The 57671-nt window shown below is 65.9% G+C and carries 50 protein-coding genes and 2 tRNA genes (1 of these 52 running past the window's edge); 20 read left to right on the plus strand and 32 right to left on the minus strand.

Annotation, left to right across the window (positions count from 1 at the left end; all coding sequences use genetic code 11):
• The first annotated feature begins 57 nt into the window (after positions 1-57).
• Positions 58-2637 (plus strand): ATP-dependent chaperone ClpB, encoded by a 2580-nt coding sequence (gene clpB, locus C8J39_RS12285; protein ID WP_120300734.1) that lies wholly within the window; start codon positions 58-60, stop codon positions 2635-2637.
• A gap of 74 nt (positions 2638-2711) precedes the next feature.
• Here clpB and C8J39_RS12290 read toward each other — a convergent pair whose 3' ends face one another.
• Positions 2712-5822 carry a TonB-dependent receptor domain-containing protein gene (locus C8J39_RS12290; protein WP_120300735.1) on the minus strand — a complete coding sequence of 1037 codons (3111 nt, stop codon included), beginning with the start codon at positions 5820-5822 and terminating at the stop codon, positions 2712-2714.
• 274 nt (positions 5823-6096) lie between these two features.
• Between C8J39_RS12290 and C8J39_RS12295 the strand changes: the two genes are divergently transcribed.
• Positions 6097-6618, plus strand: coding sequence for a hypothetical protein (locus C8J39_RS12295; RefSeq protein WP_120300736.1), 522 nt, complete (start codon positions 6097-6099; stop codon positions 6616-6618).
• Positions 6619-6629: 11 nt separating this feature from the next.
• Here the strand turns inward: C8J39_RS12295 and C8J39_RS12300 are convergent, their stop codons facing one another.
• The 3 genes from C8J39_RS12300 to xseA are packed head-to-tail and all read right to left on the minus strand — an operon-like array spanning position 6630 to position 9106.
• The gene (locus tag C8J39_RS12300) at positions 6630-7472 is read right to left on the minus strand and encodes a M23 family metallopeptidase (protein ID WP_120300737.1); all 843 of its coding nucleotides are present in this window, start codon (positions 7470-7472) and stop codon (positions 6630-6632) included.
• Positions 7469-7669 (minus strand): DUF2093 domain-containing protein, encoded by a 201-nt coding sequence (locus tag C8J39_RS12305; protein WP_055881745.1) that lies wholly within the window; start codon positions 7667-7669, stop codon positions 7469-7471. The genes C8J39_RS12300 and C8J39_RS12305 overlap by 4 nt, the downstream gene beginning before the upstream one ends.
• Before the next feature lie 12 nt (positions 7670-7681).
• Positions 7682-9106, minus strand: coding sequence for an exodeoxyribonuclease VII large subunit (gene xseA / locus C8J39_RS12310; protein ID WP_120300738.1), 1425 nt, complete (start codon positions 9104-9106; stop codon positions 7682-7684).
• Here xseA and purD point away from each other — a divergent pair.
• From purD to C8J39_RS12325, 3 genes are all read left to right on the plus strand, one after another.
• Complete coding sequence (gene purD, locus C8J39_RS12315) at positions 9105-10367, plus strand: phosphoribosylamine--glycine ligase (protein ID WP_120300739.1); 1263 nt, start codon at positions 9105-9107, stop codon at positions 10365-10367. The two genes, xseA and purD, sit on opposite strands and share 2 nt — an antisense overlap.
• Before the next feature lie 191 nt (positions 10368-10558).
• Positions 10559-11338 carry a hypothetical protein gene (locus tag C8J39_RS12320; RefSeq protein ID WP_120300740.1) on the plus strand — a complete coding sequence of 260 codons (780 nt, stop codon included), beginning with the start codon at positions 10559-10561 and terminating at the stop codon, positions 11336-11338.
• A 164-nt stretch (positions 11339-11502) separates the two neighbouring features.
• A complete protein-coding gene (locus C8J39_RS12325) occupies positions 11503-12606 on the plus strand; it encodes a VacJ family lipoprotein (RefSeq protein ID WP_243650017.1) in 1104 nt (367 codons plus the stop codon).
• Positions 12607-13003: 397 nt separating this feature from the next.
• On the opposite strand, the gene C8J39_RS12330 is transcribed toward C8J39_RS12325, so the two are convergent.
• Positions 13004-14305 carry a hemolysin family protein gene (locus C8J39_RS12330; protein ID WP_056063992.1) on the minus strand — a complete coding sequence of 434 codons (1302 nt, stop codon included), beginning with the start codon at positions 14303-14305 and terminating at the stop codon, positions 13004-13006.
• Positions 14306-14500: 195 nt separating this feature from the next.
• Here C8J39_RS12330 and C8J39_RS12335 point away from each other — a divergent pair, with 195 nt between their 5' ends.
• Positions 14501-15175, plus strand: coding sequence for an OmpA family protein (locus C8J39_RS12335; protein ID WP_120300741.1), 675 nt, complete (start codon positions 14501-14503; stop codon positions 15173-15175).
• Positions 15176-15314: 139 nt separating this feature from the next.
• On the opposite strand, the gene C8J39_RS12340 is transcribed toward C8J39_RS12335, so the two are convergent.
• The 6 genes from C8J39_RS12340 to C8J39_RS12365 all read right to left on the minus strand — a co-directional run bounded on the left by C8J39_RS12340 (position 15315) and on the right by C8J39_RS12365 (position 24493).
• Positions 15315-15662 carry a tRNA-binding protein gene (locus C8J39_RS12340; RefSeq protein ID WP_120300742.1) on the minus strand — a complete coding sequence of 116 codons (348 nt, stop codon included), beginning with the start codon at positions 15660-15662 and terminating at the stop codon, positions 15315-15317.
• Positions 15649-16323: a glutathione S-transferase family protein gene (locus tag C8J39_RS12345; protein ID WP_056054264.1), complete on the minus strand. Its 675-nt coding sequence runs from the start codon at positions 16321-16323 to the stop codon at positions 15649-15651. Before C8J39_RS12345 ends, C8J39_RS12340 begins: the two co-directional genes overlap by 14 nt.
• Before the next feature lie 231 nt (positions 16324-16554).
• Positions 16555-21081 (minus strand): glutamate synthase large subunit, encoded by a 4527-nt coding sequence (gene gltB / locus C8J39_RS12350; protein WP_120300946.1) that lies wholly within the window; start codon positions 21079-21081, stop codon positions 16555-16557.
• A complete protein-coding gene (locus C8J39_RS12355; RefSeq protein WP_120300743.1) occupies positions 21078-22520 on the minus strand; it encodes an NAD(P)-dependent oxidoreductase in 1443 nt (480 codons plus the stop codon). The genes gltB and C8J39_RS12355 overlap by 4 nt, the downstream gene beginning before the upstream one ends.
• A gap of 151 nt (positions 22521-22671) precedes the next feature.
• The gene (locus C8J39_RS12360) at positions 22672-23481 is read right to left on the minus strand and encodes an undecaprenyl-diphosphate phosphatase (protein WP_120300744.1); all 810 of its coding nucleotides are present in this window, start codon (positions 23479-23481) and stop codon (positions 22672-22674) included.
• A 58-nt stretch (positions 23482-23539) separates the two neighbouring features.
• Positions 23540-24493 carry a complex I NDUFA9 subunit family protein gene (locus C8J39_RS12365; protein WP_120300745.1) on the minus strand — a complete coding sequence of 318 codons (954 nt, stop codon included), beginning with the start codon at positions 24491-24493 and terminating at the stop codon, positions 23540-23542.
• 112 nt (positions 24494-24605) lie between these two features.
• Here C8J39_RS12365 and C8J39_RS12370 point away from each other — a divergent pair.
• Both C8J39_RS12370 and C8J39_RS12375 read left to right on the plus strand, forming a co-directional pair.
• A tRNA-Leu gene (locus tag C8J39_RS12370) sits at positions 24606-24692 on the plus strand.
• Positions 24693-25493: 801 nt separating this feature from the next.
• Positions 25494-25805: a hypothetical protein gene (locus tag C8J39_RS12375; protein WP_056487967.1), complete on the plus strand. Its 312-nt coding sequence runs from the start codon at positions 25494-25496 to the stop codon at positions 25803-25805.
• A gap of 369 nt (positions 25806-26174) precedes the next feature.
• Here the strand turns inward: C8J39_RS12375 and C8J39_RS12380 are convergent.
• A tRNA-Gln gene (locus tag C8J39_RS12380) sits at positions 26175-26248 on the minus strand.
• Positions 26249-26433: 185 nt separating this feature from the next.
• On the opposite strand from C8J39_RS12380, the gene C8J39_RS12385 reads away from it, so the two are divergent.
• Positions 26434-27477, plus strand: coding sequence for a Ppx/GppA phosphatase family protein (locus C8J39_RS12385; RefSeq protein ID WP_120300746.1), 1044 nt, complete (start codon positions 26434-26436; stop codon positions 27475-27477).
• Positions 27474-28145: an RlmE family RNA methyltransferase gene (locus tag C8J39_RS12390; protein ID WP_056487962.1), complete on the plus strand. Its 672-nt coding sequence runs from the start codon at positions 27474-27476 to the stop codon at positions 28143-28145. Before C8J39_RS12385 ends, C8J39_RS12390 begins: the two co-directional genes overlap by 4 nt.
• Positions 28146-28560: 415 nt before the next feature.
• Here C8J39_RS12390 and rpoZ read toward each other — a convergent pair whose 3' ends face one another.
• Entirely contained in the window at positions 28561-28905 is a 345-nt protein-coding gene (gene rpoZ / locus C8J39_RS12395) for a DNA-directed RNA polymerase subunit omega (RefSeq protein WP_055882033.1), read from the minus strand.
• 118 nt (positions 28906-29023) lie between these two features.
• Between rpoZ and C8J39_RS12400 the strand changes: the two genes are divergently transcribed.
• Positions 29024-30184, plus strand: coding sequence for a phosphatidylserine/phosphatidylglycerophosphate/cardiolipin synthase family protein (locus C8J39_RS12400; RefSeq protein ID WP_120300747.1), 1161 nt, complete (start codon positions 29024-29026; stop codon positions 30182-30184).
• A gap of 281 nt (positions 30185-30465) precedes the next feature.
• Here the strand turns inward: C8J39_RS12400 and C8J39_RS12405 are convergent, their stop codons facing one another.
• Complete coding sequence (locus C8J39_RS12405; RefSeq protein WP_107954277.1) at positions 30466-31080, minus strand: class I SAM-dependent methyltransferase; 615 nt, start codon at positions 31078-31080, stop codon at positions 30466-30468.
• A 181-nt stretch (positions 31081-31261) separates the two neighbouring features.
• Here C8J39_RS12405 and C8J39_RS12410 point away from each other — a divergent pair, with 181 nt between their 5' ends.
• Positions 31262-31585 carry an antibiotic biosynthesis monooxygenase gene (locus C8J39_RS12410; RefSeq protein ID WP_120300748.1) on the plus strand — a complete coding sequence of 108 codons (324 nt, stop codon included), beginning with the start codon at positions 31262-31264 and terminating at the stop codon, positions 31583-31585.
• Entirely contained in the window at positions 31582-32892 is a 1311-nt protein-coding gene (locus C8J39_RS12415) for an MFS transporter (protein ID WP_120300749.1), read from the plus strand. Before C8J39_RS12410 ends, C8J39_RS12415 begins: the two co-directional genes overlap by 4 nt.
• Positions 32893-32907: 15 nt before the next feature.
• On the opposite strand, the gene C8J39_RS12420 is transcribed toward C8J39_RS12415, so the two are convergent.
• From C8J39_RS12420 to C8J39_RS12430, 3 genes are all read right to left on the minus strand, one after another.
• Positions 32908-33462 (minus strand): TetR/AcrR family transcriptional regulator, encoded by a 555-nt coding sequence (locus C8J39_RS12420; protein WP_243649988.1) that lies wholly within the window; start codon positions 33460-33462, stop codon positions 32908-32910.
• A gap of 35 nt (positions 33463-33497) precedes the next feature.
• Positions 33498-33962 (minus strand): nuclear transport factor 2 family protein, encoded by a 465-nt coding sequence (locus C8J39_RS12425; protein ID WP_120300750.1) that lies wholly within the window; start codon positions 33960-33962, stop codon positions 33498-33500.
• Between the two features lie 122 nt (positions 33963-34084).
• Positions 34085-36358: a CDC48 family AAA ATPase gene (locus C8J39_RS12430; RefSeq protein ID WP_120300751.1), complete on the minus strand. Its 2274-nt coding sequence runs from the start codon at positions 36356-36358 to the stop codon at positions 34085-34087.
• A 265-nt stretch (positions 36359-36623) separates the two neighbouring features.
• Here C8J39_RS12430 and C8J39_RS12435 point away from each other — a divergent pair, with 265 nt between their 5' ends.
• Entirely contained in the window at positions 36624-37508 is an 885-nt protein-coding gene (locus C8J39_RS12435; RefSeq protein ID WP_056487937.1) for a LysR substrate-binding domain-containing protein, read from the plus strand.
• A 120-nt stretch (positions 37509-37628) separates the two neighbouring features.
• Here the strand turns inward: C8J39_RS12435 and C8J39_RS12440 are convergent, their stop codons facing one another.
• On the minus strand, positions 37629-38087 hold the full coding sequence (locus C8J39_RS12440) for a peptidylprolyl isomerase (RefSeq protein ID WP_120300752.1): 459 nt from the start codon (positions 38085-38087) through the stop codon (positions 37629-37631).
• 108 nt (positions 38088-38195) lie between these two features.
• Here C8J39_RS12440 and mgtE point away from each other — a divergent pair, with 108 nt between their 5' ends.
• Together mgtE and C8J39_RS12450 are read left to right on the plus strand one after the other, a co-directional pair.
• A complete protein-coding gene (gene mgtE / locus C8J39_RS12445) occupies positions 38196-39605 on the plus strand; it encodes a magnesium transporter (RefSeq protein WP_120300753.1) in 1410 nt (469 codons plus the stop codon).
• A 31-nt stretch (positions 39606-39636) separates the two neighbouring features.
• Positions 39637-40041 carry a DUF1489 family protein gene (locus tag C8J39_RS12450; RefSeq protein ID WP_056053914.1) on the plus strand — a complete coding sequence of 135 codons (405 nt, stop codon included), beginning with the start codon at positions 39637-39639 and terminating at the stop codon, positions 40039-40041.
• A gap of 262 nt (positions 40042-40303) precedes the next feature.
• Here the strand turns inward: C8J39_RS12450 and C8J39_RS12455 are convergent, their stop codons facing one another.
• From C8J39_RS12455 to C8J39_RS12480, 6 genes are all read right to left on the minus strand, one after another.
• The gene (locus C8J39_RS12455; RefSeq protein WP_120300754.1) at positions 40304-41026 is read right to left on the minus strand and encodes a GIN domain-containing protein; all 723 of its coding nucleotides are present in this window, start codon (positions 41024-41026) and stop codon (positions 40304-40306) included.
• Positions 41027-41075: 49 nt separating this feature from the next.
• The gene (locus C8J39_RS12460; protein WP_120300755.1) at positions 41076-41807 is read right to left on the minus strand and encodes a head GIN domain-containing protein; all 732 of its coding nucleotides are present in this window, start codon (positions 41805-41807) and stop codon (positions 41076-41078) included.
• A gap of 171 nt (positions 41808-41978) precedes the next feature.
• On the minus strand, positions 41979-42512 hold the full coding sequence (locus C8J39_RS12465) for a CarD family transcriptional regulator (RefSeq protein WP_056053923.1): 534 nt from the start codon (positions 42510-42512) through the stop codon (positions 41979-41981).
• Between the two features lie 202 nt (positions 42513-42714).
• On the minus strand, positions 42715-43056 hold the full coding sequence (gene fdxA, locus C8J39_RS12470; protein WP_031393648.1) for a ferredoxin FdxA: 342 nt from the start codon (positions 43054-43056) through the stop codon (positions 42715-42717).
• Positions 43057-43297: 241 nt separating this feature from the next.
• Complete coding sequence (locus C8J39_RS12475) at positions 43298-43591, minus strand: RNA-binding S4 domain-containing protein (RefSeq protein ID WP_183037991.1); 294 nt, start codon at positions 43589-43591, stop codon at positions 43298-43300.
• Between the two features lie 7 nt (positions 43592-43598).
• Positions 43599-46091, minus strand: coding sequence for a helicase-related protein (locus C8J39_RS12480; protein WP_120300757.1), 2493 nt, complete (start codon positions 46089-46091; stop codon positions 43599-43601).
• A 439-nt stretch (positions 46092-46530) separates the two neighbouring features.
• On the opposite strand from C8J39_RS12480, the gene C8J39_RS12485 reads away from it, so the two are divergent.
• Together C8J39_RS12485 and C8J39_RS12490 are read left to right on the plus strand one after the other, a co-directional pair.
• Entirely contained in the window at positions 46531-48030 is a 1500-nt protein-coding gene (locus C8J39_RS12485) for a M23 family metallopeptidase (protein WP_120300758.1), read from the plus strand.
• Between the two features lie 155 nt (positions 48031-48185).
• On the plus strand, positions 48186-48500 hold the full coding sequence (locus C8J39_RS12490; RefSeq protein ID WP_120300759.1) for a YdeI/OmpD-associated family protein: 315 nt from the start codon (positions 48186-48188) through the stop codon (positions 48498-48500).
• A gap of 86 nt (positions 48501-48586) precedes the next feature.
• Here C8J39_RS12490 and C8J39_RS12495 read toward each other — a convergent pair whose 3' ends face one another.
• The 6 genes from C8J39_RS12495 to C8J39_RS12520 form a co-directional block, all read right to left on the minus strand.
• A complete protein-coding gene (locus C8J39_RS12495) occupies positions 48587-50257 on the minus strand; it encodes an ATP-binding protein (RefSeq protein ID WP_120300948.1) in 1671 nt (556 codons plus the stop codon).
• Positions 50258-50371: 114 nt separating this feature from the next.
• The gene (locus C8J39_RS12500) at positions 50372-51091 is read right to left on the minus strand and encodes a TIGR02186 family protein (protein ID WP_056064071.1); all 720 of its coding nucleotides are present in this window, start codon (positions 51089-51091) and stop codon (positions 50372-50374) included.
• 35 nt (positions 51092-51126) lie between these two features.
• The gene (locus tag C8J39_RS12505) at positions 51127-52041 is read right to left on the minus strand and encodes a sulfite exporter TauE/SafE family protein (protein WP_120300760.1); all 915 of its coding nucleotides are present in this window, start codon (positions 52039-52041) and stop codon (positions 51127-51129) included.
• A 48-nt stretch (positions 52042-52089) separates the two neighbouring features.
• Complete coding sequence (locus C8J39_RS12510; RefSeq protein WP_243649986.1) at positions 52090-52890, minus strand: hypothetical protein; 801 nt, start codon at positions 52888-52890, stop codon at positions 52090-52092.
• Between the two features lie 191 nt (positions 52891-53081).
• A complete protein-coding gene (locus tag C8J39_RS12515) occupies positions 53082-54530 on the minus strand; it encodes a glycosyl transferase family protein (protein WP_243649981.1) in 1449 nt (482 codons plus the stop codon).
• Positions 54531-54778: 248 nt separating this feature from the next.
• Positions 54779-55285, minus strand: a complete 507-nt coding sequence (locus tag C8J39_RS12520) for an outer membrane protein assembly factor BamE (RefSeq protein WP_107954262.1) — start codon at positions 55283-55285, stop codon at positions 54779-54781.
• 134 nt (positions 55286-55419) lie between these two features.
• Between C8J39_RS12520 and C8J39_RS12525 the strand changes: the two genes are divergently transcribed.
• Complete coding sequence (locus tag C8J39_RS12525) at positions 55420-55926, plus strand: ubiquinol-cytochrome C chaperone family protein (RefSeq protein ID WP_243644342.1); 507 nt, start codon at positions 55420-55422, stop codon at positions 55924-55926.
• Complete coding sequence (locus tag C8J39_RS12530; RefSeq protein WP_120300762.1) at positions 55923-56447, plus strand: DUF177 domain-containing protein; 525 nt, start codon at positions 55923-55925, stop codon at positions 56445-56447. Before C8J39_RS12525 ends, C8J39_RS12530 begins: the two co-directional genes overlap by 4 nt.
• Before the next feature lie 249 nt (positions 56448-56696).
• Here the strand turns inward: C8J39_RS12530 and C8J39_RS12535 are convergent, their stop codons facing one another.
• Together C8J39_RS12535 and C8J39_RS12540 are read right to left on the minus strand one after the other, a co-directional pair.
• Positions 56697-57233 carry a histidine phosphatase family protein gene (locus C8J39_RS12535; protein WP_120300763.1) on the minus strand — a complete coding sequence of 179 codons (537 nt, stop codon included), beginning with the start codon at positions 57231-57233 and terminating at the stop codon, positions 56697-56699.
• 8 nt (positions 57234-57241) lie between these two features.
• Positions 57242-57671: the end of an ATP-dependent DNA helicase gene (locus tag C8J39_RS12540; protein ID WP_120300764.1), read on the minus strand. 2270 nt of this gene lie beyond the right edge of the window; 430 of the gene's 2700 nt are visible here — the last part of the coding sequence; its start codon lies beyond the right edge, outside the window; it ends in the stop codon at positions 57242-57244.

Raw genomic sequence — 57671 nt, forward strand, 5'->3', positions numbered from 1 at the left:
GCCCAAATACAACACCATCTTTCGGCCAACACCGAAACACTCCCACAGGAATTCGTCATGAACATCGACAAATTCACCGACCGCGCGAAGGGCTTCCTGCAATCCGCGCAGACCGTCGCGATCCGCATGAACCACCAGCGGATCGCCCCCGAACATCTGTTGAAGGCGCTGCTGGAGGACGAGCAGGGTATGGCGGCCGGACTAATTGCAGCCGCTGGTGGCGACGCCAAGCGTGCGACGTCCGAGACCGATCTCGCGCTGGCGAAAATCCCGGTCGTGTCGGGCTCGGGCGCGCAGACCACGCCGGGGATCGACAACGATGCGGTGCGCGTGCTCGACCAGGCCGAGCAGATCGCGAGCAAGGCGGGCGACAGCTTCGTCACCGTCGAGCGGCTGCTGGTCGCGCTCGCGCTGTCGCTCAACACCGCGGCGGGCAAGGCTTTGAAGGCCGGCGGCGTGACACCCGAGGGGCTGAACACCGCGATCAACGGTCTGCGTCAGGGCCGCAGCGCCGACACCGCGGGCGCCGAGGATCGTTACGATGCGCTCAAGAAGTTCGCGCGCGATCTCACCCAGGCTGCGCGCGACGGCAAGCTCGATCCCGTCATCGGCCGCGACGAGGAGATCCGTCGCACCATCCAGATCCTCGCGCGCCGGACCAAGAACAACCCCGCGCTGATTGGCGAACCCGGTGTCGGCAAGACCGCGATCGCCGAAGGGCTAGCCCTTCGCATCGCCAATGGCGACGTGCCCGATACGCTGAAGGACCGGCGGCTGATGTCGCTCGATCTCGGCTCGCTGATCGCGGGTGCCAAATATCGCGGCGAGTTCGAGGAGCGACTGAAGGGCGTGCTCGACGAGGTGAAAGCCGCGGAGGGCGACATCATCCTGTTCATCGACGAGATGCACCAACTGATCGGCGCGGGCAAATCCGAGGGCGCGATGGATGCGGGCAATCTGCTCAAGCCGGCGCTGGCGCGAGGCGAATTGCACTGCGTCGGCGCGACCACGCTCGATGAGTACCGCAAATATGTCGAGAAGGACCCGGCATTGCAGCGGCGGTTCCAGCCGGTGATGGTCGGTGAACCGACCGTCGAGGACACCATCTCGATCCTGCGCGGGCTGAAGGAGAAGTACGAGCTGCATCACGGCGTGCGGATCACCGACGGCGCGATCGTCGCCGCCTCGACGCTGTCGAACCGCTACATCACCGATCGCTTCCTGCCCGACAAGGCGATCGACTTGATGGACGAGGCCGCCTCGCGGATTCGCATGGAGGTGGAATCGAAGCCCGAGGCGATCGAGAATCTCGACCGGCGGATCATCCAGCTCAAGATCGAACGCGAGGCGTTGAAGCGCGAGACCGACGACGCGTCGGTCGACCGGCTCGACACGCTGGAGGGCGACCTCGTCAACCTCGAGGAGCAATCCGCCGAGCTGACGACGCGCTGGAAGGGCGAGAAGGACAAGATCAACGCCGAGGCGCGGGTCAAGGAACAGCTCGATGCTGCGCGGCTCGAACTGGAGCAGGCGCAGCGCTCGGGCGATCTCGCCAAGGCGGGCGAGCTTTCCTACGGGACGATTCCGGGGTTGCAGCGCCAGCTCGACGAGGCCGCGGGGGCGACCAAGGGCGCGATGCTGCGCGAGGAAGTGACCGCCGACGACATCGCCGGCGTCGTCAGCCGCTGGACCGGCATCCCGGTCGAGCGGATGCTGCAGGGCGAGCGCGACAAGTTGCTGGCCATGGAAGCGACGATCGGCAAGCGCGTGATCGGTCAGGCGCACGCGGTGAAGGCGGTTTCGACCGCGGTGCGCCGTGCCCGCGCGGGGCTGCAGGATCCGAACCGGCCGCTGGGCTCGTTCCTGTTCCTCGGGCCTACCGGCGTGGGCAAGACCGAGCTGACCAAGGCGCTGGCGGAGTTCCTGTTCGACGATCCCTCCGCGATGGTCCGCATCGACATGAGCGAGTTCATGGAGAAGCACGCGGTCGCGCGGCTGATCGGTGCGCCTCCGGGCTATGTCGGCTATGAGGAAGGCGGCGTGCTGACCGAGGCGGTGCGCAGGCGGCCGTACCAGGTGATCCTGTTCGACGAGGTCGAGAAGGCGCACGGCGACGTGTTCAACGTGCTGTTGCAGGTGCTCGACGACGGGCGGCTCACCGATGGCCAGGGGCGCACGGTGGATTTCAGCAACACGCTGATCATCCTGACGTCGAACCTCGGCAGCCAGTATCTGGCGAACATGGCGGAGGGCGACGACGTGTCGTCGGTCGAGCCGCAGGTGATGGAAATCGTCCGGTCGCATTTCCGGCCGGAATTCCTCAACCGGCTCGACGAGGTGATCCTGTTCCACCGTCTGGGGCAGGCGCACATGGCGCCGATCGTGGATATCCAGGTGTCGCGCGTCGACAAGCTGCTCGCCGACCGCAAGATCGTCCTCGACCTGACGGATGCCGCACGCGCGTGGCTGGGTCGCGTCGGCTATGATCCGGTGTACGGCGCGCGGCCGCTGAAGCGCGCGGTCCAGCGCTATCTGCAGGACCCGCTCGCCGACATGATCCTGCGCGGCGAGGTGAAGGACGGTTCGACCGTCAAGGTCGACGAAGGCGACGGGAAGCTGGTGCTCCAGGTCGCCTGAACGTCATCTCCGAACAAAAAAGGGGCGGCGGATCGATGATCTGCCGCCCCTTTTTCTTGGTCCCGTAGGATCGATTACATGTCGATGGTCAGACCAACGAACAGGTAGCGACCGATTGCTTCGTAGATGCCTGGGTAAGTGTTGCCGTTGCCGAACGAACCGATCGGCGAAGCCGTCGCGCTGAGGATCGGCGGCGTCTTGTCGAGGATGTTGTTGACACCCATGCGGTAGGTGAACTTGTCCGCGACCCGCACCGTTGCGGCGAGATCGAAGTAGTTCTGCGCCTTCACGCGGGCATCATTGACGAAGAACGGCGCCGCAAGATCGGCATCGCTGCTGGTACGCTCGAACTTGGTGGCCGACAGATAGCGCCAGTTACCCGACAGACCGATGCCGTTCGGCGTGGTCAGCGAGATACGAGCCTGGTGACGCCACTTGGACATCGGGTAGCCGCACTGCGCGCCGTACAGGCCCGCGCAGTCGAACTTCGCGCCGGCCTTGTCCGACGTGAACTTGTCGACGTACGTGCCGTTGAACGAAAGCCCGATCGTGCCGATGCTGTCCGAACGGTAGGTATACCCGGCCGACGTCTCGATGCCCTGGGTCAAGAGTGACCCAGCGTTGACGTTGGTATCGATGATGTAACCGCTCGTACCCTGGAACAGCGTACCGTTGGTACCGCGCTTGATCAGGCTGCAGAGCGCCTGATCACCGGTCGCAAGGCACTGTGCGATGGTCGTATCCGCGCCGATGACACCAATCCGATCCTTCAGCTTGATCCGGAAACCATCGACCGACAGGTTGAAGCCCGGCAGGAACGAAGGACGCAGGATCACGCCAGCGGTGAACGTGTCGGCCTTTTCGGGCTTCAGGTTCGGGTTGCCGCCCAGCAGGCCGTTATACTGCTCGGACTCGTTTGGCTGAACCAGACCGAACTGGTTTGCCGCGACACCGGTGAGCGCACATTGTGCAGCCGTATTGCCATTGACGAGACCATTGACGCGCGGACCAGCGCAAGGATCGGTTGCACCGTCGATCTGTACCGACTGGGTTGCGAACAGTTCCTGCGTATTCGGAGCACGGACCGCACGGTTATAGCCGCCACGGAAGCGGATATCGGAGATCGGCGCCCAGACGATCTCGCCCTTGTACGAGCTCGCCGAACCCGCCGTGCTGTAGCTCGAATAGCGGTAGCCGCCATTGACCGTCAGTTCGTTGAAGAACGGGCGATCGCTGACGAGCGGAACCTGAAGTTCGCCGAACACTTCCTTCACGTCGTAGCTGCCACGGATCGGCAACGTCGCGCCGCCCTGGCCGGCGAGATCGCCGCTCAGGAAGGCATTGTCGACTTCGAGAACGAGCGACTCCTTGCGATATTCGCCACCAACGTTCAGCGCGATGCCTTCGCTGGCGAACGGCGACTGGACGCCATATTCACCGCCCTTGAAGGTCATCGACGCGTTGACGACCTTTTCCTTGTTCTCGCCCGACTGGAAGCCTGGGGTCTGGACATAACCCAGTGCCGCCGGGGTGATGCCCGCGGAACCGAAGATGTTGAGCGGGACGCAGTTCGGATCGGTGCCGTCGACGACCGAGCGGCACACCGCCTGGCCAAGCGTGGCCGAACCCGGACGCGTGTCGGTGATCGCGTCGAGGGCGCGGGTCGTGCGCGAAACCGAGAACTCGTTGCGATACACCTGGTTGAACACGGTGCTGCCGAACTGGCCGTACGCTTCGTACGAGATGCCCTTGTCGATGTCGCCGCGTGCACCCGCAACGAAGCGATACTGGGTGTGACGGAGATCGGCCTGACGACCGCCACCCTCAACGTTGCGACGACCGATCTGGACGCTTGCCTGCTGATACTGAGTACCATCGGGGTTCGTCAGGTTGATGACGTTGCCGTTCGCATCCCGAACCAGATTGGTGTCGCGGAAGAAGGTCGCCCGCTGAGCCGCCGACAGGAACGGATTGTTGCTGTTCAGAACCGTGGTGTTGCTGAAATTACCCGATGGCGCGATCTGGGCGGTCGAGCGATCGTCCATGAACATGAATTCGGCGTAAGGCTTGAACGCCTTGCTGACTTCATAATTGGCGAGGAAGCCAGCCGTGTAGCGCTTGTCGGGACGCTGGTAGTAGTTCAGCGGGTTGGCATTGTAGAGCGTGCGCCCCGCCACGAGCTGACCTGCGGAGTTCAGCGTATAACCGGTCGGAGGACCGCCCTCTCTCGCATCGCCCAGCGTGAAGTTGGCCGGAAACGCGGTTGGCGATCCACCGCAGACATAGTCGTTACCGCCGGCGCCCGGGGTGTTCAGGCCGCACGAGCTGTAATCGCGCGAACCCTGCAGGATCGCGCCGATCTTGCGGTAGCCGCCGTAGCCGACAACATGGCCGCGACCGTCGCTGGTGCCGGCACCGACCTTGAAGTTGATGTCGAACTGCGTGCCGTCGAACGCTTGACCGCTCGGGGCGGGGTTGCCGCTCGCCGCCGACAGTGCCTGGAAGCGCTCACTGCGGTTGTTGTGGTTGTAGATACCGCCCGAGGTATCGACGCTGAAACCTTCGTAATCGGTGTCGAGCACGAAGTTGACGACGCCGCCGATGGCGTCCGAACCATAGACCGAACCCGCGCCGCCGGTAAGTACGTCGACGCGCTTCAACAGTGAGGCCGGGATCATGTTGACGTCGGCAGCGGCGCTGGCCGTGCTGCTCGACGATGGGTTGCCCGGCATCAGGCGGCGGCCGTTGACCAGCACCAGCGTGCGCGATTCACCGAGGTTGCGAAGGTTGATCGTCGCGGTACCGGTCGAACCGTTCGACACCGACGAGGTCTGCGTTGCGAACGACGACGGCAGGCTGTTGAGCACGTCCTCGATACGCGTCGCGCCGCGCAGCTTGATATCTGCAGCATTGACGACCGTTATCGGGCTCGCCGACGTCAAGTTCGGGTTCGAGATGCGCGAACCGGTGACGACGATATCGCCGCCGCCCGCGGTGCCGGCGGCTGCGGGATCCTGGCTAGGCGTGTTGGAGATCGCCGGCGTGGTCGATGCTGCACCGTCGTCACTCGTCGTGCCCTGCGGCGCGGATGCTGGGGTGGTCTGCGCGTAGACCGGCAATGCAATCACGGCACCCGCGATCATCGTCGACGCGAGCAGGCAGTCTCGAAACATATGGTTTCGCATGGTGGTCTATCCCTTTAATATCGGCGAACGTTTCCGGCCGATACGATCTATTGTGCGGTCGCCCGACCGCAGCTGGCTGCGATTTCGCAAGTCAGAGCTGCCTTGTCCAAAAGAAAAGTACAGGATCGCTGCCACTCGTCGCATTACGACAGTCATGTTACCCAATGGCCACAATTTCGGGACGATGTCGTAACGGAATGCTGCATGTGATGGACTTGCCGCTCTGGCCGGCGCTGCCTATTCCGACGCTTCTCGCTAACGATGTAGGACGCCCATGCGGATCACGATTCTGGCAATTTCGAGCTTGATGATCATGGCGCTGCATCCGGCGGCCGCGGCGTCCAAGCCGCGCAAGGCGGAGCGGTCCCCGCTGCTGGCTGCCGTTACGCAATGCCGCACCGTGACCGAGCCACTGGCGCGGCTGGCCTGCTTCGATCACTCGGTGGCGGCGCTGGATACCGCGGAAGCCGATCAAGCGGTCGTCGTCATCGACCAGCAACAAGTTCGCGAAACGCGCCGAAATCTGTTTGGGATCACGCTGCCCGATACCGGCTTGTTCGGCAACGGCAACGACCTGCCGCAGATCGAGACGACTCTCGCCGGCGCGTCGGTAGACGGCGCCGGCCGATGGAGTTTCCAACTGGCCGATGGCGCGCGATGGATCCAGACGGACGATTACACGATCGCGCGGCGTCCACGGGCAAACGATAAAGTCGTCATCAAGCGGGGAGCCTTGGGGAGTTTCAGGCTAAGCGTCGGCGGCCAGCCGGGTGTGAAGGCGAAGCGCCTGAACTGAGCGCTCGTCACCTACGGTCGCATCACACCCGCCACCAGCATCGGGTCGAGCTTGGCGTCGTGCCATCGTAGCGCCCAGTGAAGGTGGGGGCCGGTGGCGCGGCCGGTCATGCCAACGGCGCCGATCGGTTGGCCTTGGCGGACGTGATCGCCGGGTTTCACGTCGATACGGGACAGGTGCAGGAAGGCGCTGTTGAGGCCCATGCCGTGGTCGAGCATCAGGAGATTGCCCTCTAGCGTGAAGGGGTGATCGGCGGTGAGGATCACGACGCCGTCGGCGGGGGCGGTTACGATCGTGCCGGTCGGGATGGCGACGTCCGTGCCTGAATGATAGCTGCCGGGTTCGCCTTTGTAGACGCGTTGCGATCCGAACAACCCGGAGATGCGACCTGTTGCTGGCCATGCGAAGGCCTGGCGCCAGCCTTGGGCGTCGGTAGTGCGGGCGCGGGCGGCGACGATCTGGGCTAGCTCGGGCGGGCGGAGCTTGGCGAAGACCGGGTCAGGCGCGGGGAATTTGGGAAGCGTGTCGAGGCGCTCGATCCGCCAGGCCCGCGGCGCAATCGTCAGCGGCTGGGTAATGGTGCGGCCGTCGGTGAGCGTGGCCGTCAGTGTCGCCTGCGGCCCCGCGTCGCGGTCGAAACCGGCGATGAAGCGGCCGTCGGGGGATAGCGCGATCGGCTTGCCGTTCAGCGTGAGCGTGCGTGCGCCGTCGGGGGCGGTGCCGAGGATCAGGCCACCCTGGCTGAGCGTGCCGGTCCAGCGGAAGGCGGACTGGGACACGGTATTCGAGGGCGGTGCTTGCTGGGCGGCGGCACCGGATGCAGCCAGCAGGACGAGCACCGCCGCGCGGATCATCGTGGGGCCATCGCTTCGCTGGCGGCGGCGGCGGTGGCGTAAGCTTCCTGGCGCGCTACGCTCCAATAGCGCAGGTCTTCGAGCGCGATGCGGTGGCCGGTGGCGGCGCAGGCGACGTGGTCGCCGGGGCTGAGCACGCGGAAACCGTTCGCCATATAGTGCAGGCGCGCGGCGCGGTCGGAGTTGGACATCAGCATGGCGGGTCTTCTCTACAGCAGGGTCGGCTGGCGCGGCGCCGCATCGGGCGCGGGCTTTGCCTTGGGGGCAGCATAGGTTTTGGCGGCGGGGCGCTCAAGACCGGTGTCCGTCACCGCATCCACCACGCCGTCGCGGAAGTGGAGTGTCAGCGTGCCTGCGTCGCGCGCGGACTTGGCGGAGGCGAGCGTCTCGCCGCCGGGCCGCGCGGTGACTCGCGCATAGCCGCGGTCGAGGATCGCGTCGGGGTTCAGCGACTGGACGAGCCGCCACGTTGCGTCGAGCTGCGCGCGTTTCGCCTCGAGTTTGCGTTCCAGCGTGGCGGGACGGAGTGCCGCCCCCGAACGATCGAGACTGCCGCGGGCGAGGGTCAGGCGACGCTCCAGCCCGCGATCCAGACGCTGGCCAAAGTCGTCCGCGCGCTGGCGCTGCGGCCCGAGCAACTGGTCGCGCTTCGGCAACAGGCGGGCGAGCGCATCGAGCCTCTCACGTCCACGCTCGACATGCCGCCGGGCGCAACGCTCGGTACGATTGCGGTGGCTGTCGATCGTCAACCGCAGGTCGGCGAGCACCGGCACCGCGATCTCGGCCGCAGCCGTTGGTGTCGGCGCGCGCAGATCGGCGGCGAAATCGCACAAGGTGGTGTCGGTCTCATGCCCGACCGCGGAGATGATCGGGATCGTGCAGGCGGCGACCGCGCGGACGACGACCTCTTCGTTGAACGACCAGAGATCCTCGACCGAGCCACCGCCGCGCGCGACGATCACGAGGTCGGGGCGCGGCACCGGGCCGCCGGGGACGATCGCGTCGAACCCGCGCACCGCAGCGGCGATCTCGGCGGCGGAACCCTCGCCCTGCACCTTCACCGGCCAGACGATGACGTGCGTCGGGCAGCGATCCTCGAGCCGGTGGAGTATGTCGCGGATCACGGCGCCGGTGCCCGAAGTGACGACGCCGATCACCTTCGGCATGAACGGCAGGCGCTTCTTCCGCGTGCCGTCGAACAGCCCCTCGCCGGCGAGCTTCGCCTTCAGTTTCTCGAGCAGCGCCATCAAGGCGCCCGCGCCCGCCAGCTCCATGCGCTCGATGACGATCTGGTATTTCGAGCGGCCGGGATAGGTGGTGAGCTTGCCGGTGGCGATCACCTCGATGCCGTCCTGGGGGACGAAGGCGAGGCTCGACGCATTGCCCTTCCAGATGACGCCGTCGATCACCGCCTGGTCGTCCTTGAGCGACATGTAGCAATGCCCGGAGGCGACGCGTTTCCAGCCCGAGATTTCGCCGCGCAGGCGGACATGCCCGAATTCGCCCTCGACCATCCGCTTCAGCTTGAAGGCGAGTTCGCCGACCGACATGGCGAGTGCGTTGTCGCCGGCGACCGGCTCGGCTACCAGCCGCCCCATGTCGCTGGACACATCATCGGAAAAGGGATCGGGCATGAACGTCCTGCTGCTGGGCTCGGGGGGTCGCGAACATGCGCTCGCGTGGAAGCTGGTGCAATCTCGCGGCCTCGATACGCTGTATGCCGCGCCGGGCAACCCCGGCATTGCGCGTGTTGCGACGCTCGTGCCGCTCGATGCGACGGATCACGCCGCCGTGGTCGCTTTCGTGCGCGAGCATGAGGTCGGGCTGGTCGTGATCGGACCCGAGGCGCCGCTGGTCGACGGGCTGGCCGATACGTTACGCGCCGCGGACATTCCGGTGTTCGGGCCGTCGAAGGCGGCGGCGCAGTTGGAGGGGTCGAAGGGCTTCACCAAGGATCTGTGCCTGCGGGCCGGCATCGCGACCGCGGGCTATGTCCGCGTGAAGAGCCGCGATGAGGCGGATATCGCACTCGCCCGCACCTTCTCGCTGCCGGTGGTCATCAAGGCCGACGGCCTGGCGGCGGGCAAGGGCGTGGTGATCGCGTTCAGCGCTGCCGAAGCCGATGCCGCGCTAGACGCGCTGTTCGCCGACGGGGAAGCCGAGGCAGTGATCGAGGAATTCCTCGAAGGCGAGGAGGCAAGCCTCTTCGTGCTGACCGACGGCGTGTCGCTGATGCCGTTCGGCTCCGCGCAGGATCACAAGCGCGTCGGCGAGGGCGATACCGGGCCGAACACCGGCGGGATGGGCGCGTACAGCCCTGCGCTCGTGCTGACGCCGGCGCTTGAGAAGCGCGCGATCGACGAGATCGTCGCGCCGACCGTCGCTACGATGGCGGCGGAAGGCATGCCGTTCTCGGGCGTGCTGTACGCAGGGCTGATGCTGACGCCGCAGGGGCCCAAGCTGATCGAATATAATGCGCGGTTCGGCGATCCCGAGACGCAGGTGCTGATGATGCGGTTCCAGGGCGACCTGCTCGCGACGATGCTGGCGACCGCGGAGGGGCGGCTCGGTGAGATGCCCGCGGCGCAGTTCAGCAACGAGACCGCGCTGACGGTGGTGATGGCGGCGGAGGGGTATCCGGGGACACCCAAGGCGGGTGGCGCGATCGTCGGACTGGACTCCGCACGGGCTGCTGGCGGCACTGTGTTCCACGCAGGCACGCGGCTTGAGGACGGTGGGTTGGTCGCGTCCGGCGGGCGCGTTCTTGCGGTGACGGCGACCGGCGACACCGTCGCGACGGCGCAAGCGAACGCGTATCGCGCGGTCGAGGCGATCGACTTCGCGGAGGGCTTCTACCGCCGCGATATCGGCTGGCGGGAAATCGCGCGCGGGTGATGCACGCCTGATCCTCCCCCGCCAGGGTGAGGTGGTTGGCGCTTGCGAGACGGGGGGGGCGACAACCGCTGTTCCGTATCCTCCCCCTCCGTCACCTGCGGCGACACCTCCCCCTGGCGGGGGAGGATCAGACAAGTCGACCTAACCAATTAGGTCTCGCCGCCTTTCGCGCGCATCGCTACGGTATGGGAATGAACGAAACTTCCGCGACCTCCGCCTCGGGCCTGAGCCTGCTGCCCGATGGCATCGCCACGCTGACGGCGATCCACTTCACGATCATCGCCGTCGTGGCGATCCTCGTCGTGATCGGCCTGATCTGGGGCATCCGGGCCAAGCGCAGCCGCACCAAGGCCGTGCACGACGTGATCGCAAACGCGGAGGAGGCCGGCGTTCCGCCCGAGCCGGTCTCGGCAAAACCACCCGAGCCGATCGCGGCGAAACCCGAGGTCGAGCCACGCAAGGCCGAGCAATTCCAGACGCAGACGCAGACGCAGACGCCGATCGCGCCGGTTGCGCCGCCCCCGTCTGCGCCGCCCGTGCGCAGTGCGCCCGAACCTACGCCGGTCTTGCGCGACGACGATGCCCCCGAAACGCCCGATCGTCTGGCCGATGAACCGATCGCCGCCGCGTCGCCCCTGGAGGCAAGTCCGGCAACCGAAACTGCCGCACCCGCACCCGTAGCGCCACCCGAACAGGCGCCGATCGCACCGGCAGCACCGGCGCAGTCCTATGCGGACGGGCCCGTCACGCAGTTGAAAGGGCTCGGGCCGAAGGTTGCCGCACAACTCGGCGCGCTTGGCGTTTCGACGGTCGGCGAGATGGCGGCGCTGTCGGACAACGAGGCGCAGCGGATCGACGCGCAGCTCGGTAATTTCACTGGTCGGATGGGTCGCGATCGTTGGATCGAGCAGGCGCGGTTGCTGGCGGCCGGTGACAAGGCTGGCTTCGAGGCGGTGTTCGGCAAACTCTGAGCTACGCCTTCGCTCCAGACGGATTGGGACGTCGCGCGATCGGTTAACCGCGATCCGCACGCGCGGATGACGATTGGCTCTATGCTCCACGCGCGCCGACGGGCATGTCAGGCGCGTCGCATCTCGATGTAGGAGAGCGGCCGATAACAGGGCGATGAGTGCACATGCTGGTAACGATGAGCGCAATGCTGTTGACGGCTGCCCCCGTTCACGTGACGGCCGCGCCGATAGCGTTGCCCGGCGTCGGTGCGAGCGTGGCGGTGCCGGGCGCGGTAGTGTCGCCGTTCGCGGGTGACTTCGAGCCCATCGCGGCGATGGCGGTTTCGCCGCTAGCCCTGGCCGCGTCGCTTCCGGCGATCGAGATTTTCGCCCAGGGGCTGCCGACGCAGGACATTCCGCCGGTCGGTCCCGCTCCACTGGGAACTCCGCCCGCCCAGCGGACGCCCAACGACATCATCGTGACCGGCCGCAAGGAGACCGCGGGCGATCCGCTGCGCGCGGTCAACGCCGAGTCGTTCGCGGTGACGCAGAAGGTCGACGACGCGGTGATCGGCCCGGTCGCGCGGACCTACAAGAAGACCGTGCCGAGCCCCATTCGACGCGGCATCCACAATTTCCTCTACAATCTGCGCGAGCCGATCGTCTTCCTGAACTTCCTGCTGCAGTTCAAGCCGGGCAAGGCGGCGGAGACGGTCGGGCGGTTCGCGATCAACACGACGATCGGCGTGGCGGGGGTGCTCGACGTCGCCAAGAAGAAGCCGTTCCACCTGCCGCGGCGGTCGAACGGGTTCGCCAACACGCTCGGCTATTACGGCGTCAAGAACGGCCCGTTCCTGTTCCTGCCGCTGGTCGGACCGACGACGATCCGCGACCTGCTGGGAGGTGCGATCGATCGCCTGATCCTGCCGGTCGCCGTCGGCAAGCCGTTCACCAGCACGGCGTACGCCATCCCCGCGGGCATCTTGGGTGCGCTCGATCACCGGTCGGAATTCGACCAGACGCTGAAGGACCTGCACGACAACTCGCCAGATCCATATGCAGCGACGCGCGCCTTCTATCTCAACCGGCGACAGGCGGAGATCGACCACCTCCACGGGCGGGTCGAGGGCGATCCGGCGGGGATGTCGGGGCCACCGCCGAGTGTGGTGCCTTTCGTGCCGAGCGATCTGGAGCCTGGGGCCAAGCCGGTTTCGGAGGTGCCAATGGAGGCTCCGGTAGTCACGACTCCCGCGATCGATGCGAAGCCCGCTGCCGAAACCGGTCAGTAAAATAGGCGGAGCCGAACGGGCTCGTCTCTTCTTCCCCCTGCCCTTTCCGTTCGTGCTGAGTAGAGACCGAGTAGCTCCGTCAGGAGCGTATCGAGGGCTCGTATCGAAGCATGGGTTCCGTGCGCCAACCTGTTCCTTCGATACGCCGCTTCGACAAGCTCAGCAGCTACTCAGGACGAACGGATTGTGGGGTCAGCGGGCCTTCCGCAAGCGAGGCAAGCAAGCAACTTAACCCCGAGTACCTCCCCGGCGGAGGCCGGGGCCCAATTGGGGGACGTCGTAAACTAGGGTAGCGCTTCGTTACTGCGGCCTTGCCAATTGGACCCCGGCCTTCGCCGGGGTGGTGCATACGTAGAAGCGTCGGGTTCGATCTAACCCTCCGCGCGCCGCCAAGCCCTCAGACTTCGCTCACCAGCAGCTTGTCGATCCGGCGGCCGTCGAGGTCGACGATCTCGAACTTCCAGCCCTGTTCGACGAAGCTTTCGCCCTCGCCGGGAAGGTGACGGAACACCGACAGCGCGAGGCCGGCGACCGTCGCGTAGTCCCGGTCCTCGGGGAGGTCGATGCCGAGGCGGTCGGCGAGCGAGTCCGCCGCCATCGTCCCAGCCACAAGCAGAGAGCCGTCGTCGCGCACCACGACCGAAGGCGCATCGTCCGGATCCGAGTCCGACTTGAACTCGCCGGCGATCGCCGCGAGCAGGTCGGCGGGCGTGACGATGCCTTCGAAATGGCCGTATTCGTCATGGATCAGCGCCATTGGCACTTCGGCTTCGCGCAGCGCCAGCAGCGCATCCATCGCGTCGATCTGGTCGATCACCACCGGCGCCTTGCGCATCAGCGCGCGCAGGTCGATCGGCTCGCCGCGAAACAGCGCGGCGGCGATGTCGCGCGCCTGGACGACGCCCTTGACCGTATCGATCGAGCCTTCGCCGACCGGCAGGCGGGTGTGCTGCGATGCGAGCAGCGTCTCGCGGATCTCGTCGGGGCCCCAGTCGCAGTCGAGCCAGTCGATCTCGGTGCGCGGCGTCATCACTTCGCGGACCGGGCGGTCGGCGAGGCGGACGACTCCCGAGATGATCGAGCGCTCATGCTCCTCGATGATCCCCGACTTCGACGCCTCGGCGACGATCATGTGGAGCTCTTCGGCGGTGACGTGCTCTTCCGATTCGCGGTTCAGGCGAAGCGCGCGGAAGATCAGCGCGCTGGTCGAATCGAGCACCCAGACGATCGGTGCGGTGCCGATCGCGAGCCAGCGCATCACCGGCGCCATGAACGACGCGATCGCCTCGGGCGCACGCAACGCGAACTGCTTGGGGACGAGTTCGCCGATGATCAGCGACGCATAAGTGGTGAGGCCGATGACGATCGCGAACCCGGCGGTCTCCGCGGTCGAGGCTGACAGGCCCCACGCCTGCAACCGCGCGGCGGTCGGCATGCCGAGGCTGGAGCCCGAATAGGCACCCGCCAGGATGCCGATCAGCGTGATGCCGATCTGGACGGTCGAGAGGAACTTGCCTGGGTCGGCGGCGAGCACGAGTGCGGCGCGCGCGCCCTTCTTGCCCGAGCGCGCCATCGCCTCGAGCCGGGCCTTGCGCGCGGAGACGATCGCGAGTTCGCTCATCGCGAACACGCCGTTCAACGCGACGAGCGCGAGGATGATCGCAACGTCGATCCAGGGGAAGGGGGGAAGCGGTGCCATTGGCTCAGGCGCTCTTTGCAGGACAACGGTCCGCCGCACAACCGTCCTTACGCACTGGCTTGCGCATACTCGACATCGGAACGCGAAGATGGTCAGGCTCGGTTCAGTGCGCAGGCGGAACAATCGTCGCGACACCGGGTTATCGGCGGTATCGGGCGAAATGCCGTCATCCATCACGTCTCAGGGAGATTATCTATGAAAACCAAGATGTTCGCAGGTGCTGCAATCGCCGCACTGATCGCCACCAGCGGCTGCACCACCGATCCGGAGACGGGTCGCCAGACGATCTCGAAGACCGCATTGGGCGGCATCGGCGGCGCGCTGGGCGGCTATCTGCTCGGCGACGTGGTCGGTGGACGGCATGACCGGACCGAGAAGCTGCTCGGCGCGGGCATCGGTGGTCTCGCGGGTGCGGGCATCGGCGCGTACATGGACAAGCAGGAGCGCGACCTGCGCGCGCGCACTGCCGGCACCGACGTGCAGGTGATCCGCCAGGGCGACGATCTGGTGCTCAACATCCCGTCGGGCATCACCTTCGCGTATGACAGCGCCAACGTGCAGCCGCAGTTCCAGCGGACCCTGGACCAAGTCGCGGATACGCTGTCGCAGTACAACCAGACCTACATCGACGTGTACGGGCATACCGATTCGACAGGCAGCGATGCGTATAACCAGACGCTGTCGGAGCGTCGTGCGCGGTCGGTCGCGGATTATCTGGCAGGCCACGGCGTGCAGACTGCGCGTATCGGCACGCGCGGCTACGGCGAAACACAGCCGATTGCTTCGAATGATACCGATGCGGGTCGGGCTGCAAACCGTCGCGTCGAGGTGAAGATCGTGCCGATCACGCAGAACGACCTGCGCCAGTAAGCTGGGCCTATCGAGGGTATTCTCCCCCTCGCCTACCGTTCCCCCGCGAAAGCGGGGGTCCAGGAACCAAGAGCGTTACGACTGGTACCCTGGGCTCCCGCCTTCGCGGGAGAACGGAGTTAGGCGGTAACCGGACGGTTCAAAATAGACGGCCCCCATTCGGGACTTGTCCGGTCGGCGAGATCAGCACGACCTTCCCGTCCGCATCGGGAAAGCCGAGCGTCAGGACTTCGGACATCATCGGGCCGATCTGCCGCGGCGGGAAGTTGACCACCGCGGCGACCTGGCGGCCGATCAGCGTTTCCGGCGTGTAATGTTCGGTGATCTGCGCGGAGGAGCGCTTCACGCCGATCTCCGCACCAAAATCGATCCGCAGCTTGATCGCGGGCTTGCGCGCTTCGGGGAAGGGCTCGGCCTCGACGATCGTGCCGACGCGGATGTCGACCTTTTCGAAGTCGGGATAGGCGATCACCTCAGAAATCGACATTGTCGTAGTGCGCCGGGGGTGAGATCAGCTCCATCCGTTCGGACAGCAGCGGGCGGAAGCTCGGGCGGCTCTTGAAACCGCGATACCAGCGCGCGGTCTGGTCGTGGCCCTTCCAGTCGATCCCGCCGAGATAATCGGTGACGGATATCTGCGCGGCCGCCGCCAGATCGGCGAGGCTCATTGTCGCGCCGCCGAGCCAATTCCGGTGGTCGAGCAGGTAGTCCATATAATCGAGATGCCCGACCGCGGCCTTCATCGCTTCACGCAAGCCCTTCGCGTCGGGCGCGGTGCGGTGGGCGAGGCGCTTGACCATGCGCTCGTGGAGCAGCGGCCCGGTGACGTCGCGGTAGAAGTGCGTGTCGAACCACGTGACCAGCCGGCGGATCTCGGCGCGGTTGGTCGCGGTGCCGTTGATCATCGCCGCCTTCTCGACGGTTTCCTCGAAGAATTCGCAGATCGCCATCGAATCGATCAGCGGGGCGACGCCGCGCGATGCATCGACCATCACCGGAGTCTGGCCGGCGGGGTTCATATCCATGAACTCGTCGCGGCGATCCCAGGGCGATTCGCGGACCAGTTCGTAGCCGACCCCCTTCTCGCCCAGCAGCAGGCGCACCTTTCGCGAGAAGGGACACAGGGGGAATTGATAAAGCTGCCACATGCCATCCGTTTAGGCGGTGGGGGGCGGCTGTGTCACTAGCGCGGGTTGGCGCCGAGCAAGAAGATTTGGTTCACGCGGAGGTGTTGCGTTCGCTGCGGGCGAAGCTCCTTCACCACCGATCGCAATAAGAGAGATGCAGAGGGACTTTAGCTCCGCGTCTCCGCGTCTCCGCGTGAAACCTCTAACTTGCACCACCCCGGGCGGGCGCCGGGGTGGTGTGAGGGCTTGGGCTTATTCCGCCGCGACCAGTTCCGCGCTGTCGTCCAGTGGGTGCGACAGGCGCGTCAGCATTTCCTTCGGCACGATCTGCCAGAAATGGGGAGCCACGCGGTCCCAATCTTCCAGCAGGCCCTTCGACCATTTGCTGTCGGTATGGTCGGCATGATCGCGCACCAGGTCGAGCAACACGTCGGCCCAGTGGAGCGACTTCACGCGGTCCCAGGTGATGTTCTCGGGGTTGGCGCGCTTCGCGAAGACGCCGTCGGGATCGTAGACGAACGCCATCCCGCCGGTCATCCCCGCGCCGAAGTTGGCGCCGACCGCGCCGAGCACGACTGCGATGCCGTTGGTCATGTACTCGCAGCCGTTCGCGCCGCAGCCTTCGACGACCACGGTCGCGCCCGAGTTGCGGACCGCGAAACGCTCGCCCGCCTGCCCTGCCGCGAACAGCCGGCCGGAGGTTGCGCCGTAGAGCACGGTGTTGCCGATGATCGTGTTGTCCTGAGACGCGAGCGGCGAACTGACCGCCGGCCGCACGATGATCGTGCCGCCCGAGAGCCCCTTGCCGACATAGTCGTTCGAATCGCCGAACACTTCGAGCGTGATGCCCTTGCACAGGAACGCGCCGAGCGACTGCCCCGCCGACCCCCGCAGACGGATCGTAACGTGGTTGTCCGCGAGCGTCGACATCCCGAACTTCCGCGTGATCTCACTCGACAGCCGCGTGCCGACCGCGCGGTGCGTGTTGCGCACCGAATAGGTCAGCTGCATCTTCTCGCCGCGCGAGAATACCGCGGACGCATCCTTGATGATCTGCGCGTCGAGGCTGTCGGGGACTTCGTTGCGGAAGGTCGACAGGCTGAACCGGCGCTGCGAATCGTCGGCATCGACCTTCGCCAGGATCGGGTTGAGATCGAGATCGTCAAGATGCTCCGCCCCGCGGCTGACCTGACGCAGCAATTCGGTGCGGCCGATCACGTCGTCGAGGCTCTTCACGCCGAGCCGCGCGAGGATGTCGCGAACTTCCTCGGCGATGAAGGTCATCAGGTTTATCACCTTCTCGGGCGTGCCGACGAACTTCTGGCGGAGCGCGTCGTTCTGCGTGCAGATGCCGACAGGGCACGTGTTCGAATGGCATTGCCGCACCATGATGCAGCCCATCGCGACGAGGCTCAGCGTGCCGATCCCGAACTCTTCCGCGCCGAGGATCGCCGCGATGACGATATCGCGACCGGTCTTCAGCCCGCCATCGGTGCGCAGCCGCACGCGACCGCGCAGGCCGTTGAGCGTCAGCACCTGGTTGACCTCCGACAGGCCCATTTCCCACGGCGTGCCCGCATACTTGATCGAGGTTTGTGGCGACGCACCGGTGCCGCCGACATGGCCGGCGATCAGGATCACGTCGGCATGCGCCTTCGCCACGCCCGCCGCGACCGTGCCGATGCCCGCCGACGAGACGAGCTTCACGCAGACGCGGGCGCGCGGGTTGATCTGCTTCAGGTCGTAGATGAGCTGGGCCAGATCCTCGATAGAGTAGATGTCGTGGTGCGGCGGCGGCGAGATCAGCGTCACGCCGGGCGTCGCATGACGCAGCTTGGCGATGAACTCGGTGACCTTGAAGCCGGGCAGCTGGCCGCCCTCGCCGGGCTTGGCGCCCTGCGCGACCTTGACCTCGATCTCCTCGCACGCGTTCAGATACTCCGCGGTGACGCCGAACCGGCCGGACGCGACCTGCTTGATCGACGAGTTGGCGTTGTCGCCGTTCGCGTACGGCACGAAGCGCGACTTGTCCTCGCCGCCCTCGCCCGACACGGCCTTGGCGCCGATCCGGTTCATCGCGATCGCCAGCGTCTCGTGCGCCTCGGGTGACAGCGCGCCGAGCGACATGCCCGGGGTGACGAAGCGCTTGCGGATCTCGGTGATCGCCTCGACCTGGTCAACCGGAACGCCCTCCGCGGGGAAGTTGAATTGGAGCAGATCGCGCAAATACACCGGCGGCAGATCGGACACGCCGCGCGAGAATTGCAGATAGCTGGTGTAGCTGTCGGTCGCGACCGCAGTCTGGAGCAGGTGCATTAACTGCGCGGAATAGGCGTGCGTCTCGCCGGTATGGCGCTGGCGATAGAAGCCGCCGATCGGCAGCGTCGCGACGGCCGGATCGAACGCCGCTTCATGCCGGTCGGTCGCGTTGACGTGGAGCGAGGCGTAACCCTCGCCGCTGATCTTGGCGGGCATGCCGGGGAACAGGTCGTTGACCAGGCTGCGCGAGAGCCCGACGGCTTCGAAATTGTAGCCGCCGCGGTAGGACGAGATGACCGCGATGCCCATCTTCGACATGATCTTGAGCAACCCCTCCTCAACCGCGACGCGGTGGCGGCGGAGGCATTCGGCGAGGTCGAGATCGCCGAACAGCCCGCGCGACTGGCGATCGACGATCGCGGCTTCGGCGAGATACGCGTTCACGGTGGTCGCGCCGACCCCGATCAGCACGGCGTAATAATGCGTGTCGAGGCACTCGGCCGAGCGAACGTTGATCGACGCGTAGGACCGCAGGCCACGGCGGACGAGGTGCGTGTGGACCGCCGCGACCGCGAGCACGCCGGCGATACCGACGCGGTCTTCGGAGATCGCCTCGTCGGTGAGGAAGATCTCGCTCTTGCCCTGGCGGACAGCCTGCTCCGCCTCGTTGCGGATTCGCTGGATCGCCGCGCGGAGCTTCTCCGGGCCACCACCGACGTCGAACGTGCAGTCGATCTCGGCAACCGCATTACCGAAATGCGCCTTCAACCGCGACCAATGCTCGCCCGTCAGCACCGGCGAATCGAGCACCAGCACGCGCTCGCGCTGGTCGCGGACGTCGAGGATGTTCGCGAGATTGCCGAACCGCGTCTTCAGCGACATCACGTGGCGCTCGCGCAACGGATCGATCGGCGGGTTGGTCACCTGCGAGAAGTTCTGGCGGAAGAACTGGCTGATCAGGCGCGGCTTGTCGGAGATCACCGCGAGCGGCGTGTCGTCGCCCATCGACCCGATCGCTTCCTTGGCGGATTCGACCATCGGCGACAGGATCAGCTCCATGTCCTCCATCGTCTGGCCGGCGGCGACCTGACGGCGCGCGAGTTCGGCGCGGTCGTACCGGACGACCGCGTCCTCGACCGACGGTAGGTCGGCGAGTGTGTGGAATTCGCCGATCATCCCGGCATAGTCCGCCTCACCCGAGATGCGATCCTTCACTTCGCGATCCTGGAGCAGGCGACCTTCGTCCAGGTCGACCGCGATCATCTCGCCCGGCCCCAAGCGACCCTTTGCGACGATCGTGGATTCGGGAACGACGACCATGCCGCTCTCGGAGCCGACGATCAGCAGGCCGTCCGAGGTCAGCGTGTAGCGGAGCGGACGCAGCGCGTTGCGGTCCATGCCGGCGACTGCCCAGCGGCCATCGGTCATCGCAAGCGCGGCGGGGCCGTCCCACGGCTCCATGACGGAGGCGAGATACTGGTACATCGCGGTATGCTCGGCCGGCATGTCCGGGCTGGCGGCTTCGGGCACGAGCATCAGCTTGGCGGTCGGCGCATCGCGGCCCGAGCGGCAGATCGCCTCGAACACGGCATCAAGCGCGGCGGTGTCGGATGCACCGGCGGGGATCACCGGCTTGATGTCCTCCGAATTGTCGCCGAACGCGAGGCTCGCCATGCGGATCTCGTGTGACAACATCCAGTTCTTGTTGCCGCGGATCGTGTTGATCTCGCCGTTATGCGCGAGGCAGCGGAACGGTTGCGCCAGCCACCATTGCGGGAAGGTGTTGGTCGAATAGCGCTGATGGAAGATCGCGACGCGGCTCTCGAAGCGCTGGTCGCACAGGTCCGGATAGAAGACCGACAGCGATTCGGCGAGAAACAGCCCCTTGTAGATGATCGAGCGGCACGACAGCGAACAGATGTAGAAACCCTGGATCTGCGCCGCGATCACGCGCTTCTCGATCCGGCGGCGGACGAGGTACAGCGTCTTCTCGAACTCGGCGGCGTCCTGTTCCTCGGGCAATGGCCCGGCGATCATGATCTGCTCGATCTCGGGGCGCGTCGCCTGCGCCTTCTGGCCGATCACCGACACGTCGACCGGCACCTGACGCCAGCCATAGATGGTGTAACCCGCCTCGATGATCGCGCTCTCGACGATCGTCCGGCAATCCTCCTGCGCGCCGAGATCGGTACGCGGGAGGAAGATCATGCCGACCGCGAGCCGGTTCGGGCGAACCTTGTGCCCCGAGGCGGCGACCGCATCGTCGAAGAAGCGCAGGGGCAGGTCGATATGCAGACCCGCGCCATCACCGGTCTTGCCGTCGGCATCGACTGCGCCGCGGTGCCAGACGGCCTTCAACGCATCGACGGCCGACTGCACGACACGGCGCGACGCGCGCCCATCGGTGGCGGCGACGAGGCCAACGCCGCACGCGTCGCCCTCGAATTCGGGGCGATACATGCCGTGCTCGGCGAGACGGGCGCGTTGATCGATCATCGGAAAACCCTGTTCGTTGCTCATGCCGCCACCTTCGCGTTGGCCGCCTTGGTCTTCAGCCACTTGTGCATGGTTGCCGCGACGTCGCGACCGTCGCGGATCGCCCAGACGACGAGGCTTGCACCGCGGACGATGTCGCCCGCCGCGAACACGCCGTCGAGCGAGGTCATCAGCGTCTTGCCGTCGACCAGAACGGTGCCCCAGCGGCTCACGCCCAGTTCCGGCGTCGCGAACAGGGTCGGCAGATCCTCGGCGTCGAAGCCGAGCGCCTTGATGACGAGATCGGCATCGACCGAATAGTCGCCTGCGGGATCGGGTTCGGGGGCACGCCGGCCGCTTGCGTCGGGAGCGCCAAGACGCATTTTCCGGACCTTGACGCTCGACACCACGTCGCCGCCGTCGAAGCTCTGCGGGCCCGAGAGCCAGACGAACTCGACGCCCTCCTCCTCGGCATTGGCGACTTCGCGCTGCGAGCCGGGCATGTTGGCGCGGTCGCGGCGGTAGAGGCATTTCACCGACTTTGCGCCCTGGCGGATCGCGGTGCGGACGCAGTCCATCGCGGTGTCGCCGCCGCCGATCACGACGACGTCCTTGCCTTCCGCATTGAGGCTGCCGTCGTCGAATGCGGGGACCGCGTCACCGAAACCCTTGCGGTTCGAGGCGACGAGGAAGTCGAGTGCCGCGACCACGCCGTTCGATCCGCCGCCGGGCAGGTCCATCGCGCGCGCCTTGTAGACGCCAGTCGCGATCAGGATCGCATCGTGGCGCTGGCGAAGATCATCGAGGCTCGCATCGTCGCCGACCGCAAAGCCTTCGTGGAAGACGATGCCGGCTGCCTTGAGCCGCTCGACGCGGCGCATGACGATCGGCTTTTCGAGCTTGAAGCCGGGGATGCCGTAGGTGAGCAACCCGCCCGCGCGGTCGTAGCGGTCGTAGACGTGAACGTCATAGCCATGCCCGCGCAGATATTCCGCCGCGGTCAGGCCCGCTGGGCCGGCACCGATTACGCCGACCGACTGGCCGCGCGGTTTGCCCGGCACCAGCGGTTCGACCCAGCCATTCTCCCAGGCGGTGTCGGTGATGAACTTCTCGACCGAGCCGATCGTGACCGCGCCGTGCCCGGTGAATTCGATGACGCAATTGCCTTCGCACAGCCGGTCTTGCGGACAGATCCGGCCACAGATCTCGGGCATGGTCGAGGTCGCGTTGCTCAGCTCATACGCCTCGCGCAGCCGACCTTCCGCGGTCAGCCTGAGCCAGTCGGGGATATGGTTGTGCAGCGGGCAGTGGACCGAACAATAGGGCACGCCGCACTGCGAGCAGCGCCCGGCCTGCTCCTCGGCGGGTTGAATCGCGTATCGCTGCGCGATCTCGCGGAAATCCTCCTGCCGCTCATCCGCGGTGCGCTTTGCCGGATAGGATTGCTCCCGCCCGACAAACTTTAGCATCGAATCGTTCGCCATACATGCCTCCGACAGCCGCGTTATTGCGCCACCGAAAGCTTGTCACCGTGAAATCGACCAGTATGTCAGCATGACTGACGTATTAATTGATCAAATCAACCAAATTATCTAAGAACAATTCTCAACAAGGCTTATTGATACCGAAACGGACCTACTTGCTGAGCAGCCAGACCAGTGCGGCCGAGCCGGCAGCTACCCGGTACCAGGCAAAAGGCACGAACCCGTGCTTGGTGACGATGCCGACGAACCACTTCACGACCAGCAGCGCGACGACGAACGACACCGCAGCGCCGATCGCGATCGCACCAAGTCCGACCCCGCCGCCGCTCGCAATCGCATCGCGGTTCTTCAGCAGTTCGAGCGCGCTTGCCCCCAGCATCGTCGGGATTGCGAGAAAGAAGCTGAACTCGGCCGCCGTGCGCCGCTCGACACCCAGCGCCAGCGCGCCGAGAATCGTTGCGCCAGAGCGGCTAACGCCGGGGACCATCGCGAGGCACTGGAGGAAGCCGATGCCGATCACGGTCTTCAGCGGAATGTCCGCGACGCCGCTGATGTCGCTGCGCGGCGCGAACCGCTCGACCGCGAGGATCGCGAAGCCGCCGACTATCAGCGCGATCGCAACGACCTCCGCATTCCCGAGCAGCGCCTCGATATGCTTGTGCAGCGCGAGACCGATCACCGCTGCCGGGATGAACGCGACGATCAGGTTGCGCAGGAACAGCCAGGATTTCGGCTCGCGCTTGATGAGCCCCATGCCGACCGCCCAGAACGTCCGCCAGTACAGCACGACGATCGCGAGGATCGCGCCGAGCTGAATGACGACGTTGAACACCTCCCAGCGCCCCGCATCATAGCCGAGCAGCCGCGTCGCGAGAATAAGATGCCCGGTCGACGAGACGGGCAGGAATTCGGTGATCCCCTCGACGATGCCGAGGAGGATGACGGTGAGAAGTTCGGTCAAGCAGGAGCTCCGGCGCGGTAGGTCAGGGCAATCTCAAAGGTAGGTAGCACGCGCAGGATCAGGCGACATGAACTTCCGCATGCGTCTCGGCGCGACGACCGAACCGTCCGGCCTTGCGAAAACGCACCAGCCAACCCGGCGCGACCGTCGACAGCGGCGTCGCCTCGATCCCGAACGCGGCGAGGCCATCGGTGCCGGTAACGATATTGTCGGTCTGCAGCATCGTCCACTGATCCTTGGTGATCGGCGCGCCCGGCAGGAAGCCGCCCTTGGCGATCAGCGCCCCGGCAAAGTCCGGCAGCTCGACGATGGAGGGATTGCGGCCGATCGTCTTGGCGATCCAGCGGATGAGATTGCCCATCGTGATGATGTCGGGGCCGCCGAGCTCGAAGGTCTGGCCGCCGAACGTCTCGGGATCCGACGCTGCCGCGACCACGGCGTCCGCCACGTTGCCGACGAACACCGGCTGGAACTTCGCGCCCGCGCGCAGCACCGGCACCACCGGCGCCTTGGCGATCATCCCGGCAAAGCGGTTCACGAACTGGTCTTCCTGGCCGAACACGATCGACGGCCGCAGGATCGTCGCGTTGGGGAACGCCTCGAGCACGGCCGCCTCGCCCTGCCCCTTCGACTTGCCGTACGCGGAGGCAGACTCCGGATCGGCGCCGATCGCCGAGACGTGCACGAGCGCACCGACGCCGGCCTTCGCCGCAGCCTGCGCGACGGTCTGCGCACCCAGCGCCTGAACGCGCTGGAAATCGCCCGCGAGCACGCCGACCAGGTTCACCACCACATCCGATCCGTGCACCGCATGCGCGATCGTCTCGGGCTTGGTGACGTCGGCCCCGACGAACTGCGTCTGGCCGAGCCCGCCAAGCGGCTTCAGGAAGAACGCCTGCCGCGGATCGCGCTGCGCGATGCGGACGCGCGCGCCCGTCGCCAGCAGCGCCTGTGCGACATAGCGGCCGACGAAACCGCCACCCCCGATCAGCGTCACCAGTTTGTCGTTCATCGCCCGTCCGTCCACTTTGTTTTGCCTGCCAATCACGAATAACCCCTTGCCCCAGCAAGAGGCGTGTTGACAAGCATCGCGACCCTCCCCTAGAGGCGCCCTCCTACCCCGTGCCCGGATGGCGGAATTGGTAGACGCACCAGCTTCAGGTGCTGGCGATCGCAAGGTCGTGGAGGTTCGAGTCCTCTTCCGGGCACCACACTATACAGAAGCACGACCGAGCGAGGCGGATCCCAGGATCCGCTCGCGCCGCGCTTGGCTGGTAGGACGACGTTGCTCAGATGTTCTCACCGCAAAGACAGCGGGGGATGGCATGGTCCACGCATCAGGCAGTAGCCAGCGGAACGCGTTCTCGCGGTGGTTGCGAACGGGTAAGGTGCCATCGGCGCTGGGTCCTGACGGTCTCGAACGCAAATATAATCCATGGCATGATCTGGCGGACGGCCGGTTTACCTTCGCAGGTGCGGGACGCCATGATGGATCGAGCAACGGCGATACGACTAACGCTGGGAACGGTCGCACGTCCTCCCATGTCGGTCGCGCTCCAAGAGTAGGGTCGCGGACTGCGGCGCACCCGAAAGCCAAAGTGTCGCAGGCGAGACCGCTAGCGGGAGTTGGCCGGAGATCGGTAGAGCACGGGTCGGTCGGAATGCCGCCCGCGCGCGCTCCGGTGACGCCGCCTGGTAGCCAGTCGAACCCTGTCGGCGAATTCGTTGGTGGAGTCGCCAGGGGCTTTACGATGTCGGGGCGGGAACGGTGACTGGCGTCCGTGCTACGCTGACGACAAATCCGGTTACCAGGGCGATTACGTGATCGACCGGAAATGGAAAATAGTCACCGCACCACGTGCACGGCCCCAGACTTCGCAACAATCAGAAGTCTTGGCGCAACATCGCCTTATTGGAGTATGGGAAGTTGCTACTCTTGTGCAGAAGATTAAGGCCCTTAAGCTTCTAAAGAGGATGAACGTCGCCAACATCAAGGTAAGGGTAGTCAAACCATGATAGTTACCCAGATCGCGCACATCATTGCGGATTATGTCGTTTTTCTTGAGCTGACCGAGGAAGAGGAGCTAAACCTTGATACGGCCGTCACGATGATGGAAGCGCTAGCGGACCAGCTCGAAAATTTAGATAAAGATTTTTTACGCGAACTGATCGACGCCTTCGCCGCAATTGCCGAGGAATATAGCGGCGAGGCGCAGCGGGTGGTGCGGGATATAGCGCACAACTTTTATCTCGAAGAGGCGCTCGCAGCCGACGATCCGGTGAGACTGGTTCAGTTGGAAGCGCTGCGCGACGCAAGGGAATGAACGCCAGGATATCAGCGCCCCAAGCATGTGAAAGAAGCGACGTCGAACAGTCGATACCGCCCTATTTGTAACGCTGGCTGAGAGCGTTTTAACCAATCTAAGCGCCTAGCTTTGGCCTCCGTGGGCAAATTTCTTGGCGCTCACGCGGCGTGGAGCATCGCGACTGCATCTTGCATCGTGACCGGCGGATTCATGGCCCAAGGCGACTTTGAACAAGCGGCTTCCGTGTCGCCTAACTCGACCGAGTGCGAAACGGCGTTTAACCGACCGAGCTGCCGGTCGACGCACGCAGAGATCATCAAGCGCCAAGGTGCTCGTTGAACTCGTCGTTTGTTTTGGAATTGCCTCGACCGCTCAGGCGGGAAGCGCTGGATGCCCCGTGAGGATTCGAACCTCAATAGGCGGTATCAGAAACCGCAGTCTTACCATTAGACGACGGGGCATCAGCGAGGGCGGGCTCTACGGGTGACCGCCGAGGCTGTCAACGCCAAGATGATGCCGTTCCGCCACTTCGCTTGCGTAATCGCGGCGCCGCGCTACATTCGTGTCCAAGCACCGGGCGGGTATTTTCCCGCGGCGGCAGACATAGATAGCGAGTTTTACGGCGATGGGGGATGTTTCCGCCCGAATGCCGTTCCGGCAGGATGGTCCTGCCCGTCCGGCGGCGACCCGGCCCTCTCGTGGGCGGTGGGCCGATGCGCAGGCGTTTGCCGCGCTGGATCTCGGCACCAACAATTGCAGATTGCTGATCGCGCGACCGCAGGCTGGCGGATTCGCGGTGATCGATGCGTTCTCGCGAATCGTTCGGCTTGGCGAGGGCCTGGCTTCGACCGGCAAGCTGAGCGACGCGGCGATCGAGCGGACGATCGCGGCACTTCGCGTATGTTCGGACAAGTTGCAGCGGCGCAACGTGACGCTGGCGCGGTCGGTCGCGACAGAGGCCTGTCGGCAGGCGTCGAACGGACCTGCGTTCATCGCGCGCGCGCTCGCCGAGACTGGGATCCATCTCGATATCATTTCCGCCGAGGAAGAAGCGCGGCTGGCGGTGCTCGGCTGCCATGCGCTGATCGAGCCGGGCGAGGACCCTGCGCTCGTGTTCGATATCGGCGGCGGGTCTACCGAGCTGGTGCTGGTCGATACCTCGACGCCGATCCCGACCGTGCTCGACTGGCATTCGGCGCCGTGGGGCGTGGTGTCGCTGACCGAGCATGCCGGTGGCGGTGAGGGCGAAGGCGGCCGTCGTGCCGCGTATGCGAAGATGCGTCAGGTCGTTGCCGACAGTTTCGCGGGGTTCGCTAGCCGCCTACCCCGGCATATCGAGCGGCCGCGGTTGCTTGGCACCAGTGGCACGGTGACGACGCTCGGCAGCGTGCATCTCGGGCTCAGCCATTACGATCGCTCGGTGGTCGACGGGCTGATCGTGCCCGCCTCGGCGATGCGGCGGATCAGCGCCGACCTTTCCCATATGTCGATCACGGAGCGCGCCAAGCTGCCGTGCATCGGCAACGAGCGCGCCGACCTGGTGGTCGCGGGCTGTGCCATTCTGGAGACGATCATGGATTTGTGGCCCGCCGAACGGCTCGGCATCGCCGACCGCGGCATTCGCGAGGGTATCCTGCGCGGCCTGATGGGTTCGCCCAAGCCCGGCAAAGCCACGGGAGCGACGGCATGAGTCGCGGTGGTTCCGGCGGTCATGTCCGCGTGCTCACTGCGCGCAAGCGGACCGCGCAGTCGACGCGCTGGCTCGAGCGGCAGTTGAACGATCCGTATGTGAAGCGCGCCAAGGCCGACGGCTATCGTAGCCGGGCGGCCTACAAGCTGATCGAGCTCGACGAGCGGTTCGAGTTGATCCGCGGGTCGAAGCGCGTGGTCGATCTGGGCCTCGCGCCGGGCGGCTGGGCGCAGGTGATCCGGCGGCGGATACCCAAGGCGACGGTAGTGGGCATCGACCTGCTGCCGGTCGATCCGATCGAAGGCGTGACGATCTTCGAGATGGATTTCCTCGACGATGCGGCCCCTGGCAAGCTGATCGAGGCGCTGGGTGGCGCGCCGGACCTGGTGCTGTCAGACATGGCGGCGAATACGGTCGGGCATCCGCAGACCGACGCCTTGCGGACGATGGCGCTGGTCGAGACGGCGCTGCACTTTGCTTGCGAGGTGCTCGAGCCGGGTGGCACGTTCGTGTCGAAGGTATTCGCGGGCGGCGCTGATTCCGAGCTGGTCGCGGAGATGAAGCGGAACTTCAAGACGGTGAAGCACGCGAAACCGCCGGCGAGCCGGAAGGGGTCGGTCGAGTGGTTTGTCGTGGCACAGGGGTTTAAGGGTCGGTCAGCGGATTAGCGTGGCTAATCCGCGTCGCGGACCGACCTCGGCCAGCGTTGCGCAGCAACGACTGACGACGCGGCTTTGCCGTGGCGCCCTACCTTAGCGTGGTCACAAGCAATGCGGCTGGAATGAATCATAAGCATGTTTCCCCGTGAAGACGGGGATCCAGACTGGGCTCCCGCCTTCGCGGGAGAACAAGGAGGCGGGGTCGCACTACTACGTGCCCTCACCCTTCCCACGGCAAGCGCCGCGGGCCCCTTCCCTCTCCCCTTCAGGGAGAGGGCATAAACACAAAAGAAAGCCCGCGGACCTTTTCGGTCCACGGGCTCTCTCTATTTCGCGCCGCGGCAATGCCGCGTCGTCGGCCGGCTAAGCCCGCCGGCCGGGGTTTCGGCCAAGGCGCGGATTAGCTTTCGCTAATCCTGCTGCCTCAACCCTCGTAATCCGCCCCAAGATTCTGGTTCCGCGGCGGCGCAGCAGCGGTAAGCCGCAACGCCTCAGCCGAAGCGGCCAGGCTGCCGACTGCATCGACTTCGTCGTCGTCGTCGACGCGAACCTTTTGCAGGCCCTGAATAACCTGTTCCTTGAGATGCGCCGGCTTGACGTTCTCGTCGGCGATCTCGCGCAGCGCGACGACCGGGTTCTTGTCTCGGTCGCGGTCGAGCGTCAGTTCGGCGCCGCCCGAGATCTGGCGCGCACGCTGGGCCGCGAACAACACCAGGTCGAACCGGTTGGGGATCTTGTCGACACAATCCTCGACGGTAACGCGCGCCATGCGGCTTCCTTCGTAACAACGATAGAATGAGAATGCGTCGCCTACGGGGAGTGGCCTGCAAAGTCAAGAAATGCACCTTGGCTTGCCTCAGGTGCCCACCATGTCCATCAGGCTGCCCATGGAAGATCCAGCAGACCAGCCGACTTTCAGCGTCGACGGCAACCAGATGACGCTGCTCGATACCGGCCCCCGCCGGCTGGACGCGGTGCTCGCGCTGATCGACGGCGCCGAGCGAACTCTGCGCATCCTCTATTACATCTACGCCGACGACGAGTCCGGAAAGCGCGTCAACGCCGCGCTCATCGCCGCCGCCAAACGCGGGGTCGAGGTCGCGCTTATCGTCGACGGGTTCGGTAGCGACGATGCGCCACACGCCTTCTTCGAGCCGCTCGAAGCCGCGAACGTGTCGGTATGCCGGTTCTCCGCACGGTTCGGCCGCCGCTATCTGCTCCGCAACCACCAGAAGCTCGCGCTTGCCGACGAAACGCGGATCATCATCGGCGGCTTCAACATCGAGGACGATTATTTCGGCACCGCCGCGGAACAGGCATGGCGCGACCTGGGATTACTGGTCGAGGGTCCGGCGGCGGGGCGGCTGGCAGGCTATTTCGATGCGCTGAAGGACTGGATCCATGAACCCAAGGGCAAGCTGCGTCATCTGAACACTGCGCTATCGCACTGGAGCGAGACCAAGGGCGCGACGCGGTGGCTGATCGGCGGACCGACGCGGAAGCTGTCGCCCTGGGCACGTGCGGTGCGCGACGACATGCGACGCGGGCGGCGGATCGACATCATCGCCGGGTATTTCACGCCTAGTCCCGCGCTGCTGCGTCGGCTCGACAAAGCGGGGCGGCGGCAGGCCGTGGTACGGGTCGTCGCGGCCAGCAAATCGGACAACAACGCGACGATCGCCGCCGCGCGCTTCACCTATGCCGGGCTATTGCGGAAGGGCGTGCGGCTGTTCGAATACCAGCCGACCAAGCTACACACGAAGCTCTACGTGATCGACGATGCGGTCCATATCGGCTCAGCGAACTTCGACATGCGCAGCCTGTTCATCAACCTCGAACTGATGCTGCGGATCGAGGATGCAGCGTTCGCAGCGCATGTCCGGGGGTATATCGATGGCGAGGTGGCCAAGTCGACCGAGGTGACCAAGGAACTGTACCAGGCGAACACCGGCTGGATGCAGCGTATCAAACAGCTCGGGGCGTATTTCGTGGTGGCGGTGGTCGACCCGAGCTTGTCGCGCGGGCTGAACTTCGGGATCGACGAGTAGAGGGTCGGGGGACAAGGGCCATCTACTCTCTCTCGTCATCCTGACGAAAGTCAGGACCCAGGGTCGAGAACGCCATCCTGATTGGCTCTGGGTCCTGACTTCCGTCAGGATGACGGAGGGGATTTGGACGAGGTTTCCATTTATCTAGCTTGGAGCAACACTAGCGCCGACGGCAAAGCCGCCGTCGGACGGGTTCGGCTAGTTCTAGCCGACCCGCCGTCCGGGCCTGAAGCTGCGCAGCGCTTTGCTTGCGCATCGGCGCGGACGCTGCCGCGCCTGCGTCAGTCCTTCCATGCCCAATACAGCTGCGCCGGCGGGACGTTCCACCACTCCATGTCATGGTCGATCGACTCGAAATGCGGCGTCAGGAAGTCCTTCACCTTGGGCGAGAACTGATAGACCAGGAACGCACCGCCGGTCCGCAGAACCGAGTGCGTCGCCGTCGCGATCGCCGGGCCGACGCCGGGCGGCAATGTCGAAAAAGGAAGCCCCGACAACACATAGTCCGCCTTCTCGAAGCCATGGTCGGCGACGATCGTCTCGACCTCGTCCGCCGACCCCAGCACCGCGAAGAAGCGTGGGTCGGTAATCGTGTGGCGCAGATACTGGATGAATTCCGGATTCGTATCGATCACCACTAGCTTGGCGTCGGGTGCCATCCGGTCGAGGATCGGGCGGCAGAACGTGCCGACGCCTGGGCCATATTCGACGAACAGCTTGCAGTTCGCCCAGTCCACCGGACCGAGCATCTTGCGGATCAGCTTGTCCGACGACGGCACGATCGACCCGACCATCACCGGGTGTTTCAGGAACCCTGAAAAGAACATCTGCCACGGGGACGGCACGCCGGCTGGTCGGCTGCGTGCACGCCGGGTGGCGGTGGTCGAACTGGGCATCGCGTTCCTTACGGTCAGGGGTCCCGCACGCTGGCGAGGCTTTGGCCCTCCCGTCGCACGAATTCCGAACGCGTTTCAAGGGCCGCAGGTTGCATCGGGCGACGAACCGAAGCGGAAGTCGTGCTGCGCCAAGTGGTTCTGGCAGCTTTGCCAAGCGTACGGCATCGCTTAAGCACGGATCATGAACGACGATCGGGCAGGACAGATTGCGGTTATTTTCGTGTCGATCCGTAACGATGCGGACGCCGCCGGGTATGGCGAGGCCGCCATGGCCATGGACGCGCTAGCCGCGGCTCAGCCTGGCTATCGCGGCGTCGAAAGCGCGCGCGAAGCGGGCGGCATGGGGATCACCGTCAGTTATTGGGCGGACGACGCCGCGGCGATCGCGTGGCGCCACCACCCCGAGCACACTGCGATTCGCGAGTTCGGGCGAGCGCTTTGGTACGACAGCTATTCGGTCAACGTCGCGCGGATCGAGCGCGCCTATGACTGGTCACGTCCATGACTGGCGTATCGACAGACGGCCCGAAGATCGACCGCCGCTTCGCACTGATGTTCCTGGTGATGCTGACGATTGCGGCGGGAAATACCGCGTTGCAATCGGTGTTGCCCGCGCTCGGGCGGTCGCTCGGGGTTGCCGATAGCGCGGTCGCGGCGGCGTTCTCGGTTTCCGCTCTGCTGTGGGTGATCGCCGCGCCGTTCTGGGCGAACCGGTCTGACAAGCACGGCCGGCGCGCGATGATTCTGCTCGGCGTCGGTGGGTTCAGTGTGTCGCTGACCGTGTGCGGCGTGTTCCTGCTCGCCGGGATCAACGCCTGGATCGGCGGCACGACCGCGTTCCTGTGCTTCATCGGCGGTCGGCTGATCTACGGCACGTTCGGCGCGGCCGCACCGCCGGCCGTACAGGCACTCGTCGCCGGCGAGACAACGCGGGAAGAGCGGACAAAGGCGCTGACATTGCTCGCCTCGGCATTCGGGCTCGGTACCATCTCAGGGCCGGCGATCGCGCCATACCTGATCCTCGGCTCGATCGGCGGAGTCGAGATCGGCCTCGCGGGCCCCGCGTTCCTGTTCGCGGTGTTCGGGGTGGCGGTGTGGATCACGGTGCGGCGGATGCTGCCCGACGACAAGATCGTCGCCCCGCACGAGACGCACGGCGCGAGTTCGGCCTATCCCTCGATCGGCGGTGCGCCGACCGGCGCCTCGGTCGCCGCCGCGACCGGATCGCATGTCGAGCATGTCGGCTATACCGATCCCCGCATCCGCGCGTGGATGATCGCCGGGTTGGTGATGGGCCACGCGCAGGCGATGACGGGGCAGGCGATCGGCTTCCTAGTGATCGACCGCCTCCACCTCGCCCCCGCCCTCGCGCTGGAGCCGACCGGCATCGTCCTGATGATGGGCGCAGGCGCCGCGCTGCTCGCGCAATGGGGCATCATCCCGCGCCTCAACATGACCCCGCGGCAACTCGTGCTGACCGGTCTCGTACTCGCGGCCGTCGGCACAGCGCTGACCGGCATCGCCACGTCGCTTTACACGATCGCGACCGCCTATGCGCTGGCAAGCCTAGGCTTCGGCTTCACGCGACCGGGGTTTACCGCCGGGTCCTCGCTCGCGGTCGGCGCCAACGCGCAAGGCTCGGTCGCGGGCAAGGTGACGTCGATCAACGGCGCGAGCTTTGTGCTCGGGCCATCGATCGGCGTCGGCCTGTACGAAGCACAGCACTCGCTGCCGTATCTCGTCGCGGGCGCGGCCTGCGTGGTGATGATCGCCTATGCCTGGGTTTCGCTGCGTGATGCGAAGGACGTTTAGGCTGGGTCAGGCCGGTTACGCACCGGACCTGCCATGACATGCCACCGCGTCGAGCAATATCCCTTCTAGCCGACGGACGATCCGCACGAATGCGGTCTCCTCACCCAACGCGCGCGCCAGTACGATCGCGCCCTGAACCCCTGCAACCGTGTCTTCGGCGAGACGCAGGGCCAGCAGTGACGGGATAGCGCTTGCTTCGAGGCAGCGCGCCAAGGCCGATATCCAGCGCGCGAAATACCCGCTGATCCGGACTGCGAAAACGTCACCGGAGGCGCCCAGACCGAGCCAGCCGACGAGGCAGACCTTCCCCCCGGACTGGAAATACGCCGTCACGTCCTCGATCATGGCGGTGATTGCCGAGGCCGGATCGCTCGCCTTCTCCAGCGGCACGAAGATCGTCGTGACGAACCAATCATCTATCTCGGCGAGGACGGCGTCCATCATCTCCGCCTTCCCGCCGGGAAAGAAGTTGTAGAGGCTGCCCTTGCCGAGCCCGGTCGCCTTCGAGAGCGCCGAAAGGCTGGCGCCCTCGAAGCCGTGTTCGCGAAACGCCTCGGCGAGTGCCGGCACTGCGTCGGCGCGATCGGTCAGGACGCGCTCCGCGGTCAGAGGCCGAGATCGCTCAGCGAGGGATGGTCGTCGGGGCGACGGCCAAGCGCCCAATGGAACTTGCGGTCGCCTTCCGCGATCGCGCAGTCGTTGATCGAGGCGACGCGGCGCGCCATCAGCCCGGCTTCGTCGAACTCCCAATTCTCGTTGCCATAGGACCGGAACCAGTCGCCGACGTCGTTGCGCCATTCATAGGCGAACCGCACCGCGATCCTGTTGCCGTCATGCGCCCAGACTTCCTTGATGAGGCGATAGTCGAGTTCCGCTGCCCATTTGCGCGTCAGGAAGGCGACGATCGCGTCGCGCCCGGTCAGGAATTCGGCCCGGTTCCGCCAGACGCTGTCGGGTGTGTAGGCCAGCGACACCTTGTCCGGATCGCGGCTGTTCCACGCGTCCTCTGCCATGCGCGCCTTCTGCGCGGCGGTCTCATGCGTGAATGGAGGCAGTGGCGGTCGGGACATGGCGGCACCTATCGATCAACTTGTACCGAATGGTACAACATGGCCATGCCGTGTGCAACGATGATCCCGGTGGCAAGCTCGCTCATCTTCCCACCCGGCGGGAACCGGGTGGGAAGCGAGGATCAGTCGTCCGCCTTGCTGGGGAACGCGAAGCCCAGGGGTTGGATGGCCGTCGCGTCCTGCTTCAGGCGTGCGGCCATCTGTTCGTATTCGCGTTCGGTTTCCGGAGTCACGCTGGCGCGCGACTCCTTCAGCGCGCCTTCGAAATCGGCCATCGTCACGTCGGTCGAGTCGATCGAGCGGCGCAACGCCACCAGGCCGGCGCGGCGGACGACGTCCTCCAAATCCGCACCCGAGAAGCGGTCGGTGCGGTCTGCAAGACGGTCGAGATCGACGTCGGACGCAAGCGGCATCTTCTCGGTCTGGATGCCGAGGATGCGACGACGCCCGGCCTTGTCGGGGACGCCGACATAGACGAGTTCGTCGAACCGACCCGGCCGCAGCAACGCCGGGTCGATCAGGTTGGGCCGGTTGGTCGCACCGATCACGACGACCGATTGCAACTCCTCCAGCCCGTCCATCTCCGCGAGGATCGTGTTGACGACGCGCTCGGTCACCTGCGGCTCGCCAGCACCGCTGCCCCGTGCGGGCACAAGTGAATCGAGCTCATCGATGAAGATCACGCACGGCGCGACCTGGCGTGCGCGCTGGAACAGACGGGCGATCTGCTGTTCGCTTTCGCCATACCATTTGCTCAGCAGGTCTGACGATTTGGTGGCGATGAAGTTCGCCTCCGCCTCGCGCGCGACCGCCTTCGCCAGCAACGTCTTGCCGGTGCCGGGCGGGCCGTAGAGCAGGAAGCCCTTGGCCGGCCGGATGCCGAGGCGGCGAAACGCGTCGGGGTTCTTGAGCGGGAGTTCGACACCCTCCTTCAGCCGCATCTGCGCGTCGTCGAGACCGCCTACATCGGCCCAGCGCACGGTCGGCGCCTGCACCATCACTTCGCGCATGGCCGAGGGCTGGACGCGCTTGAGCGCCCCGAGGAAATCCTCGCGCGTGACCGACAATTCGTCGAGCACTTCGGGCGGGATCGTCCGCTCCTCGAGGTTGAGCTTGGGCATGATCCGCCGGACCGCCTCGATCGCCGCCTCGCGGGTCAGCGCGGCGAGATCGGCGCCGACGAAGCCGTAGGTGGTGCGCGACAGCTCATCGAGATCGACGCGGTCCCCCAGCGGCATGCCGCGCGTATGGATGCCGAGGATCTCGCGACGACCGCGCTCGTCCGGCACGCCGACGACGATCTCACGGTCGAACCGGCCCGGACGACGGAGCGCTTCGTCGATCGCTTCGGGACGGTTGGTCGCCGCGATCACAACTAGGTTCGCGCGCGATTCGATGCCATCCATCAGCGTCAGCAACTGCGCGACGAGACGCTTTTCCGCCTCGCCCGACACCTGGCCACGCTTTGGCGCAATCGAATCGATCTCATCGATGAACACGATAGACGGCGCTGCCTTCGCCGCTTCCTCGAACACTTCGCGGAGTCGCGATTCGGACTCACCGTACGCCGAGCCCATGATCTCCGGACCGTTGATCAGGAAGAACTGTGCGTCGGATTCATTCGCGACAGCGCGCGCGAGGCGGGTCTTGCCGGTGCCGGGAGGGCCGTGCAGCAACACGCCCTTGGGTGGATCGACGCCGAGCCGCTGGAACAGTTCGGGATAGCGAAGTGGCAGCTCGACCATCTCGCGCAACTGGTCGATCGTCTGCGCCATGCCGCCGATGTCATCGTAGGTAACGTCGGCGCGGCGTGCGGCCTGCGGCTCCTCATATTCGGAGCGGAGTTCGATCTCGGTATTCTCGTCGATGTGCACCACGCCCTTGGGGCTGGCGGCGATCACCGCGAGGCGAATCTCCTGCAACGCATACGCCGGCGCGTTCATGAACTGCTGGACGCCCGGCGGCATGTTGCCGACGCGCTGATGCCCCGCGGTCGCGACGATATCGCCCTGACAGATCGGCCGGCCCAGGAACGTGCGCTTGAGCGCGTTGGTCGAGCCTTGGAGGCGGAGGTTCTGCTGCGCTGGCGCAAAGACGACGCGGGTTGCGGGCTTCGATTCGGCCTTGCGCACCTCGACGTAATCACCCGAACCGACACCGGCGTTCGCGCGCTGGAGGCCATCGAGGCGGAGGATGTCGAGACCCTCGTCCTCCGGATACGGACCGACGGCGCGCGCCGGCGTGTTCTGCTTGCCGAGAATCTCGATGACATCACCCTCGCCGATGCCGAGCGTCGCCATCAGCGCGCGCGGCAGGTGCGCCAGGCCGCGGCCGCTGTCTTCGGGACGCGCGTTGGCGACCTGGATTTTGCGCGTGGGGATTTCGCTATCGGCCATGTCGACTCCATTCGATCTCGTAGCGTCCGAGATAGGGGGCCGGTTCCAGCCTTGTCAGGGGTTGAAAACACAAAAAAAGGGCTGGCCAATGAAGGCCAGCCCATGAAAGTTTTTAGGAGAGGATGCCTGAAAGGCGAGGTCTTTTTGCGTCGAGACGGTTCGTGTTGCAAGTGCGAAGGGATCAGCTACGATTGCGCTAACTGCAATCGCATGCATGAATGCGTCCAGCGGTCGTTGTCACACTCGTCGAGTCGAAAGAGGGATCATGCGCAGGCTGCCGCCACTGGGGGCTATCGAGGCGTTCGTGCAGGTCGCGCGGCTGGGGTCGATCAAGGCCGCCGCCGAGGATCTTGCGCTGTCCGCACCTGCGTTAAGCCGGCGCGTGCAGAGCCTGGAACGGTTCATCGCCAAGCCGCTGTTCGCGCGGCGGCATCAGGCGATGGTGCTGAATGCGGATGGCGAACGGTTGCTGGCGCAGATCGCACCGGTGCTCGATTCGCTGTCGGACGCGGTCGAATCGCTGACCAGCACGACCGAAGTGCTGCGGTTGCGTCTTGGAATCCTGCCGCTCTATGCGTCGCAGAAGCTGTTTCCACGTCTAGGCGAGCTACGCACGTCGCACCCCGAACTGCACCTCGATATCGATACCGCGGCGCATCTGGTGTCGCGGCTCGGCGATGGGCTCGACGCGGTGATCGCGCTGTCACGCGAGATCGATCCGGCGTTCTACGCGCGGCGGCTTGATCGGAACTCGGTCTATGTGATCGGTGCGCGGAGTTTGCTGGAGCGCGCGGACCCGGTCACGCGGCCCGAACAGCTCTCGACGCTGACGGCGCTGGTGCACCGCGACATGACGGATACGTTCACGGCATGGCGGACGGCGGCGGGGCTCGACGATATCGAGCCTCTAGCGATCGACCATTTCGATTCGGGAGCGCTGATGCTGGAGGCCGCCGCGCAGGGGCTCGGCGTCGCGTTCATGCATGCGAGCCATTTCGAGGATGCGAACGATCCGCGACTGGTGCGGCTGTTCGATATCGAGGTCGAGAGCCCGTACAGCTACTGGTTCGTCTGCCGCCCGCGGGCGTTGCAGACCAAGCCCGTCAAGCTGTTCCACGACTGGCTGATACGGACGGTGGCGGAGGTCTGACCGCTACTCCCCTCCCGCTTGCGGGAGGGGTCGGGGGAGGGGCGCGCCTCTCGCGCCGGACGCCGGTACGTACGTCGCGCCCTCCCCTAGCCCCTCCCGCAGGCGGGAGGGGAATTCAGCTTACGCAGCGCGTGCCTTGACGATCTTGCCCGGCGCACGCGGCGGCTCGCCCTTTGGCAGCGCGTCGATCAGGTCCATGCCGTCGGTGACTTCGCCCCACACGGTGTACTGCTTGTCGAGGAAGCGTGCGTCGTCGAACACAATGAAGAACTGCGAGTTCGCCGTGTCCGGCTGGTTGGTGCGTGCCATCGAGCACACGCCGCGGACATGCGGCTCGGCCGAGAATTCCGCCTTGAGGTTGGGCTTGCTCGACCCGCCGGTGCCGTCGCCGCGACCACCGTCACCGCCCTGCGCCATGAAGCCCGGGATCACGCGGTGGAAGGGGACGCCGTCGTAAAAGCCTTCGTTCGCCAGCTCGACGATCCGCTCGACGTGCTTGGGCGCCAGATCGGGGCGCAACTTGATCGTGACGTCGCCGCCATCGAGGGTCAGCGTCAGCGTTTCGGGGGTGTCAGCCATTCATGTTCTCCTGAATTGATGCGCGGCAGATAGGGAGCCGCACTCCGACTGGCAAATGCACGCGCGCCGCGTTAGGGCCCAACCGCGCATCTTTTAAGGGAGGCAGCCATGAGCGAACTCGAGCTTCCCGAGGTCGAAACCGACACCCAGCCCGAAAACCAGCTCGATCGCGACGACCATTTGCGGCCGGAATTCGTGCGGGCGGTGCTCGATGCGGTCGAGGACGGCGACGACGAGGCAGCGCGTACGCTGGTCGAGCCGTTGCACCCCGCCGACATCGCCGATCTGTTCGAGCTGACTCCGCAACAGGATCGCGCCGCGCTGGCGCGGGCTGTCACCGACCTGCTCGACGGCGACGTGTTCGCCGAGATGAACGATTACGTCCGCGAGGACCTGATCGATGCGCTCGAGCCGCACCAGGTCGCCGATCTCGCGTCCGAACTCGACACCGACGATGCCGTCGCGATCATCGAGGACATGGATGAGGACGAGCAGCGCGCGGTGCTGCGCGCACTCGATCCGGACGATCGCGCGGCGATCGAGGAGGCGCTGAGCTACGCCGAGGAGTCCGCCGGCCGCCTGATGCAGCGCGAGCTGATCGCGGTGCCCGAGCATTGGACCGTCGGCGACGCGATCGATTATCTGCGCGGGCATGAGGAGCTGACGACCGATTTCTGGGAAATCTTCGTCGTCGACCCCGCGCACAAGCCGATCGGCACGTGCCAGCTGTCGTGGATGCTGCGTACCCCGCGCGGGATCGCGATCGCCGACGTGATGAAGCGCGAGCAGACGCTGATCCCGGTCGACATGGACCAGGAGGAAGTCGCGCTGCGCTTCCAGAAATACGCGCTGATCTCGGCGGCGGTGGTCGATCATGGCGGCCGGCTGGTCGGGATGATCACGGTCGACGACATCGTCCACATCATCTCCGAAGAGGCAGGCGAGGATACGCTGCGCCTGGCAGGCGCCGGCGACGGCGACATCAACGAGCCGATCCGGCTGACCGTGCGCACGCGGTTCACGTGGCTGGTAGTCAATCTCGGTACCGCGATGGTCGCGTCGTCGGTCGTGGGCTTGTTCCAGGGAACGATCGCGAGCTTTGCATTGCTCGCTGTGCTGATGCCGATCGTGTCGGGAATGGGCGGCAATGCCGGCACGCAGACGCTCGCCGTGGTGGTGCGCGCGTTGGCGACGAACCAGCTTACGAGTTCGAATACCGCGCGGATGATCGGCCGCGAGTTCCGCATCGCCGCCGCGAATGGCGTCATGCTGGGGGCGCTGATCGGACTCGGGACGTACGTTATCTTCCGCAATACCGACCTGTCGCTGGTGATCGCCGCGGCGATGCTGGCGAATAATATCACGGCGGGGCTGAGTGGCGTGCTGGTACCGGTGACGCTCGACAAGTTCCGGATCGACCCTGCGGTGTCGTCGGCGGTGTTCGTGACGACGATGACCGACACGATGGGGTTCTTCTCGTTCCTCGGGCTCGCGTCTTTGTGGGGTCTACACGGTTGATCGTCCGGTATTAACGCCCATTTCCAACGCTATGCCGCTCCACCTCACCAAAGTCGCGTTCGGCGCGGAAAGCGTCGACCATCTGGCGGAGCGGCTCCGGCTGCGCGGCGAGGAAGGGCCGGTGTTCCTCACCACGCGCTACCTGCCCAAGCGGCATGAGGAGGTCGCTGGTCAGGGTTCGATGTTCTGGATCCTCAAGCACCAACTGATCGCCCGCTCGCCGATCCTCGGGTTCGGCGAGGCCGAGGAGGGGCGCGTCGCGATCCACATCGACCCGAAACTGGTGCTGGTGCAGGCGCGGCCAAAGCGCGCGCATCAGGGGTGGCGGTATCTGGAAGGGGCGGATGCGCCGCTCGATCTCGGTGGCGACGCGACCGGGCTGGACGTGATGCCGCCGGCGCTCATGACGAAGCTCGCGGAATTGGCGCTCATTTAAGGGGTGGGGCCCAGACCTCGTCGAGGTTCATCCCACCCGACGATAAACTCCATCGTCATCCCGCGCAGGCGGGAATCCATATCCTCAGAGGATAGCAATCTCAGTGTGAGGTCAGCCAGTATGGGTTCCCGCCTCCGCGGGAATGACGATACACGTTCGGAAGATATGAGGGCCGATACGGATATAGTAACTGGCTCGATCCAGATGCGGATTTCGCCCGGGAGAGATCGGTGTGGACGGGGCAGCGGCACACTATCCTCTTCTACGGAGCAGAGACTCCCGCCCCCGGCTTTCCACACACCACCGGCCCACCGGCCGCTGCATCGACGCGGCATTTCGCGTTGCCGGTGATCGTGACCGTTCCCAGCCCGTTGTTGGTCACCTGCGCGGTATAGCGCGCCGCCGCCTTCGTCTCGCCAACGCCGTCGAGGTGGACGGTCAGGTCGTTGACCGCCAGCCCCGAGGCGTCGATCGCGCCCGGCCCGCTCGTCACGAGGCGCGCGCGCGCCGCGCGGCCGGCGAGCGTCATCTGACCGGTGCCGATCAGCGTCGCGTTCAGCTGATCGGTATCGGCCGCCGCGAGGGCCAAGCTGCCGTTACCGCTGACCGTCACGTCGACGCGCATGCCGCGCATCTTCGCGATCGTCAGCCGCCCGCCGGCCGCGACGCTGGCCGAGGTCAGGTCGGGCGTCGAGAGCGTCACGACGATCGGCCCCGCCCCGCCGCCGCCACGCGTCTGCTCGCCCCAGCCGCCGGTGCCCTTGCGCACCGACAGCGTGGTACCATCGACCCGGACGGCCACATCGTCCCCCCTGCCCGGGCCGGTGATGGTCGCACGCGGCGAGCCTATCGTGACGCGGACCTCGAACGGCCCCTCGACCCGCACACGATCGAAGCTGCCGACCGAGACCGTCCGGCTCGTCGCGGAAGACTGGGCGAATGTCGGCGCGGACAGGAGCAGCGACGCGGAGAGCAGATATCTCATGTCCGCGAACGTCACCGGTTATGTACCCTCGCGCAAGTCCGGCGGCGGCTTACCGCCCGCAGCGGACACGCCCCGAGCCCATCTTGGAGATCGTACAGCGGGATTTCGGTCCGAGATCGACGTCACCCGAGCCCAACATGGCGACCTTGGCAGCGCCGTTCACCACCGCGCGCACGCTTCCCGAACCGGCGATCTCGACCGTCGCCGACTGCGCCTCAAACCGCGTGCCGTCGAGATCACCCGAGCCTGCCATGTCGACCTTAAGATCGCGTGCCGTGCCGCTCGCATGCGCGGTACCCGATCCGGCGATCGAGAATTCCGCAACGTCGACCTTGATCGCGGCGATGTCGAGATTGCCTGATCCGGCGATTCCGCCTTCGAACCCGCCGCCCTCGACACGGTCCACGGCCATGTTGCCCGATCCCGAGACGCTCGCGTCGGTCAGCCGCGGCAGGGTGACGTACACCTTAACTTTGGCCCCCTTGCTCCAGCCCATGCTTGCCCCGTTCTTGCGACCGATATTGAGCGTATCCCCGTCACGCTCGATGCGCAGGCGATCGAGTTGTTCGCTCGGCCCCTCGGCGCGAACCGAGAAGCCGGTACCGACGCGGACGTCGACATCGTCCGAGCCACGAAGGTCGATGCCGTCGAAACCGGCAACCTGGAAGGTCCGGGTGGTCCCCGAACCGGCCGCCGCAGCCCCGGAGCCTTCATTGTCGCCGTTCCAGCTGAACGAGCAGGCCGCGAGAGGAATGATCAGTCCGAGCGCAAGAAAGTTCATTGCATCCTCCTGTGTGTTATTAATACAATACACCTGCTACGGGACGGCGCAATGAGAAACTTGTCTGGCGCTGGCTCGCTGCACGGCCCCCTATCTTGAGGAAGGAAGCAGCAGAACGAAAAAGAGCGGCCCCGCAGGACCGCCCTTTTCGTCGCGTCAAAGAACCAAGCGTTACGCTGGCACCTTGTCCTTGTTGTAGATCGCGGCCGCGGCGCGGAGGATGTCGAGGATCTTCTCCTGCGCCTTGGGCTCGTCGAGCTCTTCCATCGCCGCCAGTTCGCGCGCGAGGCGGCTGGTCGCGCCTTCGAAGATCTGGCGCTCGGAATAGCTCTGCTCGGGCTGGTCGTCGGCACGGAACAGATCGCGGACCACTTCGGCGATCGACACGAGGTCGCCCGAGTTGATCTTCGCTTCATATTCCTGCGCGCGGCGCGACCACATGGTGCGCTTGACCTTGGGCTTGCCCTTGAGCGTGTCCATCGCCTCGCGCATCGTCTTGTCGGACGACAGCTTGCGCATGCCGACGCTTTCGGCCTTGTTGGTCGGCACGCGGAGCGTCATGCGCTCCTTCTCGAACCGGAGGACGTAGAGTTCCAGTGTCATGCCGGCGATTTCCGAGCGCTGGAGCTCGATCACACGGCCGACTCCGTGCTTTGGGTAAACGACGAAATCACCGACATCGAAGGACAGTGCCTTGGCAGCCATTTGGGGCCTTTCCGGATCAGGCCTCCACGCGACGCCTCGACGAAGGACTCGTCGCTGCTGCATCGGGGGAGGGATAGGTCTACACGTCAAGCGGATGACGTGAATCATCGCGCCCGTCGCGGACCCATCTAGCAGCTTTGCAACAAAATTACCAGCCGAACGTGGCAGGCGGCTTGCCCTTTTCGGGATTCGCCGCCTCTTATCAGTCGCCTGCGCCGGGCTCGGGCGAGAAATACTTGTCGAACTTGCCCTCGACGCCCTTCATCGCGTCGGCATCCGGCGGCGTCTGGTTGTCGTTGCGCGTGACGTTGGGCCATTGCGCCGAGAACGTCGTGTTCAGCTCGAGCCACTGCTCCAGCCCGCTCTCGGTATCGGGCAGGATCGCCTCGGCGGGACATTCGGGCTCGCACACGCCGCAATCGATGCACTCGCTGGGATTGATCACCAGCATGTTCTCGCCTTCGTAGAAGCAGTCGACCGGGCACACTTCCACGCAGTCCATGTACTTGCAGCGGATGCAGGCATCGGTGACGACGTAGGTCATTGCAGAACTCCTGGGCCGGATTCCTTCCCGGCTACGAACGCGCCAGCGACTATGCGCGCCTGCCCCTCGCGTCAATCATAGCAAGCCTTCTGCGAGACGTTATCAGGCTTTCACGTGGCTTGATCCTCCCCTGCAAGGGGAGGTGGCTGGCGCTTGCCAGACGGAGGGGTATCCGAACTATCCATAGGGTATCACCCCTCCGTCAGTCCTGCGGACTGCCACCTCCCCTTGCAGGAGAGGACTATTCCGAGGCAGGATCGCGGACGGTACCGGCCGGCGTCTTCCCCGCGATCAAATCCTGATAGCATCCTTGCGCCTCGGGCGCCGGCCCCCGTCGCCCCGGCAAAGCCTCGACCCGGATCACCCGCACCCGGTCCTCCACCGCAAACGTCAGCACATTCCCAACCCGTACCGGGCAGTGTGCGCGATCGATCGGGCGGCCGTCGATGCGGAGATGCCCCTTCTCGGCGATCGCCTGCGCGGCGCTGCGCGTTTTCGCGAGCCGCACGAACCACAGGAACCGATCGATCCGCATCGCGCCTTCAACCATGGCGGACCAGTGCGGCCAGCCCGGCAAACGCGTTCTGCCGCGACGGATCGATCGGGGCAGGGACGACGGCGCGTGCGGGCGGACGACCGCGCCAGACCCAGCGCGGCGTGTCCCCCGCCAGCGCCTTGAACCCGAGTTCGGCCATCAACCGCTCCAGCGACGCCGCATCGACGCCGATCGAGGTGGCCAGCGCAGGATCGGGCGCGAACGGCGTGCGCCCCTGCCGCGAATCGTGTGCGGCACGGGCGATGCGCTCGATCAGGTCGATCCGGACCGCCTGGAGTCCAAGGGGGCGAAACCCTGCTTCAAGAACCGCGCCTTCGCTGCCACGCGCCAATACCGTCGCGCCATCTCGCGGGGCAGCGATCGTCGTACCGCGCGCCGCGGCGAGGATGCGCCGCCACCGCGCCGACTCCGGCTTGAGCAACCGCGCATCGAACAGATCGAGTGCGCCGACCGTGATCCCGATCTTGCGCAACCGCTTGCGCTCCTCGGGGTCGATCGCGTCGAGCGCGAGCCGCATCGGCAACCGCGGCAGTATCCCGCCGGCGTCCTCGATCGCACTGGCGACCGCACGCAACGCCGGCGTGGCATTCGGATCACGGCTCAATTCGGCGAGGTGGACCAGAACCGCGATCCGCCGCTTCAGCATCCCCGCGAGCCACAGCGACAGCCGCGCCTCGATCCGCTCCCGCGCGGCCTTGTCGAGGCAATCGAGCGAGCGATCGAGGATCAGCTTCGGCCGCGCGAACGACGGCCCCGCGCCCAGCTTGGCGACCGGATGACCCGCCCAGACGATCTGCGCCGCATCGTCGAGCGCGATATCCGCGTCCGGTGTATCGACCAGCGACTGCCCGCGCCGCGATCGCTCGCCGGTCAGCCGCTTCTCCGCCGCCGCAAGCAGCAGGCGCTTGTCGCTGGCGCGCGCGTCCGCCGCGACGGTGAAGCGGAATCCGTCGAGGCGACCGATCGGATGATCCTCGACCATCACCTCGCCCTCGGGCCCGATCACCACGGGCAGCGCACCCGCATCCGCACCGATCTGGCGCATCAACGCGGTCGTGCGCTTGTCGACGAACCGCTGCGTCAGGCTCGCATGGAGCGCATCCGACAGCCGCTCTTCCAGCGCCGCCGTCCTCGCGGCCCACAAGGTCGGCTCGGCCAGCCAGTCGGCGCGTTGCGCGATATAGGCCCAAATCCGCGTCGCCGCGATCCGCCCGGCGATCACCGGCACGTCGCCCGCCACCGTATCGAGACGCGCGATCTCGTCCGCGAACCACTGGTGTGGGATATGCCCCCGCCCCTCGCTCAGATGTCCGAACACCCGTGACACGAACCGCGCATGCGGATCGAGCCCGACTTTGCGGAAGTCAGGCAAGCCACACGCCGCCCACAACCGCGCGACCATCGCCGGGTGCCGCGCCCGCTCACGCACCCAGCCCTCCTCGGCCAACCGCTTCAATACGCCGAGGTCGAGCGCTTGCGGCGCGGCGCGCAAAACGCCGGCGGGCGGGCGCGCCTCGAGGCTCGCGACCAGCGCGTCGATGCTCGCGTAATCGGGTTCGCCCTGTCGCCAGTAGAGGTTTTCCAGCCGCGGAAACCGGTGCTCCTCGATCGCCAGCACTTCCTCGGGCAGAAACGCGCCGGGGCCGTCGTCGGACAGCGCCCCGAACGTGCCATCACGCTGATGCCGGCCCGCACGCCCCGCGATCTGCGCCATCTCCGCCACCGTCAGGCGACGCTGGCGCTTGCCGTCGAATTTGTTGAGGCTGGCGAACGCGACATGCGCGACGTCCATGTTCAGCCCCATGCCGATCGCATCCGTCGCGACCAGATAATCGACCTCGCCCGCCTGGAACATCGCCACCTGCGCGTTGCGGGTACGCGGGGAGAGAGCCCCCATGACGACGGCCGCACCGCCGCGCAGACGCCTGAGCATCTCCGCAACCGCGTACACTTCCTCCGCCGAGAATGCGACGATCGCCGAGCGCTTGGGCAGCCGGCTGATCTTCTTCGCGCCCGCATAGGTCAGCGTCGAGAAGCGTGGCCGGTTGACGATCTCCGCGCCGGGGACGAGTTTCTTGATCATCGGCCGTAGCGCTTCGGAACCGAGGATCATCGTCTCCTCGCGTCCCCGGGCGCGCATCAAGCGGTCGGTAAACACATGCCCGCGCTCCGGGTCGGCGCCCAACTGCGCCTCGTCCAGCCCGACGAAGGCAACGTCGCGATCGGGCATCGATTCGGCGGTACACAGGAACCACCGTGCGTCGGGCGGCACGATCTTCTCTTCGCCCGTGACCAACGCGACTCGGTTCGCGCCCTTTATCGCGACAACGCGGTCATAGACCTCGCGCGCGAGCAGGCGCAGCGGGAAGCCGATCATGCCGCTCGAATGCGCGCACATCCGCTCGATCGCGAGGTGCGTCTTGCCCGTGTTGGTCGGGCCGAGAACTGCGGTCACGCCAGCGGAGACTTCGTCGCTCATGGCGGGCAACATCGGGGGTAAAGTGGGCTGGCGCAATGACCTGGGTCGAATTGCGCCGTGTTGGTGAGGTGAATGTTGGGTTCGCTCGATCGTCGAGCTTCGGTGTCCACCTCAATCTAAAACCACCCCGGCGAAGGCCGGGGCCCAATTGGGGAACAGGTTTAACGGAGGTCCGCGCTTCATCACCTTGGCCTACCCTATTGGGCCCCGGCCTTCGCCGGGGTGGTGGATAAAGTTCGGGCGCCTTCTAAAACCCAGACAGGGAAGCAGGGTCATCAGTCCCAAATCTCGTCCGCCCCAACCCAAGCACGCCCCGCCGCCGCCAAGCCCCACAATCGCTGCGGTTAATTTGACTTTAGCATGTCCTCGCCACAACCCGACGCTCGCGCCGGGGATGAAACGGCGCACGAGAATTCGGACGATTTCGGGGCGGGCACGCGTGTATTTGCAGAAGGATCAGGCGCTGGAACTGGCGGGCGGCGGGGCGCGCGGCTTTGGTCGTGCGCTCGATCGGCAGCCGGATATCGCGCCAAAGGCTGCCCCCTCGCGGATCGACTGGGTGCCCGATCTCGGCGCACGGATCGGTAGTCGCGACTGGTGGCGCGGGCTCGCGACCTGCACCGTGCTGTGTACCGCGACCGTCATGTTGGCGCCGGGGTTCAAGCCGCTGGTCGGTGCAGTGCCGTCGCCGCTCGGCGGTGCCGAGTGGGAGGAGACGCGGGCGCAGGGCATTGCGCCGCTTGGCCAGGGCGCGACCACCGGGCGGCGGATGGCGGCCAACGATCTCGTTGCCCCGCTCGCCAATGCGCCCGAGCGCCCGACGCTCGAACTGTCGGCGACGCTCGGCCAGGGCGATGCGTTCGATCGGGCGCTGATGCGCGCGGGCGTCGGCCGGAACGATGCCGAGGCCGCGGCGGCGCTGGTCGCGCAGTCGGTCGATCCGAAGGCCATTCCGGCAGGCACGCGGATCGCGCTCACGCTCGGACGTCGGCCGGATCGCACCGTCGCGCGGCCGTTGGAGCAACTCGATTTCCGTGCGCGGTTCGATCTGGCGCTGTCGCTGACGCGCGGAGCGAGCGGGCTGACCGTGAACCGCAAGCCGATCGCGGTCGATACGACGCCGTTGCGGATCCAGGGCCTGGTCGGCTCCAGCCTGTACCGCTCCGCGCGTGCTGCCGGTGTTCCCGGAAAGGCCGTGGAGTCGTTCATCAAGGCGATCTCGACCCGGCTTTCGATCGGCCGCGACGTGACGGCGGCGGACACCTTCGACGTCATCGTCGAGCGTGAGCGTGCCGCAACCGGCGAGACCCGGATCGGCGACCTGCTGTTCGCCGGGATCGATCAGGGCCGACGCAAGGTGCAGCTCGTTCGGTTCGCGCCCGACGCAGCGAACGTCGATGCCGACGCCAGTCTAAACGGGGAGTCGAGTCGCGGCGGCTGGTTCGATGCCAACGGCCAGACCGAACGTCGCGCCGTTTCGGGCATGCCGGTCACCGGCCGGATCACGTCGAATTACGGCATGCGGTTCCACCCGCTGCTGGGCTTCACGCGGATGCACAAGGGCCTCGATATAGGCGCGCCCTATGGTTCGCCGATCCACGCGATGACCGACGGCGTCGTAGCATTCGCCGGGCGGACCGGCGGCTACGGCAATTTCGTCAAGCTCGTGCACGGTGGCGGGATGGCGAGCGGATACGGCCATATGAGCCGGATCGCGGTGTCATCGGGCACGCGGGTCCAGCAGGGCCAGGTGATCGGCTATGTCGGATCGACCGGCATGTCGACCGGCCCGCACCTCCACTGGGAAGTGTGGAAGAACGGCGCAGCGATCAACCCGCGATCGGTCTCGTTTGCCAGCGTGGCGCAGTTGTCGGGGGAGAAACTGCGCGCGTTCAAGGCAAGGGTCGCTCAGCTGCTGGCAGTACGGGTCGGCGCCTAACCATCTGATGAACGTCGACGCGCTGCGCGACGGCGGCATCGACGGAATTTGTTGTTGGTTGCCCATTGCGAACCGTGCGCTCGTCATCAACGTGAGGAACGGTTATTCTTCGTGCGAATGGCCCATTGCATTGGGCGACATTGCTCGGAGGACTCGTGGCGAACTCTTTCCTTCACGGCACGGTCCATACCGCCAGCGATGATCTCCAGTCGGCGATCCGCTCCGATCCAAGCCTCTTCGCACTGTGGCAGACGCTGACGCCGCTCGGCCGGAACGAGTTCATCTGCTGGATAGAGGACGCAAAACAGCCCAAAACGCGCCAGCGCCGCATAGAGCGTACGGGTCAGGAGTTGTTCGACGGCAAGAAGCGCCCCTGTTGCTGGGCGGGCTGCATTCACCGTACCGACAAGGCCCCGAGCCGATGGCAGCAGGCCGTCCTGATCGACCGGAAAACAAAGAACGGCATGTGATCACGTGCACGATCAGATCCCCTGTTTTACCGGAATATAGCTAGCGACGGGTTATGCTCGTCGATCCCTGCACTGCCCGATCGCACCTACTTCCCCTGCGCCCGCCAGCGCTGGATCGTGCGACCGATGATCTGGTCCTCGCCGCCGACGTCGCGCCACAGTTCGGAGAACAGCGGATCACCCGAGGCGGGGCGTTTCTCCTCCTCCAATCCGTCGAAGCTCACGCGGATCGGGATCGTCACGCCTTCGCCGCAGATGATGCACTCGCGATTGCGTAGCGCGGGGATCGAATCGAGGAAGCCGCGCGCGCCCTCGGGCATCGCCGCGCGGACGAAGGCCTGGTCGCGGTCGTTGTTGAGGCGCATTGCTATGATCGTGCCGCATTGCGACAGCACACCCTCCGCGAGATCCGACGGACGCTGCGTGATGAGCCCCAGCGACACACCATATTTGCGCCCTTCCTTGGCGATGCGGCCGAGAATGCGCCCGACCGAGCTGTTCGCCTCCCGCCCTGCCGGGATGTAGCGATGCGCCTCCTCGCAAACGAGCAGGATCGGCCGCTGCGGTTCGTTGCGCGACCAGATCGCGAAGTCGAACGTCATCCGCGCCAGTACCGCGACCACCACCGACGTAATATCCGACGGCACGCCCGACACGTCGATGATCGAGATCGGCTTGCCGTCGCCGGGCAGGCGGAAGATGCGCGCGAGGAAGCTTGCCATCGTGTCCGCCACCAGCATGCCGGAGAACATGAAGCCGTAGCGCGGATCGGCCTTGATCTCGTCGATCTTGGACTTGAGCCGGAGATAGGGCGCGGTGTCGCCGGCGCGGTCCATCTTGCCCATCTCGGCGCTGATGATCGTCGTCAGATCGCTGAGCATATACGGGATCGGCGCGTCCACCGTGAGCTTTGCGATCTCCTGTCCGAGGCGGCTCTTCGCCTTCGCCGCGAGCAGGCATTTGGCCAAGATGTCCGCATCGAACTGTCGTGCGGAGCCGCTGCTGGTGAGGAAGACCTCGCAATGCTCCTCGAAGTTCATCAGCCAATACGGCATCTGCAGGTTCGACACGTCGTAGATCGCCCCGTTCGATTTGAACGCGGCGGCATATTCGCCATGCGGGTCGATCATCACGATATGCCCCTGCGGCGCGAGTTCGCAGATGCGGTGCAGGATCAACGCGGCGCTGGTCGACTTGCCGGTGCCGGTCGACCCGACGAGCGCGAAATGCTTGCCGAGCATCGCGTCGACGTACAGCGCGGCGGGGATATCGGCGGTCGGATAGACCGTACCGATCGTGATGTTCGCACGGTCGTCGGCGGCATAGACCTGTTGCAGGTCGGCCGTGGTGATCGGGAACACCTCACAGCCGGGCATCGGGTAGCGCGTCACGCCACGGCGGAATCGATATAGCTTGCCAGTGAGTTTGTCCTCGTCGCCTTCGCCGAGATAGTCGATCTCCGCGGCGACGCAGGTGCCCGCGGCATCCTCCAGCTTGAGCGAGCGGATGTTGGCGACCAGCCACGTCGCGCCGACACGCATCTTGATCTGGCTGCCGACTTGTCCGGCCGCCGCGACGACCGGATCGGAATCAGCGTGCAGCACCGCGATCGCAGCGCGATCGAGCAGGATACGGCTGCTCGATCCGGCGATCACGAAGACGACGCCAACAGGTGCCGCCGCAGCGCTGGCGCCAGCGAATCCGCCCGTCAAGGGTGCCGCGCGCAAGAATGCGCCAGGTCCCGGCATGTCGCTCATCGCCGCAAAGTCTCCAGTCATTTCGGACCGACCCTGCCGCGATAATTGTAAATATCCGATGACGACGGTGTTGAACTTGCTGAGAAAATATCCGCGTTTAGTCGCCGTGACGCGCTAGACCCGGCGCGCGATCCAGCCTGCCGCCCAGCCGAGGAACACCGAGAGCGCGACCGCCACCAGCCCGTAGGTTACCGAAGAACGATCCGCGGCGCGCGCGACGAATCGCTCGAAGCCCGATTTGCGGATGTCGATGTCGCGGACTGCCGCAGCCAGCACGCGACCGTCACGGATCAGGAACGTCTCGGCGGTGAAGCGGCCGACAGGCACGCGGGCGGGGATCGACACGCGCGCGCGATAGAGCACGCCGTCGGTGATCTCGACTGCACGCGGCGCCTCGTAATACAGGCCGGCGCGGCGCTTGAGGTCGACGAGCCCCTTCTGGAAGCGGTCCTGGATCGGCGCGGGTGCGCTCGACGCTGGCGACAATTGCAGGCTGTCGAGGCCGAGTTCGTAGATCGCGCGCGTCCGGTCGTCGACGAGGCGGTCGATCGGTTTGGACGAGGCGATCGCGTAGAAACTGGGGGCCGAGCGGTATCTGAGGCGCGCGGCGTTGACCCAGATGCCGGCGACCTTCTCCTTCTCGCGCATCAGGATCGACTGGGTCGGGCCCTTGACGACGACGACGATATCGGTGGGTTGCTCACCGGTCGGCAGGCGGCCACCGGGATAGAGGATCGCACCGAACAGCAGCAGCTCGGCACCGGTGAAGCTGTAGGCGATCTCGATATTGCGTTGTGACACGTCGGGGACCAGCACGGGCTTCGCCTGCGCCATCAGCAACGGCGCGAGCAGAACTAGCCAGCCAGGCTTCACGACAGCGTGACCGAGAAGATCTCCTCGGGGCGCCAGACGAGTCCGAGCAGGATGCGCGCGCCGACCAGCAGCACCATGACCGCAAGTCCGAGACGGAGATATTCGGGGCGGAACTTGGTCGCGAACCGCGCGCCGACCTGCGCTCCTACGACCGAGCCGAGCAGGAGCAAAGCCGCCAGCACGATATCGACCGCCTTGGTGGTGGTCGCGTGCACCATCGTCGCGACCGCGGTCACGAACAGCGTCTGGAACAGCGACGTGCCGACCACCACCGACGTCGCCATGCCCAGCAAATAGATCATCGCCGGGACGAGGATGAAGCCGCCACCGATGCCGAGCAGAATCGTCAGGATGCCGGTAAAGAACCCCAGCAACAACGGTGCGAGCGGCGAGATATAGAGCCCCGACGCGTAGAAGCGCGTCCTGAGCGGTAGCGCGGCGACGAGCGGGTGATGGCGACGCTTGCGCGCCTTGGGAGGGCGTCCGGTGCGCACGCGGCCGATCGTGCCGATCGATTCCTTTGCCATCAGGCCGCCGATCGACCCGAGCATGACCACGTAGACGATCGCGATCACCGTATCGATCTGGCCGCTTTGCTGGAGCAGTCGAAAAAGCCACGCACCGAAGAACGACCCAAGGATGCCGCCCGCGACGAGCACCCCGCCCATCTTGGTATCGACGCCCTTGCGCCGAAAATGCGCGAACACGCCCGACACGCTCGCGCCGGTCACTTGGCTCGCGGAAGAGGCTGCGGCAACCGTCGGCGGAATGCCGTAGACGATCAGCAGTGGCGTCGTCAGGAAGCCGCCGCCGACGCCGAACATCCCCGACAACAGCCCGACTCCCCCGCCGAGCAGGATGATGACGAGCGCGTTGACCGACAGGTTGGCGACGGGGAGATACAGATCCACGACCGCAGCGTTACACCGGATTGCGCGGGCGGGGCTAGGCTCGACCTTTCAGAAGTCGCTACCGATCGAGAGGGCGGGGCCCGAGCCCGGACGCGCGCCGCCGGCGATGCGTTCGCGCCAGTCGAGCGTCAGGCGGATGGTCTTGCGCGCTACAGGCAGCGCGGCGACGAGTGAGGGTCCGATATCGAAGCGTTCGGCGTCACGCTGCGCGCTGCCCCATGCGCCAACACCGATGTCTATGGTCGCGCCGGCAAGCTTTCCCAGCGGATACGTGAGTCGTGCGGACGCGTCGACGAAGCCTTCGATCCCGTCACGCGCAATCCCGCCGGCCTGGCCGTACGCTTCCAGACGGATACCCGGCGCGACTTCGGCGGGACCATAACCGGCAATTACGCCGATCGTTGCTCCGCCGCGGCCGCCATCGAGCGCGAATCGCTGCTCGGCGACGAGGCGGACCGGGAACCGCGTCGGTTGCCATTCGATCCCGAGTGCGGCCTCCCGTCCGGCACCTTTGAGCGGCGTGGCGACGCGCGCCACCAGCGCGACCTTACGCTGGCTGCCAAGCGCGTAGGCCAGTCGCAAACCGCCCTGCGATGCGCCGAGCTGCCCGCCCGATACCGTACCCGCGGGACCGCCACGCGCGAGCAGCCATGCGCTTCCGCTGAGACGACTTGGCCCGTTGGCGACCATGGGCGGTGCTACCGGCGACAGAACGAGGTATGTCCGAGGCTCTGCGGCGGCTGGCAAATCGGGAAGAGCGCGCGCTACGGGGCGCGGCGGCGCAATCGTCGGTGCCTGCCATGGTCGACCCTTGGCGGAAATCGGCAATGCGACAGCGACGCGTCGCATGGTCACCACCCGCGGAGCCACGCGGGGTCGCCCGAGAATTGCTGCGGCGACTTGCGGCACGAGCACTTCGACAACTCGCGGAATTATCTCCGAGGGTGGAAGCGAGGTTACCTCCGGCAACAACAACGCCACGCGGACCATCACCCATCCGCCCAACGCCAATGCAAGAAAGCGCAGCGGGCGCCCGACGCTCATCGTACCGCGGCGGCGAGGCCTGGATAGTTGATGCTGTCAGTGATGACGTCGATGGGCAGCGCGTCGGGAAACTCGTGCTGTGTCTTGTCCCAGACCGGCGCCGCGCCGCGCAGCATGCCGATATAGACGATCACCGCGCGCGGTGCGGCAATCAGCGAGACGAGGTTGCCCACGAGAAACCGCGGCAGCGCCCAGATCGCCTCGCGCATGCCATAACTGCGTCCCGTGAATATCATCCGCACGATCAACCGCCACGCCAGCAACCCGCCATTGGCGACGAGCAGCCAGAACGCGATCGGGTAGGCGCCGTTCGCGTAGGGTGACGCCCCGCCGGCTTGGCCGTGCATCAGCAGCGACAACACCCATATCGGCACCGCCAGATAGCCCACCGCGAGGATCACGACGGCCAGCGGCGCGCGCCGATCGCGCATTCGCATCCAGTGATCGGCGACCGCGCGGGGCCGCCCCCAGCCGGTACGATCCCAGCCGGCCAGCGCGATACCCATCATCCACCGCGTCTTCTGGCGCACCGATCCACTAAGCGTACACGGGAAATACGCGCGTACCGCGACCACCGTCCCGGCGTCGTCCGCCGCGACACGCGCGAAGATGCCGCGTGCACCTAGCTCTGCCAGTCGCAAGCCCAGCTCGTAATCCTCGGTCAGACTGGTGGCGTCGAACGGATCGCCGCCCCGTGCCTGCGCAATCGTCGCAAGGACGGCGGGTGCGATCGCACAGCCCGTGCCGGCAAGCGGCATCGCGGCGCCCAGCGCGGTCCGGACGACGATCTGCTTGGCGTGGGATTCGGCGAACTCGTCGGCATAGTGTCCTGACACCAGCCGCGCACCGCGGTGGACCAGCGGCAGGACGGGAAGCTGGATCACGTCATACTGCTCGATCAGGCTGTCGAAGACGCGCAACTCCTGCGCGTGCACGACGTCTTCGGCATCGTGAAGCACGATCGCCTTGGTGGGTAGATTTATCCCTGCCCCGTCTCGTAGATCGTCGCGACACAGCGCATGCCACAGCGTGTTGAGGCAGTCGGCCTTGGTCGTCGGTCCGTTGCGTGGCCCGATCACGAGCCGGATACGCGCGTCGCGCTCGGCGACCGCGGCAATCGCATCGATCGTTCCCCGGTCGTTCGGATAGGCGCCAACGTAGATTCGGTAATTATCGTGGTCGTAGCGATCGAGCGCAGTCGTCAGCATCCCGCCGATCACCGCGACCTCGTCCCACGCCGCGACGAACACAGCGATCCGTCCTGCAATGCGCGGCGACGGCAGAGTGGCGAGAGTCAGGCGAGCCCGGCCGCCATGCCTGATCCGGTGACCGATATAGACAAGATCGACCAGCAGATCATCGATACCACCGAGTAGCAGTCCGACGCCCGCAAACAGCAGCATCTCTCGCGCAGACGCGTCGATGATCCACAGCGACTCGCCCAAGCCACACCCCCGGACGGAGGGTACCGGAAGTCACCGTGGTAACGGATATAGTCTTATCGAGAACGGATGTTTGTCGTTTTCTCGAATTACGGCGGCACATGGCGAACCATCGCGTCGAACGTGCGTTACGACGATGATCCCTTTCCCCCCTTTCGGGATCGGCGCCGATGATGCCCGGCCCGGCCGCACCGCTGCGTAGCACGCGGTGCGGCCTAACCGACTTTGGGCTTACCCTTCAGACCGACCGGCTATGGTCGATTTCGACCGCCGCCGCCGGTGTTGCTACCGCCGCCACCGCCGCCGCCAGCCCCCGCCGCGCCGACCGTGCCGATGTTACCGAACAGATCCTGGAAGAATCCGCGCTCGCGACCGAGCGTCGGCGTCTTCTTGCCATAGGGTGCGATCGACGCGACCTGATCGAGCCCGCCGCGACGGATCGCGGTAACGGTACCCCTCTGGTCGAAGCTGATCTGCAACGTGATCTGCGCGTTCGCGCGCGGGTTGCGGAAGGCGAGGTTGCGGCTGTCGCGCGCGAGATAATACCAGTCGCCCTGGTCGAACTGGCCGGCGAGCGTCGGCTTGCCGAGCGTGGCGAGCACCGACTGGCGGTTGTCGACGCCCGGCTGGACCGAGTTGACGAGGTCGGTATCGACGACATAGCCCTGGTGCGAGCGCAGCTGGGTGCAGCCCCCACTGGCCAATGCGGCGACCGCAAGTGCGGCGGCGAGACCCGTACGGGCGGAAAACACGCTCATATAAACTCCCAACCGGGGCACGCGAAAACACGTGACGGGTCCCACGCGATTGCATCGGCCGCCGATCGCCTCGATATGCGAGGATGCGCGGGCAAACAAGCCGAAGCGCGGCTTCGTGTTGAGGACGATAGATTTTGAGCTGGTTGGGAAGACTGCTCGGCGAGAAGCCCGACGAGGCGCTGCCGCTTTACAACGCTGTTGTCGGCCGGGCCCGCGCGGAACATTGGTATCGGGAGGGCGCGGTGCCGGACACCGTCGACGGCCGCTTCGACATGATCGCGACCTTGCTGGCGATCGTCATGTTGCGGCTCGAGACGGAGCCCGCTGGCGGCGAACCCGCGGCGCGTCTGGCCGAGCGGTTCGTCGACGACATGGACGGGCAGCTCCGCGAGATCGGGATCGGCGACATCATCGTCGGCAAGCATATCGGCAAGATGATGAGCATGCTCGGCGGGCGGCTTGGTGCCTACCGCGACGGGCTGGCGGCGGGCGATATCGCGCCGGCGTTAGTGCGCAACCTGTACCGGGGCGCTGGGCCGGACGATGCCGCGCTGACTTACGTCCGCGAGTCGGTGATGGCCTTTCATGCGGGGCTGGCTGCGACGCCACTACCGAATCTGTTATCTGGAGAATTGCCGTGAAGCCCGAGTTCAGCCGTCCCGAACGCCTCGACACGATCGGCGAGCGCGAACGGATCGTCGAGATCGCTGCGACCGAGGACGAGCGCGCGGCACTGGCCAAGCGGTTCGCGCTGCTCTCGATCACGCGTCTCGACGCGCGACTCGGCATCAAACGCACCGACAGCGGCATCGTCGTGAAGGGCCGCGTGACCGGCGCGGCGGTGCAGGCGTGTTCGGTGACCGACGAACCGCTCGATACGCAGATCGACGAGCCGGTCGCGCTGTTGTTCGTTGCGCAGTTGGTGGCGGAAGGCGACGAGGTCGAACTGTCCGACGATGCGCTCGACACGGTCGCGATCGAGGGGGGGACGATCGATCTTGGCGAGGCGGCGGCGGATACGCTGGCGCTGGCGATCGACCCGTTTCCAAGGGGGCCTAATGCCGCGGCGGCGCTGGCGGCGGCGGGGGTGATCAGCGAGGACGAGTTCCGGCCGGCGAATGCGTTCTCGGATCTGAAGGCGCGGATGGCGGGGAAGAGCTAAGCGCTTCGACGATCTCGGGTTTGTTCGAGATCAGCTTACCGAAAACCCGCACCACCCCGGCGAAGGCCGGGGCCCAATTGGAAACGGATAGTGAGGTAGGGCGGTCCGCCGTTACAACCACGTCTCCAATTGGGCCCCGGCCTTCGCCGGGGTGGTGTGAAGTTGAAGGAGCGGAGCGCTCACGCCCCCTTGTTCTCCCGCGAAGGCGGGAGCCCAGACTGGGTCCCCGCCTTCGCGGGGAAACACGGTTTAGTCCGCGTCGGGCCCTAAAGTCGGATCGAGATCGCGGGGGCGGATGAAGCGGGTCAGGCGAGCCGTACCCGCCGCAACATCGCTCCACTCCCCCTCGAACTGAAGCTCGGCAATGCTGGCCGTCGGATACTTGTCCTCGACCGCGTCGCGAAGCGGATCGGCCCCATCCGCAACCAACATCAGGACAAGATCCTCCAACCCGGGATTATGCCCGACCAGCAGCGCGCTCTCTGCCTCGGCCGGAAAGCCGTGCACCACGTCGAGCAACGTCGCCGCCGATGCGAGATACACCCGTCGATCCAGGTCCGGCGCGATCGTCCGGCCATAGCCCGATTTGATCTGCTCCAAGGTCTCCGAAACGCGCACTGCGGGCGACGCGATCGCATGATCGAACGTAAGCCCAAGCGACCGCATGTGTCGGCCGACCATCGCCGCGGCGCGCTTGCCCTTGGCGTTGAGCAGGCGATCGAAGTCGCGTGCGACCGGATCGTCCCAGCCGGATTTGGCGTGGCGCAACAGCGTCAACGTCTTCATGGCAATCCTCAAGCCGGTTCGCGGCTTTCATGCCCTACCGGCGCTCGCGAGGAAAGCCGGCTTGCGACTCGCGCCACCGCTTCTTCGAGCGTGACGCGCGCGATCGGCACGCCCGGCGGGAACGCGCTGAGCAGACGCGAGGGCATCGCGGCCGACAACATCACGAACACGCCGGAATCGTCTGCGCGGCGAATCAGCCGGCCGAACGCCTGCGCCAGACGCGCGCGGACGAGGCGGTCGTCATAGGCCGAACCGCCGCCCGCGAGCCTGCGCGCGGCGTGCAGAACGGAAGGTTTCGCCCAGGGTACACCCTCCATTACGACAAGCCGCAGCGATTCGCCGGGGACGTCGACGCCGTCGCGGAGCGCATCGGTGCCGAGCAGCGACGCGCCCGGATCGTCGCGAAAAATGTCGACCAGCGTGCCGGTGTCGATCGGA

Source organism: Sphingomonas sp. PP-CC-1A-547 (assembly GCF_003610375.1).
Taxonomy (GTDB): Bacteria; Pseudomonadota; Alphaproteobacteria; order Sphingomonadales; family Sphingomonadaceae; genus Sphingomonas.

What these genes read in the sequence shown, in the direction of transcription:
- C8J39_RS12495 (WP_120300948.1), bottom strand. Translation starts at nt 50,257, where the DNA reads ATGAGCGACATGCCGGGACCTGGCGCATTCTTGCGCGCGGCACCCTTG.
- C8J39_RS12410 (WP_120300748.1), top strand. Translation starts at nt 31,262, where the DNA reads ATGAACGACGATCGGGCAGGACAGATTGCGGTTATTTTCGTGTCGATC.
- C8J39_RS12365 (WP_120300745.1), bottom strand. Translation starts at nt 24,493, where the DNA reads ATGAACGACAAACTGGTGACGCTGATCGGGGGTGGCGGTTTCGTCGGC.
- xseA (WP_120300738.1), bottom strand. Translation starts at nt 9,106, where the DNA reads ATGCCCGATCCCTTTTCCGATGATGTGTCCAGCGACATGGGGCGGCTG.
- C8J39_RS12535 (WP_120300763.1), bottom strand. Translation starts at nt 57,233, where the DNA reads ATGAAGACGTTGACGCTGTTGCGCCACGCCAAATCCGGCTGGGACGAT.
- C8J39_RS12435 (WP_056487937.1), top strand. Translation starts at nt 36,624, where the DNA reads ATGCGCAGGCTGCCGCCACTGGGGGCTATCGAGGCGTTCGTGCAGGTC.
- C8J39_RS12400 (WP_120300747.1), top strand. Translation starts at nt 29,024, where the DNA reads ATGGAAGATCCAGCAGACCAGCCGACTTTCAGCGTCGACGGCAACCAG.
- C8J39_RS12295 (WP_120300736.1), top strand. Translation starts at nt 6,097, where the DNA reads ATGCGGATCACGATTCTGGCAATTTCGAGCTTGATGATCATGGCGCTG.
- C8J39_RS12335 (WP_120300741.1), top strand. Translation starts at nt 14,501, where the DNA reads ATGAAAACCAAGATGTTCGCAGGTGCTGCAATCGCCGCACTGATCGCC.
- mgtE (WP_120300753.1), top strand. Translation starts at nt 38,196, where the DNA reads ATGAGCGAACTCGAGCTTCCCGAGGTCGAAACCGACACCCAGCCCGAA.
- C8J39_RS12430 (WP_120300751.1), bottom strand. Translation starts at nt 36,358, where the DNA reads ATGGCCGATAGCGAAATCCCCACGCGCAAAATCCAGGTCGCCAACGCG.
- C8J39_RS12405 (WP_107954277.1), bottom strand. Translation starts at nt 31,080, where the DNA reads ATGCCCAGTTCGACCACCGCCACCCGGCGTGCACGCAGCCGACCAGCC.
- gltB (WP_120300946.1), bottom strand. Translation starts at nt 21,081, where the DNA reads ATGAGCAACGAACAGGGTTTTCCGATGATCGATCAACGCGCCCGTCTC.
- C8J39_RS12290 (WP_120300735.1), bottom strand. Translation starts at nt 5,822, where the DNA reads ATGCGAAACCATATGTTTCGAGACTGCCTGCTCGCGTCGACGATGATC.
- C8J39_RS12450 (WP_056053914.1), top strand. Translation starts at nt 39,637, where the DNA reads ATGCCGCTCCACCTCACCAAAGTCGCGTTCGGCGCGGAAAGCGTCGAC.
- rpoZ (WP_055882033.1), bottom strand. Translation starts at nt 28,905, where the DNA reads ATGGCGCGCGTTACCGTCGAGGATTGTGTCGACAAGATCCCCAACCGG.
- C8J39_RS12475 (WP_183037991.1), bottom strand. Translation starts at nt 43,591, where the DNA reads ATGCGGATCGATCGGTTCCTGTGGTTCGTGCGGCTCGCGAAAACGCGC.
- C8J39_RS12325 (WP_243650017.1), top strand. Translation starts at nt 11,503, where the DNA reads ATGCTGGTAACGATGAGCGCAATGCTGTTGACGGCTGCCCCCGTTCAC.
- purD (WP_120300739.1), top strand. Translation starts at nt 9,105, where the DNA reads ATGAACGTCCTGCTGCTGGGCTCGGGGGGTCGCGAACATGCGCTCGCG.
- C8J39_RS12390 (WP_056487962.1), top strand. Translation starts at nt 27,474, where the DNA reads ATGAGTCGCGGTGGTTCCGGCGGTCATGTCCGCGTGCTCACTGCGCGC.
- C8J39_RS12375 (WP_056487967.1), top strand. Translation starts at nt 25,494, where the DNA reads ATGATAGTTACCCAGATCGCGCACATCATTGCGGATTATGTCGTTTTT.
- C8J39_RS12460 (WP_120300755.1), bottom strand. Translation starts at nt 41,807, where the DNA reads ATGAACTTTCTTGCGCTCGGACTGATCATTCCTCTCGCGGCCTGCTCG.
- C8J39_RS12520 (WP_107954262.1), bottom strand. Translation starts at nt 55,285, where the DNA reads ATGAGCGTGTTTTCCGCCCGTACGGGTCTCGCCGCCGCACTTGCGGTC.
- C8J39_RS12330 (WP_056063992.1), bottom strand. Translation starts at nt 14,305, where the DNA reads ATGGCACCGCTTCCCCCCTTCCCCTGGATCGACGTTGCGATCATCCTC.
- C8J39_RS12345 (WP_056054264.1), bottom strand. Translation starts at nt 16,323, where the DNA reads ATGTGGCAGCTTTATCAATTCCCCCTGTGTCCCTTCTCGCGAAAGGTG.
- C8J39_RS12355 (WP_120300743.1), bottom strand. Translation starts at nt 22,520, where the DNA reads ATGGCGAACGATTCGATGCTAAAGTTTGTCGGGCGGGAGCAATCCTAT.
- C8J39_RS12305 (WP_055881745.1), bottom strand. Translation starts at nt 7,669, where the DNA reads ATGCTGATGTCCAACTCCGACCGCGCCGCGCGCCTGCACTATATGGCG.
- C8J39_RS12340 (WP_120300742.1), bottom strand. Translation starts at nt 15,662, where the DNA reads ATGTCGATTTCTGAGGTGATCGCCTATCCCGACTTCGAAAAGGTCGAC.
- C8J39_RS12455 (WP_120300754.1), bottom strand. Translation starts at nt 41,026, where the DNA reads ATGAGATATCTGCTCTCCGCGTCGCTGCTCCTGTCCGCGCCGACATTC.
- C8J39_RS12465 (WP_056053923.1), bottom strand. Translation starts at nt 42,512, where the DNA reads ATGGCTGCCAAGGCACTGTCCTTCGATGTCGGTGATTTCGTCGTTTAC.
- fdxA (WP_031393648.1), bottom strand. Translation starts at nt 43,056, where the DNA reads ATGACCTACGTCGTCACCGATGCCTGCATCCGCTGCAAGTACATGGAC.
- C8J39_RS12415 (WP_120300749.1), top strand. Translation starts at nt 31,582, where the DNA reads ATGACTGGCGTATCGACAGACGGCCCGAAGATCGACCGCCGCTTCGCA.
- C8J39_RS12320 (WP_120300740.1), top strand. Translation starts at nt 10,559, where the DNA reads ATGAACGAAACTTCCGCGACCTCCGCCTCGGGCCTGAGCCTGCTGCCC.
- clpB (WP_120300734.1), top strand. Translation starts at nt 58, where the DNA reads ATGAACATCGACAAATTCACCGACCGCGCGAAGGGCTTCCTGCAATCC.
- C8J39_RS12385 (WP_120300746.1), top strand. Translation starts at nt 26,434, where the DNA reads ATGCCGTTCCGGCAGGATGGTCCTGCCCGTCCGGCGGCGACCCGGCCC.
- C8J39_RS12440 (WP_120300752.1), bottom strand. Translation starts at nt 38,087, where the DNA reads ATGGCTGACACCCCCGAAACGCTGACGCTGACCCTCGATGGCGGCGAC.
- C8J39_RS12300 (WP_120300737.1), bottom strand. Translation starts at nt 7,472, where the DNA reads ATGATCCGCGCGGCGGTGCTCGTCCTGCTGGCTGCATCCGGTGCCGCC.
- C8J39_RS12425 (WP_120300750.1), bottom strand. Translation starts at nt 33,962, where the DNA reads ATGTCCCGACCGCCACTGCCTCCATTCACGCATGAGACCGCCGCGCAG.
- C8J39_RS12480 (WP_120300757.1), bottom strand. Translation starts at nt 46,091, where the DNA reads ATGAGCGACGAAGTCTCCGCTGGCGTGACCGCAGTTCTCGGCCCGACC.
- C8J39_RS12510 (WP_243649986.1), bottom strand. Translation starts at nt 52,890, where the DNA reads ATGCGACGCGTCGCTGTCGCATTGCCGATTTCCGCCAAGGGTCGACCA.
- C8J39_RS12500 (WP_056064071.1), bottom strand. Translation starts at nt 51,091, where the DNA reads ATGGCGCAGGCGAAGCCCGTGCTGGTCCCCGACGTGTCACAACGCAAT.